General features: G+C 70.3%; 52 protein-coding genes and 3 tRNA genes (1 of these 55 cut by a window edge). 31 read left to right on the forward strand and 24 right to left on the reverse strand.

Features of this window, described 5'->3' with window-relative positions; genetic code table 11:
- Nucleotides 1-50 precede the first annotated feature (50 nt).
- The 9 genes from ACYVKF_RS18270 (at nucleotide 51) to ACYVKF_RS18310 (ending at nucleotide 11752) form a co-directional block, all read left to right on the forward strand.
- Complete coding sequence (locus tag ACYVKF_RS18270; RefSeq protein ID WP_460968334.1) at nucleotides 51-413, forward strand: hypothetical protein; 363 nt, start codon at nucleotides 51-53, stop codon at nucleotides 411-413.
- Nucleotides 410-1072, forward strand: a complete 663-nt coding sequence (locus ACYVKF_RS18275) for a gluconate 2-dehydrogenase subunit 3 family protein (protein ID WP_460968335.1) — start codon at nucleotides 410-412, stop codon at nucleotides 1070-1072. Before ACYVKF_RS18270 ends, ACYVKF_RS18275 begins: the two co-directional genes overlap by 4 nt.
- Nucleotides 1069-2784, forward strand: a complete 1716-nt coding sequence (locus ACYVKF_RS18280) for a GMC family oxidoreductase (protein ID WP_460968336.1) — start codon at nucleotides 1069-1071, stop codon at nucleotides 2782-2784. The genes ACYVKF_RS18275 and ACYVKF_RS18280 overlap by 4 nt, the downstream gene beginning before the upstream one ends.
- A 34-nt stretch (nucleotides 2785-2818) precedes the next feature.
- Complete coding sequence (locus tag ACYVKF_RS18285; RefSeq protein WP_460968338.1) at nucleotides 2819-4612, forward strand: thiamine pyrophosphate-requiring protein; 1794 nt, start codon at nucleotides 2819-2821, stop codon at nucleotides 4610-4612.
- Nucleotides 4613-4631: 19 nt separating this feature from the next.
- Nucleotides 4632-5756, forward strand: coding sequence for an enolase C-terminal domain-like protein (locus tag ACYVKF_RS18290; protein WP_460968340.1), 1125 nt, complete (start codon nucleotides 4632-4634; stop codon nucleotides 5754-5756).
- Nucleotides 5756-7480, forward strand: coding sequence for a cytochrome bc1 complex cytochrome b subunit (gene qcrB, locus ACYVKF_RS18295; protein ID WP_460968342.1), 1725 nt, complete (start codon nucleotides 5756-5758; stop codon nucleotides 7478-7480). Before ACYVKF_RS18290 ends, qcrB begins: the two co-directional genes overlap by 1 nt.
- 141 nt (nucleotides 7481-7621) lie before the next feature.
- Nucleotides 7622-10180 carry a molybdopterin oxidoreductase family protein gene (locus ACYVKF_RS18300; RefSeq protein ID WP_460968344.1) on the forward strand — a complete coding sequence of 853 codons (2559 nt, stop codon included), beginning with the start codon at nucleotides 7622-7624 and terminating at the stop codon, nucleotides 10178-10180.
- Complete coding sequence (locus ACYVKF_RS18305; protein ID WP_460968345.1) at nucleotides 10177-10683, forward strand: hypothetical protein; 507 nt, start codon at nucleotides 10177-10179, stop codon at nucleotides 10681-10683. Before ACYVKF_RS18300 ends, ACYVKF_RS18305 begins: the two co-directional genes overlap by 4 nt.
- Nucleotide 10684: 1 nt before the next feature.
- Nucleotides 10685-11752, forward strand: coding sequence for a sodium:calcium antiporter (locus ACYVKF_RS18310; protein WP_460968347.1), 1068 nt, complete (start codon nucleotides 10685-10687; stop codon nucleotides 11750-11752).
- 319 nt (nucleotides 11753-12071) lie between these two features.
- Here ACYVKF_RS18310 and ACYVKF_RS18315 read toward each other — a convergent pair.
- The 4 genes from ACYVKF_RS18315 to ACYVKF_RS18330 form a co-directional block, all read right to left on the reverse strand.
- Nucleotides 12072-12146, reverse strand: a tRNA-Val gene (locus ACYVKF_RS18315).
- Nucleotides 12147-12178: 32 nt separating this feature from the next.
- Nucleotides 12179-12249, reverse strand: a tRNA-Cys gene (locus ACYVKF_RS18320).
- 22 nt (nucleotides 12250-12271) lie between these two features.
- Nucleotides 12272-12344 (reverse strand) — tRNA-Gly (locus tag ACYVKF_RS18325).
- A 36-nt stretch (nucleotides 12345-12380) separates the two neighbouring features.
- Nucleotides 12381-13637, reverse strand: a complete 1257-nt coding sequence (locus tag ACYVKF_RS18330) for a YihY/virulence factor BrkB family protein (RefSeq protein WP_460968349.1) — start codon at nucleotides 13635-13637, stop codon at nucleotides 12381-12383.
- Nucleotides 13638-13668: 31 nt separating this feature from the next.
- Between ACYVKF_RS18330 and ACYVKF_RS18335 the strand changes: the two genes are divergently transcribed.
- A complete protein-coding gene (locus ACYVKF_RS18335; protein WP_460968351.1) occupies nucleotides 13669-15315 on the forward strand; it encodes an acyl-CoA dehydrogenase family protein in 1647 nt (548 codons plus the stop codon).
- A 65-nt stretch (nucleotides 15316-15380) separates the two neighbouring features.
- Nucleotides 15381-15731 (forward strand): hypothetical protein, encoded by a 351-nt coding sequence (locus ACYVKF_RS18340; protein WP_157581296.1) that lies wholly within the window; start codon nucleotides 15381-15383, stop codon nucleotides 15729-15731.
- Nucleotides 15732-15792: 61 nt separating this feature from the next.
- Here ACYVKF_RS18340 and ACYVKF_RS18345 read toward each other — a convergent pair whose 3' ends face one another.
- The 3 genes from ACYVKF_RS18345 to zapE form a co-directional block, all read right to left on the reverse strand.
- Nucleotides 15793-16167, reverse strand: a complete 375-nt coding sequence (locus ACYVKF_RS18345) for a VOC family protein (protein ID WP_460968353.1) — start codon at nucleotides 16165-16167, stop codon at nucleotides 15793-15795.
- 85 nt (nucleotides 16168-16252) lie between these two features.
- Nucleotides 16253-17155 carry a polyphosphate kinase 2 family protein gene (locus ACYVKF_RS18350; RefSeq protein WP_460968355.1) on the reverse strand — a complete coding sequence of 301 codons (903 nt, stop codon included), beginning with the start codon at nucleotides 17153-17155 and terminating at the stop codon, nucleotides 16253-16255.
- Between the two features lie 12 nt (nucleotides 17156-17167).
- Entirely contained in the window at nucleotides 17168-18208 is a 1041-nt protein-coding gene (gene zapE / locus ACYVKF_RS18355; RefSeq protein ID WP_460968357.1) for a cell division protein ZapE, read from the reverse strand.
- Here zapE and ACYVKF_RS18360 point away from each other — a divergent pair.
- From ACYVKF_RS18360 to ACYVKF_RS18370, 3 genes are all read left to right on the forward strand, one after another.
- On the forward strand, nucleotides 18207-18932 hold the full coding sequence (locus ACYVKF_RS18360) for a dihydrofolate reductase family protein (protein WP_460968360.1): 726 nt from the start codon (nucleotides 18207-18209) through the stop codon (nucleotides 18930-18932). The two genes, zapE and ACYVKF_RS18360, sit on opposite strands and share 2 nt — an antisense overlap.
- 129 nt (nucleotides 18933-19061) lie before the next feature.
- Nucleotides 19062-20612 carry an HNH endonuclease signature motif containing protein gene (locus ACYVKF_RS18365; protein ID WP_460968362.1) on the forward strand — a complete coding sequence of 517 codons (1551 nt, stop codon included), beginning with the start codon at nucleotides 19062-19064 and terminating at the stop codon, nucleotides 20610-20612.
- Nucleotides 20613-20690: 78 nt separating this feature from the next.
- Nucleotides 20691-21254: an AAA family ATPase gene (locus ACYVKF_RS18370; RefSeq protein WP_460968364.1), complete on the forward strand. Its 564-nt coding sequence runs from the start codon at nucleotides 20691-20693 to the stop codon at nucleotides 21252-21254.
- A 25-nt stretch (nucleotides 21255-21279) separates the two neighbouring features.
- On the opposite strand, the gene ACYVKF_RS18375 is transcribed toward ACYVKF_RS18370, so the two are convergent.
- Entirely contained in the window at nucleotides 21280-22449 is a 1170-nt protein-coding gene (locus ACYVKF_RS18375) for an alpha/beta hydrolase family protein (protein WP_056918505.1), read from the reverse strand.
- Nucleotides 22446-24605, reverse strand: a complete 2160-nt coding sequence (locus ACYVKF_RS18380) for an ATP-dependent DNA ligase (protein WP_460968366.1) — start codon at nucleotides 24603-24605, stop codon at nucleotides 22446-22448. Before ACYVKF_RS18380 ends, ACYVKF_RS18375 begins: the two co-directional genes overlap by 4 nt.
- 121 nt (nucleotides 24606-24726) lie before the next feature.
- Here ACYVKF_RS18380 and msrB point away from each other — a divergent pair, with 121 nt between their 5' ends.
- Complete coding sequence (gene msrB / locus ACYVKF_RS18385; protein ID WP_235529098.1) at nucleotides 24727-25158, forward strand: peptide-methionine (R)-S-oxide reductase MsrB; 432 nt, start codon at nucleotides 24727-24729, stop codon at nucleotides 25156-25158.
- Between the two features lie 73 nt (nucleotides 25159-25231).
- Here msrB and ACYVKF_RS18390 read toward each other — a convergent pair whose 3' ends face one another.
- The 4 genes from ACYVKF_RS18390 to hemG all read right to left on the reverse strand — a co-directional run bounded on the left by ACYVKF_RS18390 (nucleotide 25232) and on the right by hemG (nucleotide 29166).
- Nucleotides 25232-26128, reverse strand: a complete 897-nt coding sequence (locus ACYVKF_RS18390; RefSeq protein WP_460968369.1) for a cytochrome c oxidase assembly protein — start codon at nucleotides 26126-26128, stop codon at nucleotides 25232-25234.
- Between the two features lie 128 nt (nucleotides 26129-26256).
- Nucleotides 26257-26865 (reverse strand): hypothetical protein, encoded by a 609-nt coding sequence (locus ACYVKF_RS18395; protein WP_056914780.1) that lies wholly within the window; start codon nucleotides 26863-26865, stop codon nucleotides 26257-26259.
- 170 nt (nucleotides 26866-27035) lie between these two features.
- Nucleotides 27036-27737, reverse strand: a complete 702-nt coding sequence (gene hemQ / locus ACYVKF_RS18400) for a hydrogen peroxide-dependent heme synthase (RefSeq protein ID WP_056914781.1) — start codon at nucleotides 27735-27737, stop codon at nucleotides 27036-27038.
- A gap of 4 nt (nucleotides 27738-27741) precedes the next feature.
- Nucleotides 27742-29166: a protoporphyrinogen oxidase gene (hemG, locus tag ACYVKF_RS18405; protein WP_460968371.1), complete on the reverse strand. Its 1425-nt coding sequence runs from the start codon at nucleotides 29164-29166 to the stop codon at nucleotides 27742-27744.
- A gap of 116 nt (nucleotides 29167-29282) precedes the next feature.
- On the opposite strand from hemG, the gene ACYVKF_RS18410 reads away from it, so the two are divergent.
- On the forward strand, nucleotides 29283-30308 hold the full coding sequence (locus tag ACYVKF_RS18410) for a DUF4349 domain-containing protein (protein ID WP_056918502.1): 1026 nt from the start codon (nucleotides 29283-29285) through the stop codon (nucleotides 30306-30308).
- A gap of 28 nt (nucleotides 30309-30336) precedes the next feature.
- On the opposite strand, the gene hemE is transcribed toward ACYVKF_RS18410, so the two are convergent.
- Nucleotides 30337-31383 (reverse strand): uroporphyrinogen decarboxylase, encoded by a 1047-nt coding sequence (hemE, locus tag ACYVKF_RS18415; RefSeq protein ID WP_460968374.1) that lies wholly within the window; start codon nucleotides 31381-31383, stop codon nucleotides 30337-30339.
- Between the two features lie 33 nt (nucleotides 31384-31416).
- The gene (locus ACYVKF_RS18420; RefSeq protein ID WP_056918501.1) at nucleotides 31417-32241 is read right to left on the reverse strand and encodes a DMT family transporter; all 825 of its coding nucleotides are present in this window, start codon (nucleotides 32239-32241) and stop codon (nucleotides 31417-31419) included.
- Between the two features lie 82 nt (nucleotides 32242-32323).
- Between ACYVKF_RS18420 and ACYVKF_RS18425 the strand changes: the two genes are divergently transcribed.
- The 7 genes from ACYVKF_RS18425 to ACYVKF_RS18455 all read left to right on the forward strand — a co-directional run bounded on the left by ACYVKF_RS18425 (nucleotide 32324) and on the right by ACYVKF_RS18455 (nucleotide 40898).
- Nucleotides 32324-32908 (forward strand): DUF3000 domain-containing protein, encoded by a 585-nt coding sequence (locus ACYVKF_RS18425; protein WP_056914786.1) that lies wholly within the window; start codon nucleotides 32324-32326, stop codon nucleotides 32906-32908.
- A 25-nt stretch (nucleotides 32909-32933) separates the two neighbouring features.
- A complete protein-coding gene (locus tag ACYVKF_RS18430) occupies nucleotides 32934-34223 on the forward strand; it encodes an HRDC domain-containing protein (RefSeq protein WP_082552949.1) in 1290 nt (429 codons plus the stop codon).
- 146 nt (nucleotides 34224-34369) lie between these two features.
- Nucleotides 34370-35587 carry a thiolase family protein gene (locus ACYVKF_RS18435; protein WP_056914787.1) on the forward strand — a complete coding sequence of 406 codons (1218 nt, stop codon included), beginning with the start codon at nucleotides 34370-34372 and terminating at the stop codon, nucleotides 35585-35587.
- A complete protein-coding gene (locus ACYVKF_RS18440) occupies nucleotides 35584-37704 on the forward strand; it encodes a 3-hydroxyacyl-CoA dehydrogenase NAD-binding domain-containing protein (protein WP_460968377.1) in 2121 nt (706 codons plus the stop codon). The genes ACYVKF_RS18435 and ACYVKF_RS18440 overlap by 4 nt, the downstream gene beginning before the upstream one ends.
- 73 nt (nucleotides 37705-37777) lie before the next feature.
- Complete coding sequence (locus ACYVKF_RS18445; RefSeq protein ID WP_056914789.1) at nucleotides 37778-38155, forward strand: hypothetical protein; 378 nt, start codon at nucleotides 37778-37780, stop codon at nucleotides 38153-38155.
- Between the two features lie 98 nt (nucleotides 38156-38253).
- Nucleotides 38254-39018 carry a 3-hydroxybutyrate dehydrogenase gene (locus ACYVKF_RS18450; RefSeq protein WP_056914790.1) on the forward strand — a complete coding sequence of 255 codons (765 nt, stop codon included), beginning with the start codon at nucleotides 38254-38256 and terminating at the stop codon, nucleotides 39016-39018.
- 29 nt (nucleotides 39019-39047) lie between these two features.
- Nucleotides 39048-40898 (forward strand): helix-turn-helix domain-containing protein, encoded by a 1851-nt coding sequence (locus ACYVKF_RS18455; protein WP_056918499.1) that lies wholly within the window; start codon nucleotides 39048-39050, stop codon nucleotides 40896-40898.
- On the opposite strand, the gene dxs is transcribed toward ACYVKF_RS18455, so the two are convergent.
- Together dxs and ACYVKF_RS18465 are read right to left on the reverse strand one after the other, a co-directional pair.
- Nucleotides 40852-42720: a 1-deoxy-D-xylulose-5-phosphate synthase gene (dxs, locus tag ACYVKF_RS18460; RefSeq protein ID WP_056914792.1), complete on the reverse strand. Its 1869-nt coding sequence runs from the start codon at nucleotides 42718-42720 to the stop codon at nucleotides 40852-40854. The two genes, ACYVKF_RS18455 and dxs, sit on opposite strands and share 47 nt — an antisense overlap.
- A 101-nt stretch (nucleotides 42721-42821) precedes the next feature.
- A complete protein-coding gene (locus tag ACYVKF_RS18465; RefSeq protein WP_460968380.1) occupies nucleotides 42822-44933 on the reverse strand; it encodes an amylo-alpha-1,6-glucosidase in 2112 nt (703 codons plus the stop codon).
- 214 nt (nucleotides 44934-45147) lie between these two features.
- Here ACYVKF_RS18465 and ACYVKF_RS18470 point away from each other — a divergent pair, with 214 nt between their 5' ends.
- From ACYVKF_RS18470 to ACYVKF_RS18485, 4 genes are read left to right on the forward strand one after another with little or no spacing between them, the layout of a single operon-like run.
- Nucleotides 45148-46230, forward strand: coding sequence for a LacI family DNA-binding transcriptional regulator (locus ACYVKF_RS18470; RefSeq protein ID WP_460968382.1), 1083 nt, complete (start codon nucleotides 45148-45150; stop codon nucleotides 46228-46230).
- Nucleotides 46227-47468 (forward strand): sugar ABC transporter substrate-binding protein, encoded by a 1242-nt coding sequence (locus ACYVKF_RS18475; protein ID WP_460968384.1) that lies wholly within the window; start codon nucleotides 46227-46229, stop codon nucleotides 47466-47468. Before ACYVKF_RS18470 ends, ACYVKF_RS18475 begins: the two co-directional genes overlap by 4 nt.
- Before the next feature lie 2 nt (nucleotides 47469-47470).
- A complete protein-coding gene (locus ACYVKF_RS18480; RefSeq protein WP_460968386.1) occupies nucleotides 47471-48652 on the forward strand; it encodes a carbohydrate ABC transporter permease in 1182 nt (393 codons plus the stop codon).
- Nucleotides 48649-49503, forward strand: coding sequence for a carbohydrate ABC transporter permease (locus tag ACYVKF_RS18485; RefSeq protein WP_056918496.1), 855 nt, complete (start codon nucleotides 48649-48651; stop codon nucleotides 49501-49503). Before ACYVKF_RS18480 ends, ACYVKF_RS18485 begins: the two co-directional genes overlap by 4 nt.
- Before the next feature lie 238 nt (nucleotides 49504-49741).
- On the opposite strand, the gene ACYVKF_RS18490 is transcribed toward ACYVKF_RS18485, so the two are convergent.
- Nucleotides 49742-50440: a spermidine synthase gene (locus ACYVKF_RS18490; RefSeq protein ID WP_056914797.1), complete on the reverse strand. Its 699-nt coding sequence runs from the start codon at nucleotides 50438-50440 to the stop codon at nucleotides 49742-49744.
- 74 nt (nucleotides 50441-50514) lie between these two features.
- Here ACYVKF_RS18490 and ACYVKF_RS18495 point away from each other — a divergent pair, with 74 nt between their 5' ends.
- Nucleotides 50515-51438, forward strand: coding sequence for an NAD-dependent epimerase/dehydratase family protein (locus ACYVKF_RS18495; protein WP_460968389.1), 924 nt, complete (start codon nucleotides 50515-50517; stop codon nucleotides 51436-51438).
- Here the strand turns inward: ACYVKF_RS18495 and ACYVKF_RS18500 are convergent.
- The 4 genes from ACYVKF_RS18500 to ACYVKF_RS18515 all read right to left on the reverse strand — a co-directional run bounded on the left by ACYVKF_RS18500 (nucleotide 51403) and on the right by ACYVKF_RS18515 (nucleotide 53554).
- A complete protein-coding gene (locus ACYVKF_RS18500; protein ID WP_460968391.1) occupies nucleotides 51403-52014 on the reverse strand; it encodes a phage baseplate assembly protein V in 612 nt (203 codons plus the stop codon). The two genes, ACYVKF_RS18495 and ACYVKF_RS18500, sit on opposite strands and share 36 nt — an antisense overlap.
- 92 nt (nucleotides 52015-52106) lie before the next feature.
- Entirely contained in the window at nucleotides 52107-52445 is a 339-nt protein-coding gene (locus ACYVKF_RS18505) for a hypothetical protein (protein ID WP_460968393.1), read from the reverse strand.
- A 302-nt stretch (nucleotides 52446-52747) separates the two neighbouring features.
- Nucleotides 52748-53086, reverse strand: coding sequence for a DUF6054 family protein (locus tag ACYVKF_RS18510; protein WP_056914801.1), 339 nt, complete (start codon nucleotides 53084-53086; stop codon nucleotides 52748-52750).
- Nucleotides 53087-53095: 9 nt separating this feature from the next.
- The gene (locus ACYVKF_RS18515; RefSeq protein ID WP_460968394.1) at nucleotides 53096-53554 is read right to left on the reverse strand and encodes a hypothetical protein; all 459 of its coding nucleotides are present in this window, start codon (nucleotides 53552-53554) and stop codon (nucleotides 53096-53098) included.
- A gap of 159 nt (nucleotides 53555-53713) precedes the next feature.
- Here ACYVKF_RS18515 and ACYVKF_RS18520 point away from each other — a divergent pair, with 159 nt between their 5' ends.
- Both ACYVKF_RS18520 and ACYVKF_RS18525 read left to right on the forward strand, forming a co-directional pair.
- Entirely contained in the window at nucleotides 53714-54307 is a 594-nt protein-coding gene (locus tag ACYVKF_RS18520; RefSeq protein ID WP_056914803.1) for a hypothetical protein, read from the forward strand.
- A gap of 144 nt (nucleotides 54308-54451) precedes the next feature.
- Nucleotides 54452-54826, forward strand: a complete 375-nt coding sequence (locus ACYVKF_RS18525) for a DivIVA domain-containing protein (protein ID WP_460968396.1) — start codon at nucleotides 54452-54454, stop codon at nucleotides 54824-54826.
- Between the two features lie 87 nt (nucleotides 54827-54913).
- Here the strand turns inward: ACYVKF_RS18525 and ACYVKF_RS18530 are convergent, their stop codons facing one another.
- On the reverse strand, nucleotides 54914-55318 hold the full coding sequence (locus ACYVKF_RS18530) for a DUF1003 domain-containing protein (RefSeq protein WP_056917138.1): 405 nt from the start codon (nucleotides 55316-55318) through the stop codon (nucleotides 54914-54916).
- Nucleotides 55319-55466: 148 nt separating this feature from the next.
- On the opposite strand from ACYVKF_RS18530, the gene ACYVKF_RS18535 reads away from it, so the two are divergent.
- Nucleotides 55467-56561, forward strand: a complete 1095-nt coding sequence (locus ACYVKF_RS18535) for a threonine aldolase family protein (RefSeq protein ID WP_460968398.1) — start codon at nucleotides 55467-55469, stop codon at nucleotides 56559-56561.
- Here the strand turns inward: ACYVKF_RS18535 and ACYVKF_RS18540 are convergent.
- Nucleotides 56539-57260, reverse strand: partial view of a cytochrome P450 gene (locus ACYVKF_RS18540; RefSeq protein ID WP_460968400.1) — the 3' portion only. The gene runs 484 nt beyond the window's last position; the window shows 722 of its 1206 coding nt (coding positions 485-1206); the start codon falls outside the window, past its right edge — the gene reads right to left on this strand; the stop codon is at nucleotides 56539-56541. The two genes, ACYVKF_RS18535 and ACYVKF_RS18540, sit on opposite strands and share 23 nt — an antisense overlap.

The following is a 57260-nucleotide window of genomic DNA, read 5'->3' on the forward strand; positions in this document are numbered from 1 at the left end:
GCCTGGTGCGAAACGTCTCCCACGGTCGATTCGAACGGAGCCTGTCCGCGTTGACCGCAGCCGGCGCCCTGATCACGGCAGCGGAGATCTACTTCGAGCACGACAAGGCGAGCTTCGGGAACCCGTGGATGTGGGCGCCTGTCGCGCTGGGTCCCGTAGGCGCCGTCGCAGGCGTCGCGGGAGTGGTGAGCCAGCGCGCCGCGAAGACCGCGCTGCCCATCGCCTCCGCGGCGATCGTCGCCAACGGACTCCAGGGCACCTACCTTCACGCGCGAGGCGTCGCCGAAAAACCCGGCGGATGGAGCAACTGGCGCTACAACGTGGAGATGGGCCCTCCCCTGCTGGCCCCGTTGCTGGTCACCCTGGTCGGCGGGATGGGCGTGGTCGCGGCCGTCCTCAGGAGGGAGAAGTGAATGACGGACACGCCCAAGGCCCCCGGCTGCCGTTGAACCCCGAAGACGGCGGTGGACGCTACCCGGGATTTGACACTGCTGCCCAGTCCCAGCACTGGGACGCTGCCACGACCGGCGTGGTGGCGCCACGGATCGGGATCCCGGCCGACCTGCGATTCTTCACCCCCGTGGAGGAGGCCGCGGCGTGCGCCCTCACCGACCAGTTGCTGGGGCAGCGTGAGGACCCTCGCGTACCGGTGGTGCGGATGATCGACGCTCGGCTCGCCGAAGGTCAGGGGGACGGCTGGCACCACATCCGCATGCCGACGGACGCCCAGGCCTGGCGAGAGAGCTTGGCCGGGATCGACGCCGATGCACGCGACGCCTTCGGCGCTGATTTCGCGGACTGCCACTGGGGGGACCAGGCAGCGGCACTGCGTGCCGTCCAGCACACCACTGGTTCATGGCACGGCATGCCAGCTGATTCGGTATGGAGCCTCTGGACCCGTTACGCCGACACGGCGTTCTACTCCCATCCCCTGGCGTGGAACGAGATCGGTTTCGGCGGCCCCGCGTACCCGCGCGGCTACAAGAACCTTGGCGTCGAGGCCCTGGAACCGTGGGAGGTCAAGGACACCCGTCCCGAGCTCGACCCCCTGCGTCCGGGGGGCCACCGGTGAAAGGACTCGACAGTCGTGCGGTCCGCAGCCGGAACCAGTCCGCGTGGCTGCTGCCGGCTGACGGTCGCGACGTCAACCACCAGCTGCGCTCGGACATGCGCATCTTCGACGACGATGACGAGGTCGACCTGGTCATCGTCGGCTGTGGTGCTGGTGGCTCGACGCTGATGCAACGACTGGCGCGCCGGGGCTGGCGGGTCGTCGCCCTGGACGCCGGCCCCTTCTGGGATCCCGAGCGCGACTGGGTCAGCGACGAAGCCGGCTCCCACCACCTGTACTGGAACGAACCCCGTGTCATCTCGGGTGAGAACCCGGTCCCCCTGGGCTCGAACAACTCCGGGCGTGGCGTCGGCGGGTCCATGGTGCATTTCGCCGGGTACACACCCCGGTTCCACCCCAGCGACTTCCACACCAGGACCCAGGACGGGGTAGGAGCCGACTGGCCTTTGCAGTACACCGACCTGCGCCCCTACTACGAGGACATCGAGGGCGAGCTGCCCGTGGCCGGCGAGGACTGGCCCTGGGGAGATCCGCACCGATACCCACACTCGGCGCACCCCGTCGGCGGCAACGGCGAAGTGTTCCTGCGGGGCGCCGAGGTGCTCGGCATCCCGGTGAAGGTGGGTCCGGTGGCGATCGCCAACGGCCGGTTCGGGCATCGCGCGCACTGCATCTACAGGGGGTTCTGCCTGCAGGGGTGCAAGGTCAACGCCAAGGCTTCACCCCTGATCACCCACGTCCCCGACGCCCTCGCTCACGGCGCGGAGGTCAGGGCGGACTCGATGGTCACCCGGGTGGAGGTGGACCAACGGACCGGCCGGGCAACGGGGGTGCACTTCGTCCGTCGAGGCAGGGCCCGGTTCCAACGAGCGCGCATGGTGGCTGTCGCCGGCTACTCCATCGAGACCCCACGGCTGCTGCTCAACTCCGACTCAGCCAGGTTCCCCCACGGCCTGTGCAACGACTTCGACCAGGTCGGCCGTTACCTCATGGTGCAGGGGGCTCCCCAGACTGCTGGCCGGTTCGACCGCGAGGTACGCATGTGGAAGGCACCCCCGCCCGAGGCCAGCACCGAAGCGTTCTACGAGACCGACCCGGCCAAGCCGTACAAGCGCGGCTTCTCGATCCAGACAGTGTCCCCGCTGCCCATCACCTGGGCCGAGCACGTCTCGGCCCAGGGCCATTTCGGTACAGACCTGCGCCGGTACATGAGCGACTACCCCCACTGGGCCTGTCTCGGTGCGCTCTGCGAATTCCTCCCCCGGCCGGACAACCGGGTCACCCTGTCCGACGAGCGGGACCGCCAAGGACTGCCGGTGGCGCATTTCTCGTACTCCCAGGGCGACAACGACCGCATGCTCCTGAAAGCGGCCGGTGAGGTGATGGAGTCAATCCTTCGCGCGGCAGGTGCCGGTGAGGTCATCACGATCAACCGCTACGCACACCTGGTGGGCGGCGCCCGCATGGCCGCCAACGAACGCGAAGGCGTCGTCGATGCGTCATGCCGCAGCTTCGCCGTCCCGAACCTGTACATCACCGACGGCAGCGTCCTGCCCACCCAAGGCGCCGCCAACCCCGCACTGACGATCATGGCCGTCGCCGCACGAGCCGCCGACCTGCTCGCCGCTGGAAGTCGCGGCGGGGCCCCGCGCAGGGACCCGGACCGGCAGGCGGACCAGACCGCTCGCTCGAGGACCTCACGCGCCCACTGAGGCGGGGCGCACCCGTTCGATCACAGGAGTAGACATGGCAGCACAGACGGTCGCCGACCACCTGCTGGAACGACTGCGTGACTGGGGGGTCGAGCACGTGTTCGCCTTCCCGGGCGACGGCATCAACGGCCTCCTCGCCGCGTTCGGGAGAGCAGACAACACACCCCAGTTCATCCAGTCCCGACATGAGGAGATGTCCGCCTTCGAGGCCGTCGGCTACGCCAAGTTCAGCGGCCACGTCGGTGTCTGCATGGCCACCTCGGGCCCCGGAGCCATCCACCTGCTCAACGGGCTGTACGACGCCAAGCTCGACCACGTGCCGGTCGTGGCCATCGTCGGACAGACGGCGCGCAGCGGCATCGGCGGCGCCTACCAACAAGAGGTCGACCTGCTCACCCTGTTCAAGGACGTCGCCGGCGGCTACGTGCACATGGTCATGGTGCCGGAGCAGCTGCCCAACGTGCTGGACCGCGCCATCCGCACCGCCCTGGCCCAGCGCGCGCCGACGGCGATCATCATTCCCTCCGACGTGCAGGAGCTGGAGTACTCCGCCCCTACTCACGCCATGAAGATGGTCCCCTCCAGCATCGGGGTCCGGTGGCCCGCGGTGGTCCCTGACGACGAGACCATCCTCGAGACCGCTGATCTGCTCAACAGCGGTGGGAAGCCGGCGATCCTCATCGGACAGGGCGCCCGCGGCGCGGCTGACGAGATCGGACAGGTCGCCGAGATCCTCGGTGCGGGTGTGGCGAAGGCCCTGTTGGGCAAGGACGTGCTGTCGGACGACATGCCTTGGGTGACCGGTTCGATCGGCCTGCTGGGCACCCGGCCCAGCTACGAGATGATGGCGGACTGCGACACCCTGCTGACCATCGGGTCCAACTTCCCCTACACCCAGTTCATGCCGCCGTTCGGGCAGGCGCGCGCTGTGCAGATCGACATCGACGGCAAGTTCATCGGGATGCGCTACCCCTACGAGCTCAACCTCGTCGGCGACGCTGCGACGACGCTGCAGGCACTGATCCCGCACCTGCACCGCAACGAGAACCGCGCCTGGCGCGAGACGATCGAGGGGAACGTCGCCGACTGGTGGGGAGCGATGGACCGCGAGGCCATGGTGGACGCGGACCCGGTCAACCCGCAACGGCTCTTCCACGAGGCGTCCAGGCAACTGCCCTCCAATGCCATGGTGGCCGCGGACTCAGGTTCGTCAGCGAACTGGTACGCCCGACAGCTGAAGTTCCGAGGAGACATCCGCGGCTCGCTCTCAGGGACCCTCGCGACGATGGGGCCCGGCGTGCCCTACGGCATCGGAGCGAAGTTCGCCCACCCCGATCGGCCTGCCGTCGTCTTCGCGGGCGACGGAGCCATGCAGATGAACGGTCTGGCGGAGCTGATCACCATCAAGCACTACTGGGAGCAGTGGCGCGACCCGCGACTGGTGGTCGCCGTCCTGCACAACAACGACCTCAACCAGGTCACGTGGGAAATGCGGGCCATGGAAGGCGCGCCCAAGTTCGTGGAGTCCCAGCGACTGCCGGACGTGGACTACGCCGCCTTCGCCGAAAACCTTGGCCTGCAAGCGATCCGCGTCACTCACCCAGGACAGCTCGAAGACGCCTGGAGGCGAGCGTTCGCTGCCGACCGCCCGACGGTGCTGGACGTGCACGTCGACCCGGACGTGCCCCCCGTGCCCCCGCACGCGACCTGGACGGAGATGAAGGCCACGGCACGGTCGATCCTCAAGGGCGACAAGGACCGGTGGGGTGTCATCAAGGAGGGCGTGAAGACCAAGGTCGCCGAGGTCATGCCCGGCGGTGACAGCTGATGTGCCGAGACCAGAGCGCATGACCACCAAGCGGCCCCGGAGCCAGTCCCACCCGGTCATCGACGACGTGGACGTGAGCGTCTACACGGTGCCGACCGACGCACCCGAGGCGGATGGCACCACCACCTGGGACTCCACGACGGTGGTCCTGGCGCAGGTCAGGGCGGGCGACGTCGTGGGAACGGGCTGGACCTACGCCCCCGCCGCGGCGGCTGCGCTCGTCACCGAGCTCCTCGCCCCCGTCGTGTCCGGTGCCGACCCCCTGGACGTGACGGGCCTGTCCCAGTCGATGATCCGCGCGGTGCGCAACGCCGGGCGCCCCGGCTTGGCGTCCTACGCCATCAGCGCCGTCGACGTCGCCCTCTGGGACCTCAAGGCCCGCTTGCTCGACCTACCCTTGCATCGCCTCCTCGGCGCGGTCCGCCATGACGTGCCGGTGTACGGGAGCGGCGGCTTCACCACGTACGACGCCGCACAGCTGGACCACCAGCTCACTGGCTGGTGCGCGCAGGGCATTGCGCGGGTGAAGATCAAGATCGGCGAGTCCTGGGGCACCCACACCGGGCGCGACCTCGAGCGGATGCGCCATACGCGCACGGTCATCGGGCCGGAGGTCGAGCTGTTCGTGGACGCGAACGGCGGGTACTCGGCGAAGCAGGCCATCCGGGTGATGCGGGCCGCAGACGATCTGGAGGTGCGGTGGTTCGAGGAGCCGGTTTCCTCCGACGACCACCAGGGGCTGCGCCAGGTACGCGACGCCATCGATGCCGATGTCACTGCCGGCGAGTACGGGACTGACCTCTACTACTTCCGTCGCCTGTGCCAATCCGGGGCGGTGGACTGCCTCCAGGTTGACGCCTCACGGTGCGGCGGCATCACCGAGTGGTTGCGTGCAGCCTCTGTCGCGGCGTCCTTCGGACTGCAGGTCTCCGGGCACTGCGCTCCCCACCTGCACGCCCACGTCGCTGCAGCCACCCCGAACCTTCGGCACCTCGAGTGGTTCCATGACCACGTCCGGATCGAGACGATGTTCTTCGAAGGCACCCTCGATCCCGCGGATGGTCACCTGACACCCCGCCCGGACTCACCCGGCCATGGTCTGACCCTGCGGGAGTCCGACGTCATCCCGTACAGGGTGGCGTGATGGACTCACGAAGGACCTTGGGCGGGATCGCAGGCTGGCTGGACGACCGAACCGGCGCCAGCAAACCCATCGGCCACCTCATGCGTAAGATCTTCCCCGACCACTGGTCGTTCATGTTGGGGGAACTGGCGCTGTACTCGCTGCTGGTGCTGCTCGTCACTGGGACGTTCCTCACCATGTGGTTCGTGCCGAGCAGCGGCACCGTCGTCTACGACGGGTCGTACGTGCCTCTTCGCGGCATTGCGGTCAGCGAGGCCTACCGGTCCACCGTCGACATCTCCTTCGACGTGCGCGGCGGGCTCCTGATCCGACAGATCCACCACTGGGCTGCACTGCTGTTCACCGTCGCCATCGCCGTGCACATGATGAGGGTCTTCTTCACAGGTGCGTTCCGAAAGCCCCGCGAGCTCAACTGGCTGATCGGCGTGAGCCTGTCCCTGCTGGCCATCGTGGAAGGCTTCGCCGGGTACTCCCTGCCCGACGACCTGCTGTCGGGCACGGGTCTGCGCATCGCCGACGGGCTCATGCTGTCCATCCCGGTGATCGGCTCGTGGCTCGCGTTCGCGGTCTTCGGCGGACAGTTCCCCGGAGACGACATCGTCCCGCGGCTGTACGTGGCCCACATCCTCCTGATCCCCGCCCTGCTCGTGGGGCTGGCGCTGGTGCACGTCCTCATCGTCGTCGTCCAGAAGCACACCCAGTTCGCCGGGCCGGGGCGCACCAACCGCAACGTGGTGGGCTTCCGGCTCATGCCGACCTACGCCGCCAAGGCCGGTGGGTTCTTCTTCATCGTCTTCGGGGTCACCGCCCTCATCGCAGCCCTGGTCACCATCAACCCGATCTGGATGTTCGGTCCCTACGACCCCACGGCGGCCTCCGCCGGGTCGCAACCGGACTGGTACATGGGCTTCGCCGAGGGCGCCCTGCGGCTCATGCTGCCCTGGGAGGTCCACGCGTTCGGCCACACGCTCAGCCTCAACGTCCTCCTCCCCGGGGTCCTGCTGATCCCGGTGATGTACGGCGTCACCGCCGCGTACCCCTTCGTGGAGCGATGGGCGACCCGCGCCGGCCCGCAAGAGCACCACCTCCTCGACAAGCCGAGAAACGCCGCTACCCGTACGGCGATCGGTGCCGGCGCACTGACCTTCTACGTCGTCCTCTTCCTGGCCGGTGGCAACGACATCATCGCGCTCAAGCTGCACTTGTCCATCGAGTCGATCACCATGTCGCTGCGGATCCTGGTCGTCCTGGCGCCCCTCGTCGTGGGCTGGACGACACGCCGGATCTGCCTGTCGCTGCAGTCACGTGATCGCGCGACCGTGCTGAACGGTCGCGAGACGGGCACGCTGGTGCGCACGGCCGGTGGCGGGTTCTTCGAAGCACATGAGCGCCTGTCGGCATACGGGACCTGGCGCCTGGTGGCGCACGGGCAAGCCGACGTCGCTGGTGCATCTGCACGTGGTGGACAAGAGGAGCGCCTGCCGACGTCAGACTCGGCCAAGGACGTTCATGACCGCAACGTCCTTGGCACGGAGGCAGCTCGCCGGCACGTTGCGGGGCTGCGTGGGCGGCTGGGTCGCGCCGTGGCAGGCCTCTACTTCTCGGACCAGGTCCCCACTCCGTCTCCACCGGACCGGCGCCGAGCCGAGGACCTCCTTCGGGAGGACCATGACGCCCTGCGGGATGAACGAGTGGGCGGCCCCAACCGCCTCGGGCGCAGCTGACGCGCCCGGCAGAAATAGTGTGCGCTACCGCATCTGTTGCGGGACCGCACATAGTTGGGCAGGCTGCAGTCAGGCCCTTCGGTGGGAGCACGCCCTCGCTGGACACCGGGGCGGCGTGAGGACGACAACAAGGAGCGGACGATGACCGACTCGATCGATCGCATTGCGGACATCTGGGGCCCACTGACCCCGCACGCGCGCGGCACGGCGTGGCCCGCCCGCGTCGACACCCACCTCGAGGAAGGAATCACCCCGGACTCGGTCGACCGTTGGGTCCAGTCGGCGTGCCTGCTGTGCAGCAACGGATGTGGATGTGACATCGCGGTCAAGGACGGCCGGATGGTAGGCGTGCGGGGACGTGGCGGTGACGTCGTCAACCACGGACGGCTGGGACCCAAGGGCTTGTACGGCAGCACGCCGTGGGCATCGTCCCCGGATCGCCTTACCCGACCACTGGTGCGGCGGGACGGGGTCCTGGTGGAGACCGACTGGCAGACAGCCATGGGCAAGGTCGTCGAGGTGAGCAAGCGCCTTCTCGAGGAGAAGGGGCCGCTGTCACTCGGTTTCTACACCTCCGGGCAGCTGTTCATCGAGGAGTACTACGCCCTGGCCGTCATCGGCAAGGCCTGCTTGGGAACACCTCACATGGACGGCAACACGCGGTTGTGCACGGCCACGGCTGCGGCATCGTTCAAGGAGAGCTTCGGCGCCGACGGGCAACCGGGCTCGTACACCGACATCGAACACTGTGACGCGATCTTCCTGTTCGGCCACAACATGGCCGAGACGCAGACCGTCCTGTGGACCCGGATCCTGGACCGGACGCGTGGTCCGAACCCGCCGACCATCGTCTGCGTCGACCCGCGCCGCACACGTGTCGCCGATGAGGCGATCCGGACGGGGGGCGTCCACCTTGCGGCCAAGGTGGGCACCAACCTGGCGCTGATGAACGCGTTGACCCGTGAGTTGTTCGTCAAGGACTGGGTCGACCACGAGTGGGTGCAGGCGCACACCGTCGGCCTGGAGGAACTGCGGGAGACGGTCGAGCACTGCACGCCGGAGTGGGCCGGCGAGATCTGCGGTCTCGACCCTGAGGACATCCGGCGTGCGGCGCGAATCTTCGGTGAGAGCGACCACGTGCTGTCCACGGTGCTGCAGGGCTTCTACCAGTCCCATCAGGCGACAGCCGCGTCGGTCGCGGTCAACAACCTGCACCTCCTGCGAGGGCAGATCGGCAAGGTCGGCTCCGGTGTGCTGCAGATGAATGGCCAGCCGACGGCCCAGAACAACCGTGAGTGCGGAGCTGACGGCGACCTGCCCGGCTTCCGCAACTGGGACAATGCCGCTCACGTCCAAGAACTCGCCGACCTGTGGGACGTCGATGCGTCGCTCATACCCCATTGGGCTCCCCCGACCAACGCCATGGAGATCTTCCGCCACGCCGAGGAGGGCACCATCGGCATGCTGTGGGTGTCGGCGACCAACCCCGCGGTGTCCATGCCCCAGTCAGCCCGGATGCGCAAGATCCTCGGCGGCGACCAGTGCTTCGTCGTGGTGCAGGATCTCTTCCTGACGGAGACCGCGCAGCTGGCCGACGTGGTGCTTCCGGCTGCGGGCTGGGGCGAGAAGACCGGGACCTTCACCAACGTCAACCGCACCGTGCACCTGTCCGAAAAGGCCGTCGAGCCCCCGGGTGAGGCCAAGAGCGACCTCGAGATCTTCACGCTGTACGCGGAGCTCATGGGCTTCACCGACCGCTCGGGCCGGCCGTTGCCGTCGTGGCGTACCCCTGAAGAGGCATTCGAGGCGTGGAAGGAGGCGACGGCGGGACGCCCGGTCGACTACACGGGACTGAGCTATGACCAGCTCCGCGGCCCCAGCGGAATCCCCTGGCCGGTCAACGCCCAGACCGCACCCAACGGCACCGACCGTCTCTACACCGACGCCGTCTTCCCCACCCACACGGACGAGTGCGAGACCTACGGACATGACCTTCTCACCGGAGGAGCGGTCACCGAGACCGAGCACCGCGCCCTCGCTCCTGCCGGCCGGGCCTTCCTCAAGGGGTGCGAGTGGACCCCCGCCCACGAGGTCCCGAGCGACGAATTCCCGTTGCTGTTCACCACAGGTCGGACCGTCTACCAGTTCCACACACGCACCAAGACCGGTCGGGCGCGCAGGCTCAACGCGGCCGCTCCCGACGCCTGGGTCGAGCTCAGCGCCGAGGATGCGGCAGGGCTCGGTGTCACCGAGGGCGACGTCGTCCGCGTCGAGTCACCCCGAGGCGCCATCGAGGTTCAGGCACGCGTGGGCCGCGTCATGAAGGGCGCGGTGTTCGCTCCTTTCCACTACGGCACGTGGGACCTCACCGATGCCGAGCTCGACAGCCCTTCACGGCAGGCCAATGAGTTGACCATGACCGTGTGGGACCCCGTGTCCAAGCAGCCGTACTTCAAGACGGCAGCCTGCCGAGTGGTCAAGGTGCGCGACGGCGACGGCCCCTCCCCCGCTCCCACCACGGCTGCCTCCGCCCCTGCGCAAGCCGACCTGCCACCGACCCGCGGAGGAACACCCACCTCCAGCGTCGTGCTCGACCCCATACCCATGTATCCGAACGACCCTGCGCAGGCACCCAGGTCCGGACGCGTCCCCGTCCTGCCGGAGGGCGACGCAGGAACGTATGACGAGGGCCGGTCATGAGCACCCACCTCGCGACCTATGTGGCGCTCATCCACGCCAGCGAAACCACCTTGGCCGACTCTTTCGACACCATCGGCCAGGGCCACGCGAACCATCCGGACGTGCTCTTCACCTGCCAGGCCCTGGCCAAGATGAGCCGGAGCCACGTGGCAAAGCTGCAACCCGTGGTGGCCAGGTACGGCGAAGCCTCCGACGTCGAGGAACCACAACGCCTGCACGCTTCGGGCGTCGGCGAGGTCCGCAGCGGCGCCGTCGGCCTGCTGCGCGACCTGCAGGACCTCCACATGCTCGCGACCCTGGTCGACAGCACCTGGACGGTCATCGGACAGGGAGCGCAAGGATTGCGTGACGAGGAGCTGCTGTCCATCGAGCAGACCGCACGCAAGGACGTTGCGCGCCAGCTGGCCTGGCTGGTGACCCGGATGAAGTCCGCCGCGCCCCAGGCCCTGATCGTGGCTCCGCCTGCCGCGCCTCTGGCTCGCACCACCATCAGGAGAACCTGAAGTGCTACCGCACCTGCCCCTGTGGGCGGAGCTGCTGCTCTTCGTCGCAAGCGCAGCCGTGATCTGGATCGCGGGCATCCCGCTGTCAAACTACACGGACATCTTGGCCGACCGGCTCCACCTCGGTCAGGCGCTCGGTGGTCTCATCCTCCTTGCCGTTGCCACCAACCTCCCCGAGATCGCCATCACCTACAGCGCTGCGGCCAACGGGCAACTGGACGTGGCCGTGAGCAACATCCTCGGGGGCATCGCGATCCAGACGGTGGTCCTCGTCGCGTTGGACGCGTTCGGTGTCCGTGAACGACGGCCGCTGACATACCAGGCCGCAAGCCTCACCCTCGTCATCGAGGGTGCGATCGTCCTGGCAGTGCTCGTCGTCGTGGTGATGGGCACCCAGCTGCCCAAGGACCTCGTGGTCGCGCGACTCACGCCTGACGTCGTCCTCATCGCGCTGGTCTGGGTGGTAGGCCTCGTGCTGACCCAGCGGGCAGGGGGGAAGCTGCCCTGGTCAAACAGCGGAGAAGCCCCCGACAGCCAGCCGAAGCCGCGTGGCCACTCGCAGAAGACCCGCTCAGCGGAAGCGACCCGAAAGGGCGTCAGCACCAGCCGCGTCGTCCTCATCTTCGGCGCCGCAGCGGTGGCGACCCTGGTCGCCGGTGCGCTCGCCGAGGAGAGCGGCACGGCGGCTGCCGACCAGGTGGGCCTGTCAGGGGTGCTGTTCGGTGCGACCGTGCTGGCAGCTGCGACGTCGCTGCCGGAGCTCAGTACCGGCCTGAATGCGACCCGGCAGGGTGACTACAAGCTCGCCTTCGGTGACATCTTCGGTGGCAACGCCTTCCTGCCGGTGCTGTTCCTGCTGGCGGTCCTGGTCTCGGGCAAGGCCGTCCTGCCCAACGCCCACGCCGCCGACATCTACCTCACGGGTCTGGCCGCGCTCCTGACGGTCGTCTACATGGCGGGTCTCATCTTTCGTCCCGGGAAGCAGCACGCACGTCTCGGGATCGACAGCATCGCGGTCCTGGGCCTCTACGTCCTCGGCATCATGGGGCTCGTCGTCCTCCCGCAGTAGCACCGACCCACTTCGTCTCAGCGCCCCCCGGGTTGCTCGGGGTGCCACTTGACCGCCGATCGCGAGGGTTCGAATCTCTGAAGACCATGCGACGTTCAAGCACCGACGCGCCCTTCACGAAGGCAACTGACCTCTTCCCTACGTGGGAAGTGACCGGCTGCCCGTCGGACGTCCACGCACGTCGGCGGACGTCCAGGGACCGACACCAGGGCCGAAATGCCAGGTCTTAGTCACGCAGTTAGTCACGCAGGCCCCACAGACGCCGGTGAATGAAACCGCCCCTAACCGGCGTTTCCGCAGGTCAGGGGCTGTTTCATACTGGTGGGCGATACTGGGTTTGAACCAGTGACCTCTTCCGTGTCAAGGAAGCGCGCTACCACTGCGCCAATCGCCCGAGGGTGGAGATTTCGGGTTCGTACGTAGTCGAGGTGGAGACGGGATTTGAACCCGTGTACGCGGCTTTGCAGGCCGCTGCCTCGCCTCTCGGCCACTCCACCGTGAAGGCGGTCAAACCCTCCGAGCGGATGACCGGGCTCGAACCGGCGACCTCAACCTTGGCAAGGTTGCGCTCTACCAACTGAGCTACATCCGCATTACACGCGCGTTGGTGACGAACGGGGAGTTTTTGCTACCCGCTGCGCGTGCGAAGAAAACTTATCGGATCAGGCGCTTCCTCTCCAAATTGGGTGTCGTCCGAGTCGTCCGGGACGGGGGTCAGCGGCTTGCGGGCCTCCTCCCGGAGACCCGCCAGGGACCCCACGAGATCCTCCTCCGCGGTGGCATCCGCCTGGGCCGCGAGCAGCCCGGCCACGCCGCCGGACGCGACTGCTCCGTTGCCCGCAGGGGCGCCGTGGGCGGTGTCGGCGGGGGTTCGGGTCGCCGAGGCGACGGAGGCCGTGCCGGCACGAGCGCCACCCGGCGCAGGGGCCGCGGACCCGGCGCGGCGGGAGGCGAGCTTCCCCTGGACCCACTCAACGACGCGTGCACGCAGCGACAGCCGCTCCTCGACGGGCCACAGGGTGCGGATGGCGGCGTTGAGCGCGGCGCCGATGAGGACCGCGATGGCGAGGGCGTACAGGAAGATCAGCAGCACGATCGGGGCGGACAGCGGTCCGTAGATCGAGGTGCCGCCCTTCAGCGAGGCCGCGACGGTGCCGCGCAGGACGTACGACGACAGGGACCACAGCACCAGCGTCAGCACCGCTCCCGGCACGTCGCGGAGCCACGGGCTGCGCCGTGGGGTGGAGATGTGGAACAGCGTCGCGATGCTGGCGACAGCGAGGACGGTCACGACCGGCCAGTAGAGCCACGCCAGGAAGCCCGTCTCCTTGGGCAGCAGGTCCTTGAGCCACGTCGGGCCGATCACGACCAAGGGGATGACGACGATGCCGACCACGAGCGACAGCACGTAGAGCGTCAGCGACAGGGCCCGCGTCCGGACGATGCCGCGCACCCCCGACTGGCCGTACATGATCGAGATGGTGTCGACGAAGACGTTGAGCGCACGCGAACCCGACCACACCGACAGCAGGAAGCCGACCGAGATGAGGTCGAACCGGCCGTCCTTGAACACGTCCTGGACGGTGGGCAGCAGCGTGTTCTGGATGAGACCGGGCGTGAGGAACTGCCCGGCCCAGGTCTGGATCTGGGCGATGATCCGCGTGACGGTGTCGTCCCCCAGCCACTTGCCGAGGTACCCCACGCCACCGAACAGCCCCAGCACCAACGGCGGCAGCGAGAGCAGCATGAAGAAGCCCGCCTCGGAGGCCAACCCGGTCACGCGGTACTTCAGGCAGACCCTGATCGTCTCCACCGTCATCCGCGCGACCGGCATGGCTCCGGGCACGCGCACCAGCTCGCGACGGACCCGCGCCTTCACACTCACCTGCCCACGGTATCCCGCATACTCTGCGGTCGTGCCCACCCACGCCGTCACCAACCAGGTCCCCGCCCTCCCCGACTACAACGCGTTGACCAGCAACGCCGCGCTGGCAGAGGCCGTTCGGCGCTGGGCCGACGACGCGGCATACGCGGAGGTCGAGCATCTCGGCGCGCGCTCGGGGTCGGCGCAGGCGCGCGAGTGGGCCGAGCAGGCGAACACCCACCACCCCGTTCTGCGGACCCACTCCCCCACCGGCGAACGCCTCGACGAGGTCGACTTCCACCCTGCGTGGCACTCCCTCATGGAGGTTGCCGTCGGTGGCGGGCTCACCGCCGAACCATGGACCCGGCCCCCGGGCACCGGGGCGCACGTGCGACGTGCGGCCGGGTTCACGACCTGGTCGGAGGTCGAGCAGGGCCACCTCTGCCCCGTCTCGATGACGTATGCCGCCGCGCCGGCGCTCGCGGCCAACGCCGCGCTCGCGCAGCGCTGGGTCCCCCCGCTCGCCTCACGCAGCTACGACTTCGGCCTGCGCCCGCTCGACGCCAAGGCCGGGGCCATCGCCGGCATGGGCATGACCGAGAAGCAGGGCGGCTCCGACGTCCGCGCCAACACGACCCGCGCCGTGGCCACGGACGGCGGCCCGGTGGCCGGCGGTGACACCTACCGCCTGACGGGGCACAAGTGGTTCTGCTCGGCGCCGATGAGCGACGCCTTCCTCGTGCTGGCGCAGACGGAGGCGGGTGTCGGGTGCTTCCTGGTTCCCCGGGTGCTCGACGACGGTGAGCGCAATCCCTTTGCGCTCCAGCGGTTGAAGGACAAGCTGGGCAACCGGTCCAACGCGTCCTCCGAGGTCGAGCTCGACGGCACGTGGGGGGTGCGCGTCGGCGACGAGGGCCGCGGCATCCGGACCATCCTCGACATGGTCGCGGCGACCCGCCTCGACTGCATCCTCGGATCGTCCGCGACGATGCGAGCGGCTCTGCTCCGCGCGATCCACCACGCCCGGCACCGCAGTGCGTTCGGCGCCCTGCTGGTCGACCAGCCGTTGATGCAGAACGTGCTGGCGGACCTCGCCCTCGAGTCCGAGGCGGCCACCACACTCGCACTGCGGCTCGCGCACGCCGTCGACGAGGGCGACACGGCCCTGTCCCGACTGGGTGTCGCGCTGGGCAAGTACTGGGTCTGCAAGCGCACCCCGGTGATGGTCGCCGAGGCCCTGGAGTGCCTGGGCGGCAACGGCTACGTCGAGGAGAACGGCCTGGCGCGCCTCTACCGCGAGGCGCCGCTCAACTCGATCTGGGAGGGCTCGGGCAACGTCAACGCCCTCGACGTCCTTCGAGCCGTGGGCCGTGAGCAGACCTCCGTCGACGCCTACCTCGCCGAGGTCGGGCTCGCGCGGGGCCACCACCGCGTGCTCGACGACGCCATCGACGGGCTTCCGGAGCTGCTCGCTCGGGCGACCCGACCAGATGCGCAGGCCGGGGCACGTTCGGTGGTCGAGGGGCTCGCCGTCACCCTGCAGGCGTCCCTGCTGGCCAGGCTCGCCCCCACCGTGGTGGCTGACGCGTTCATCGCGAGCCGGCTGGGCGGACGGCACGGGGCGACCTTCGGGACGCTCGACGTCGGCCTCAGCACGCAGGCGTCCAGGACCCTCGTGGACCGCGCATTCACCCTCTGACCGGCCGGAAACACGCGACGAACGGCTGATCGACGCGGAGTCCACGCCGCCGCATACTCGGCAGCATGAGAGGTCAACCCGGACGGGGAGCCTTGATCGGGCTCTTCCTCGGCGCCGTGACCGCGGCGCTGGTCATCCTGCTGCCCGCAGCGATGAAGGGGCTCAACTACATGGACGTCCTGGACCCGCTGCTCTACATCGGGGGCCCGATCGTCGTCCTCTCGGCCTGCGGTGGCGCCATGCTCGGCGCGCCGGCACCCCGACCGCAGCACGAGGTCTGGATGCGCCCGATCCGCAAGCCGGGACCTGCCGCCACCGTTGCAGGGGGAATCGTGCTGCTGACGATCTGCGGGATCGCCACCTGGGTGATGCTGTGGGGGTTCGGCAAGGTCCCGCCGCCGCCCGGGCTGAGCTGAGCGCAGACCGGGCAAGGGCGCGGGCCCGCGCCCCGCGCCTCAGTCCTGCCTCAGTCCTGCCTCAGTCCTGGATGACCGACAGGACGTTCCCGGCCGGGTCCCGGAACCACGCGATGAGCGGACCGCCCCCGCGGAAGATGCCCTTGGCGTCCGTCGCCATCGGCGTCCCCTCGTACTTCTCGAAGCTCACCCCTGCTGCCGTGAGGCCGTCCACCGTCGCCTCGATGTCGGCCACGGGGAAGTTCAGCACGGTGAAACCGGCCGGCTCGTGGTCGCGCTTGGGGTAGATGATCGCGCGGTGGTCACCCCCGAGGTGCAGGCTGAGGATGCCCATCTGCTCGGTCACCTCGAGCCCGAGCACGTCCGAGTAGAACGTCCGCGCTGCGTCGATGTCTTTGGCGGAGAAGCCACTGAATGCCTTCGATTCGCTGAGCACGCCCAGCTCCCTTCGTCGTGGCGGCGCCCGACGCGGCACCACCTACCCGTGAAGACTCCGCCGGGGAGCGGAACTCATCGCACCCTCACGTCACGCGGAGGCGCTGCTGCTCCTTGCTGACGTCGTAGTCGACTGCCGGCCACTGGGGGTCCATCGCCTCGAGGTGCTCGAGCACCAGGCTCTGGACTGCCAGGCGCGCGTACCACTTGCGGTCGGCGGGAACGACGTACCACGGGGCTGCGTCCGTCGAGGTGCGGTCGAGGACCGCTTGGTACGCCTCCTGGTAGTGCGGCCACTGCAACCGCTCGTCGACGTCGCCGGGGTTGTACTTCCACTGCTTGTCGGGCCGAGCGAGCCGCTCGGTCAGCCGGGCCTTCTGCTCGTCCGAGGAGATGTGCATCATCACCTTGATGATCGTGGTGCCGTCGGCGATCGCCTTCTCCTCGAACGCGTTGATCTGGGCATAGCGCCGCGACCACGTCGCCTTGGGCACGAGGTCGTGCACCCGAACGATGAGGACGTCCTCGTAGTGCGAACGGTCGAAGACGCCGATCTGCCCCGGCGACGGGAGCGCGTTGCGGATGCGCCACAGGAATGGGTGCCGGCGTTCCTCTGCCGAAGGGGCCTTGAACGCGGTGTACCGCACGCCCTGGGGGTCCATCTCACCAACGACGTGGCGCATGATGCCACCCTTGCCGGAGGTGTCCATGCCCTGGACGACGAGCAGGAGCGACCGCTGACCGTCCATCTTGGCCTCGGCGTACAGGCGTTCCTGGAACTCGCCGATCTCCCCCGCGCGCAGCTCCAGGGCCGCCTGCCCGGCTTCCTTGTCGCCGTCGAAGGCTGGCGTCGAGCGTGGGTCGCACTCGGCGAGGACGAAGCCCTCCCGCACCCGCAGCGCCTCGCTGAACGTCACGGGAGCCAGCGGGGTGACCTCAGCCGGCTTCGACTCGGGATGCTTGGTGGCCTTCTTGTCCTTCTTGCCCATTGGCGCATCCTGTCACCGCTGGTCACCCCGCGCGAGGGCTGTGAGACGGGAGATGGCGCGGTAGTACTTCTTGCGGTAGCCGCCCGACAACATCTCGGCGGAGAAGACCTCTCCCAGTGGCTGACCGCTGGCGAACACCGGGATGTCTGCGTCGTACAGGCGGTCCGCGAGGACCACGAGGCGCAGCGCGACCGCCTGGTCGGTCACCGGGCGCACGTGGGTCCATCCCACGGCCGTGACCCCGTTGAGGAGGGTGCGGTACCGGCTCGGGTGCACGGTCGACAGGTGACGGGTCACGTCGATGAAGTGGTCGAGCACGGCACCCTCCCGCTGGGTCGCCTCGGCGACCTCCGCCTCGGTCAGCGGCGGCGGGCTGTCGACCGTGTCGCGGTGCCGGTAGTCCGGGCCGTCGACGGTCAGCACGTCGAAGCGCGATGCCAGCGCCTGGATCTCGCGCAGGAAGTCCTCAGCGGCAAACCGCCCTTCCCCCAACGCATCCGGCAGGGTGTTGCTCGTGGCCGCCAACGACACCCCGGCCTCGGTGAGGCGCGCGAGCAGGGTCGCCATGAGGACGGTGTCGCCCGGGTCGTCGAGCTCGAACTCGTCGATGCACACCAGGGTGTGCGCGCTGAGCGCCTCGACGGTCTGGGCGAAGCCGAGCGCCCCGACGAGATTCGTGTACTCCACGAACGTCCCGAAGGACTTCGGCCCCTCCGCCTCGTGCCAGAGGCTCGCCAGCAGGTGCGTCTTGCCGACGCCGAACCCGCCGTCGAGGTAGATCCCGCGCCCGGCCTTCGCCCGCTTGCGACGTCGCCCGAACAGACCGGTGCTCCCAGTGGCTCCGCCCAACGATGCGGCATACGCCTCGAGCCGCTCCACCGCCGCGGACTGGCTGGGCTCCGCGGGATCGGGGCGGTACGTCGAGAACCGCTCCGCGTCGAACCGCGGCGGGGGCACGAGGTCCCGCACCAACCGTTCGCGGTCGAGCTTCGGGGAGCGTTCGGTGAGTGAGGAGGGCACGGGGGAAGCGTAGGTGAGGCAGACTTCCCGCATGCGCCTGCTGCTCAGCGAGACCGGCTCCCCCGCCCCCGGCACCGACCTGGACGACGCTGCCCTGCGAGAGGCGTATGCCGCGCCGGCCGACCGCGCGTGGCTGCGCGTCAACTTCGTGGCCTCCCTCGACGGCGCGGTGACCGGTGCGGACGGACGCTCGGGGAGCATCAACACCCCGGCCGACTTCCGGGTCTTCTCCGTGTTGAGGCAGCTCGCGGACGTCGTCGTCGTGGGCGCGGGAACCGTTCGTGCAGAGGGCTATCCGGCGTTGCGGGACGAGGACCCGGAGTCGCCTGTGCTCGCGGTCGTCAGCAACCGCGGGGAGCTACCGCCAACCGTCGCTGCGATGACGTCACCTCGCGGCGCGGCCATGCTCATCACGTGTCAGTCGGCATCCTCGTCCAACATCTCCGCCGCCAGGGAGGTCCTCGGAGGCGACCACGTCGTGGTGGTCGGCAAGGACGCTGTGGACCTGCGGGCGGCTCGAGCGGCGTTGGAGGACAGAGGGTTCCGCAGCATCCTGTCCGAGGGCGGACCGTCGCTCTTCGGCACGATGCTCAGCGCGGGAGTCGTGGACGAGGTCGACCTCACCTGGGCGCCGACCCTGGTGGGTGGCGAGCACGGCCGGATCACCGGCGGGCCGGACCTCGACGTCACGCTCACCCCGATGCTGCTGCTCGAGGAGGACGGAAGCGTCCTCGGTCGCTGGCGCGTCGACCACTGACGCACGCCTCTCACCACTTCCACTGGCGGCGAGTGGACGGCGCCAATTCGGTTCTGCTCAGAGCGAATTCGTGGGATCGGGGTGTGGACAACCCTTCTCAGAGCATTCGAACACCTGTACGATTACGGTATGTCGACGGCCCCGCTCGCAGCACTCCCGGACACCGGTCCGGACGGTGGCTGGGGCGTGCGGAACCAAGCGTTGTGGGAGCGGACCGCTGCTGTTGCGGGTCGGTTGAACCGGGCGCAGGCCGAGCTGGTCGACATCATCGACGAGGTCATGACCGACCGGCACTGGGGCGAAGGCGGGTTCAAGTCACCCGAGCACTACCTCGTCGTCCGCGCCGGCCTCTCGCATGCCCATGCCGCTGACATCGTCGCCGTGGCCCGGCGACGCACCGAGCTCACCGACGCAGCTGTGGCGTTGGAGGCTGGGGAGCTGTCCCTGGACCAGGTTGCCGTCCTGGCCCGCCACGTCCCGGTCACCCACCAGGCCTCGGTCACCCAGTTCGCCCGCAACGCCACCGTCACCCAGCTGCGCCGAGCCGTCGCCCGCCACGCGTTCGCCGCCCCCGCACCAGCCGCACACGCCGCCCAAGGCACCGACGCAGCGGGCAGCGATCTGCCCGTCGAGCCGCACACGCTGGGGTTCGGCGACCTGGACACCGCCGCCCTGCCGTCCACCGCCTTCCAATCGGCCGCCGAGCAGCGTGCCTGCGCCAAGCCCGACCTGGCCATGTCCTACGACGCCGACGGCCGGTTCCAGCTGCGCTACTCCGCCCCCGCGACCATCGGCGCGCTGGTCGAACAAGCCGTCAAGGAGGCCAAGGACGCACTGTTCCTGCGCCGCCGCGACACCGACAGCGGTGACGCCAGCGACCCCACCCGGACTGGCCGGGCTGCCCCCGTCGACGACCGGTACGCCGGATTGCCGACCTACGCCGACGCCCTCGAGGAGATGGCCACCCGCTCCCTCGCGGCGGTCACCTCCACCAGCAGGTCGGCGCACTACCGGGTCTACCTGCACCTCGACACCGACGGCGCGTGGGTCAACGGGGGGCACGCCATCCCCCTGCGCCTGCTCGGACGGTTCATCAGCGACGGGCGGGTGCAACCCGTCTGGGAAACCGAAGGGCGACCGGTGTCCGTCGGGCGGGCGATGCGGATCCTGCCCCACCGCACCCGCCGCCTCATCACCGACCGCGACCGCGGCTGCAGGTTCCCCGGCTGCCCCACCACCGGGTTCGTCGAGATCCACCACCTCCAGGCATGGGCCGACGGCGGCCCCACCGACACCGACAACCAGGTCAGCCTCTGCACCGCCCACCACGACGGCATCGACCGCGGCGACTACACCATCACCGGCGACCCCACCGTCCCCGATGGCCTGACCGTCACCAACCGGTACGGGCTACCCATCCGACCACCCCGACCCCACGAGACCGCCCCACCACCAGGCGGTGACCCACCCGTCCCCGCAGGCACCTACCAACCGCCCTCAGGCGGGGCCATCACCTGGAACGACCTCGCCATCCCCTCCGACCACGAACTCACCCTGGGCGCCCCACCCCCACCCGGGCTCAGACTCGCCCCACCACCACCAGCGCAGACCATCTCCTGGCTCGACGACCCCGACAACCCCGACCGCGGACTCATCCGCACCAACTGGGGCCACCACTGAGCCGAGCCGCGCGTTGCCGCCGCCGCGCGGCGCCCCCTACTCGTTGCCCCCGCACGCCGCTGACTCGAGACTGGGGCGGTGGGCGTACGCAACTTCCTGGTCGAAGGCGTCTCGGGCACGGGGAAGACGTCCGTGTGCGATGAGCTGGGGCGACGCGGCTACCAGGCCATCCACGGCGACCGTGAACTGGCGTACCAAGGGGATCCCCTGACCGGCGTGAAGGTCAGTGGTTCGGGCCACGAGCACCACATCTGGGACGTCGAGCAGGTGCGCGCCCTCGCGGCGGACGACAACAAGCCGCTCACCTTCTTCTGCGGGGGCTCGCGCAACTTCGCGATGTTCATCGACCTGTTCGACGAGGTGTTCGTGCTCGACATCGACGCCGAGACCCTGCACCGTCGGCTGGACCGTCGTCCCACCGACGAATGGGGCTCGAAGCCGGCCGAGCGAGAGCTCATCGTCCGACTGCACCGGACCGGGGAGGACGTGCCCGCCGGGGTGGTCGTCGACGCGACGCAACCCCTCACCCAGGTGGTCGACCAGATCCTCGACCACGTCCAGCAGGCCTGGACGACCGGCCGCGGAGGCCACCCAGCGGCACGGCCGGGACAGGGACGGCCGGGACAGGGACGGCTGGGATAGCCCACCGTGGCCAAGGTGCGTGCTGCTAGCTGCTCACGAAGTCGGCGACCGACCGCTCCCAGCGTTCGGGGTCGACGTTCCACTCCTTGGTGTGGCGCGAGGTGTCCCAGTGCTCCATCGTCACGAGGTCGGGGCGAGCGGCAGCCAGCTCCTGCGACGGCCCAACCGGGACGAACTCGTCGTCCACCGAGTGGATGATGAGCATCCGGTGGCGCAGCTCGGACGCCTTGGCCACCCAGTCGGTCTGCGCCACGTCGACGGGGTCGTGCACCCCGACGAGACGACGGGTCAGCCTGCGCCCCATGAGGTACCGGCTCAGGCCACCGATGGTGTCGGGCACCCCGTGCAGCCGCCCGTGGTGGATGAGGACGTCGGTCCAGTCGATCACCGGTGCATCGAGGACCACGTGGCTGACGTGGTCGGCGAGCCAGGACCGGCTCAGGGTCTGGAGCACGATCGCGCCGCCCATGGACCACCCCACGAGGATGAGCTCACGCGCTCCCTGCTGCACGGCGAACAGCGCAGCGTCCTCGATGTCGCGCCATTCCGAGAGGCCGAGGTTGTACCGGCCATCGGCCCCGCGTCGGGCGCCCAGGTCGTTGCGGTAGGACGGGATGATCACGTTGATCCCGCTGTCGTGCAACGGCTTCACGGCACGCAGTCCCTCGTCGCGCCGCGCCCCGCGGCCGTGCACCAGCACCGCCCACCGGGTCGACGGCTGTTCGGCACGGACCACCCAGGCAGGCATGGTGCCGAGCTCGGTCAGCACGTCGACGTACTCGGTGCGCAGCCCCAGCGCGCGGTCCGGGGGGCCGGCGTAGAAGTACTGGTCCCACCGCCCGTACCCCGGCGCCAGGTGACCCGAGTCGACCCCGAGGAGCTCCCGGCGCACGCGGCCGCGGTCCTCGTCGACATCCAGGAGGTCACCCAGCCGCACGTGGCCCGACGACCCGTCGAGCCACAGCCCGTACCGGCCCGGCACGATGCTCTCGGGCGTGAGGTCCAGCGTCACGCTCCCCTCGTCGACGGCGAGGATCTGGGTGTCGTCAGGCCGCTGACGGTCGGGGGTCAGGGCCCGCCGGGCGACATAGGCGGCCACGCCCACCGACGACACCGCCGCCGTGGCTGCGAGGGAGCCCGCGGTGACCCCTGCGACCGTCGCTGCGGTGCGCAGCTGACGGCGGTCAGAGCTCATCGGCCGGCCTCACCCAGGACGTCGGCGAGGTCGAAGCTCACGGGTTCCTCCAGCTGCTCGTAGGTGCACGTGAGGGGGTCGCGGTCCTCGCGCCAGCGCACGAACTGCGCGGTGTGGCGGAAGCGGATCCCCTCCATGTGGTCGTACTTGACCTCCACGACGCGTTGGGGGCGCAACGGGGTGAACGAGAGGTCCTTGCCCGCGTTCCACCGGCTCGTGGCGCCGCTGGTGGGCGTCCTCGTTCCTGCCTCCTGCTCCGCCCACGCCCAGGGGTGGTCCTCGAAGGAGGTGACCAGGGGCTGAAGCTCCTCGAACAGCTCGCGCCGCCGCGCCATGGGGAACGCACCGATCACGCCGACGCTCATGAGCGACCCGTCGTCGGTGTAGAGCCCCAGCATGAGCGACCCGATGAGGTCGTCCCCGGTCTTGTGGGTGCGGTAGCCCGCCACCACGCAGTCAGCGGTACGGACGTGCTTGATCTTGAGCATCGTCCGCTTGTCCTGCTCGTACGTGCCCGACAGCGGCTTGGCGATGACCCCGTCGAGCCCCGCGCCCTCGAACTGCTCGAACCACTCCTGCGCCACCTCGGGGTCGCGCGTCGCCCGGGTGAGGTGGATCGGGGCCGCCACCGAGTCGAAGGCCTGCTCCAGCAGCGCCCGCCGCTCGGCGAACGGCCGCCCCGTCAGGTCCTCCCCGTCCAGCGACAACAGATCGAACGCCACGAACTGCGCGGGCGTCTCGGCAGCCAGCTTCTTGACCCGGCTCGCGGCAGGGTGGATGCGCTGCTGCAGTGCCTCGAAGTCGAGCCGGTCCCCCGACGCGCCCACGACCACGATCTCGCCGTCGACGACCGCCTGCTCCGGGAAGTTCTCCAGCACCGCCGACACCACCTCGGGGAAGTAGCGCGTCATGGGCTTCTCGTTGCGGCTGCCGATCTCCACCGCGTCACCGGACCGGAAGATGATCGAACGGAACCCGTCCCACTTGGGCTCGAACAGGTAGTCCCCGGTCGGGATCCCCTTGACCGGCTTGGCGAGCATGGGCGCGACCGGGGGCGGCACCGGCCCCCACTGCTGCCGAAGCTCGGCGTCGCGGTCGGCCTTGGGGGTCATGTAGTCGTCGTCGGCCTTGTCCTGGCGTCGCTTGCTCGGCTGCACCCGTGGCGGCTCCCCCGGCATCTTGGGGTAGTCCGGCGGGAAGTTCAGCTCACCGAGCCCGCGCTCCTTGATGTCTTTGTCCCACAAGGCGATTGCCCCGGCCACGTCGCCGACGGCCTCGTCCATCCCGGCCCAGGCGTCACCGGACGAAGCGAGGATGCCGGGCACCGTGCGGACCGTGAACTCCCCCGGATCCACACCGACGAGCTGGTCCCAGCCCAGCGGCATACTGACCGGTGCGCCGGCGAGCGGGCGCGGGCTGTAGGCGGAGGCGATCGTGCGGTCGCGGCAGGCCTGGTTGAAGTCGACGAACACGCGCTCCCCGCGCTCCTCCTTCCACCACGAGGCCGTCACCAGGTCGGGCAGGCGTCGCTCGAGCTCACGGGCGATCCCGATGACTCCGTGGCGGACGTCGAGGAACTCGTGGGTCGGGGCGACGCGGACGAACACGTGGACCCCGCGGTTGCCCGACGTCTTGACCCACCCGGTGAGGCCGATCTCGGTGAGCAGCTCCCGGAGGGCGACCGCGGCCTCCACCGCGTCGGCAAACGTCCGACCTGGCTGCGGGTCGAGGTCGATGCGCAGCTCGTCCGGCTTGTCCACGTCGGTCGTGCGGACCGGCCAGGGGTGGAAGGTCACGGTGTTCATCTGCATCGCCCACACCACGGCCGCCGGCTCGTCGACGACGACCTGCAGGTGCTTGCGGCCCGACGGGTAGGTGCACATGACCGGGGTGATGAAGTCGGGCATCCCCTTCGGCGGGTTCTTGGTCCAGAACTCCTCACCCGCGATCCCCTCGGGGAAGCGCTGCAGGGTCACGGGGCGGTGGCCGAGCGCGTTCATGAAGCCCGAGCGGACGTCCACGGCGTACTGCGCCAGGTCGAGCTTCGTGATGCCCTCGTCGGGCCAGATCAACCGGTCCGGGCTGGAGATCCGCACCTCCCGCGCATCCCCCCAGGGTCCTTCGGGCACGTCCACCGTCGTCGCCGCTGCCGCCATGGGCCGACCCTATCCGGCGGGTACGTCACGGACCCGTAAGAATCAAGGTGGCCGGGGCGGGACCATTTCCGGCCCTGCCGGCGTTGAGCACGACGTGAGACTGTTCCGAAGGAGTCACGACATGACCATGGACAAGACCGACCGCACGTATGCCGTGTCCAAGACCGAGGACGAGTGGCGTTCCGAGCTCAGCCCGGCCGAGTACCAGGTGCTGCGCCAGGCGGGGACCGAGCGGCCGTACGTCGGCGAGTACACCGACACCAAGACCGAGGGCGTGTATGCCTGTCGCGCCTGCGGTGCCGAGCTGTTCACCTCGGGCACGAAGTTCGACAGCCACTGCGGCTGGCCGTCCTTCTACTCCCCGCTCGCCGGTGACAGCGTGGAGTACATCGAGGACGTGAGCATGGGGATGAAGCGGGTCGAGGTCCGCTGCGCCAACTGCGGCAGCCACCTCGGGCACGTCTTCGAGGGCGAGGGCTACGGCACCCCGACCGACCAGCGCTTCTGCATCAACTCGATCTCGATGACGCTGCGACCGGCCGACCAGTCCTGACCACCCCAGGCTGACCACACGAGGTCGTTGAAGGGATCCGGCGGGCCAGGACCCGTCGGATCCCCGACGACCGTCAACGACCGGGTCCGCCGTACCGCGGGTCGGACTCCCACCACGGACGGTCGGAGACCGGCTCAAGGTCCAGGCGGGCGTCCACCAGCGCCGCCTCGACCCGGTCGGCACGCACCCACGCGGCCACCGTCGCCGCGAGCAGCGGGAGGCCCACGGCCTCGGCCAGCCCGAACATCGCACCGCCGCCGACGTGCTGCTGGAACAACGGGTCACGGGCCGCCAGGTAGGCCGCCACCGGAGCACCCAGCAGCGCAGGCGACGCCATCACCACCACGCCGGGCACGGCATCGAGCAACCCGTCCCCGAACCCGATGAGCACCCGTACCCCCGGCGTGCACCAGGCCGGGGCGAGCTCGTCGGCGAGCAGCGGCAGGACGAACAGCAGCCCGGTGCCGACGAGCAGCAGGTAGGTGAGCTCTCGCAGCCACCCGAGCTCCAGCGACCGGGCCAGCCACGGCGTCACGAACATCGCCAGGTGGACCCCTGTCGCCACGACCGAGCCGACGAGCGGGAACATCAGCACCCGGGCCACCCGACCGCCGAGGAACTCGCGGACCGCGGCAGCCCGGACGGGGCCCACGGCCCGCAGCCCGAGCCCCACCGGGTCACCGAGGGCGAGGCCGACCGGGGTGATGGCCGCCAGCACGCCGGACTGCGCGGCCGCGGCGACGAAGGACGTGTCGCGGAACGCAGCCAGGCCGCCGTCGGTGGCCAGCACGAGGGTGCCGATCCCCAGCACCGCGTACGTGATCACGCGCAGGACCGGCACGGGCTCGTGGCGACGTCGCAGCGTCCACACGGCCGCGGCATACGCCCCACCCAGGAGGACGGCCAGCGCCGTCCCCACCGGCGACAGGACCCACGCGGTGAAGACGTCGCCGAAACCGAAGGGTGCCACCCCGCGAGCCTGCTCCCCCCACCTGAGACGCCCCTGAGGACCGCCGCCGACCGCAGCGAACCACCGGGACAGGGAAGGGCCCCCGACCGTGGTGGTCGGGGGCCGTTCCCCCCTCCGCGCCGGACGCCTCAGACGGCGTGTGCCGGCGTGGCCGCCCTGCCGACACCGATCCGGACCTCTTCCTCGACCGGGACGGTGCGGCGGTGCCACATCCCGAGTCCGCTGAGGATGAACATCAGGCCGGAGCCGACGAATGCCGCGATCGCACCCCACAGGGCGATGGTGCCCATGGTGCCGAAGGCGTACGCGTTGAGGAGCAGGCCGCGCAACGTGTTGCCCATGAACAGGGTCTGGCGCAGCTGCCCGAGCTCGGCGACGGTGGCCGGGTCGGAGGTCTTGTCCGCCGAGGCGGCGATGAACTCGCCACTGACCTCCTCGTAGGTCTTGCCACCACTGGCCTTGTTCATGTGGACGAGGATGTAGTGGTCGGCGTAGGCCTTGGCCTGCGCGCCGGTGGTGAGCTCCTGGCCCGCGTACTGGGACAGGTACGGCTTGATCAGCGGGTCCTCGATCGCCTTGCCCGAAGGCATCGTGATCTTCTGGTCGGCGAGCTGGCTGTGCACGTTGGCGCTGACGAAGCTGCTCGCCCAGGTCAGCAGTCCGCCGGCCGTGAGGAGCACCGCGGCCAGGATCAGGCCGCCGATCGTCAGGAGCGTGTCGAGAGTTCTGCGTCGCATGGTTGTCGTCTCCAGCTGGTCGGGGTTTGCGGCCCCGGGTGGTCATGCCCTTCTGGGCACCCTCAGCATCCGGGCACGCAGTCACCACCGACAGGGACCATCGTCCCCGACCCTGTGTGGTCCACGGCACACCCCTGTGCCGGCAAGGAGATCCGCAGTCGTGCGAACCGTCAGCGCAGCGACGCGAGCAGGTCCGCGACCTCGACGCGGCGACCCGTGTGGAACGGCAGCTCGTCGCGCACGTGCATGCGAGCCCGCGACGCCCGCAGCTCGCGCATGAGGTCGACGATGCGGTGCAGCTCGTCGGCCTCGAAGGCCAGCACCCACTCGTAGTCGTTGAGCGCGAACGAGGCGATGGTGTTGGCCCGCACGTCGGGGTAGTCACGCGCCATCTGCCCGTGCTCGCGCAGCATGTCGCGGCGTTCCTTGTCGTCGAGCAGGTACCACTCGTAGGAGCGCACGAACGGGTAGACGCAGATGAAGTCCTTGGGCGTCTCGTCCGCGAGGAAGGCCGGGATGTGGCTCTTGTTGAACTCGGCCGGACGGTGCAGCGCTGCCGCCGACCAGGTCGGCTCGAGGAGGTGCCCGAGGTCGGTGCGCAGGAAGGCGCGGTAGGCCGCCTGGACGTCCTCGATCTTCTCCGCGTGCCACCAGACCATGAAGTCGCAGTCGGCCCGCATGCCGCCGAGGTCGTAGACGCCGCGCGTCAGGACCCCCTTCTCCTCGAGCTCGCCGAAGAGGGTCTCGACCTCCTTGGCCATCTGCTCGCGGTCCTCCCCCAGCGGCGCGGTGACGCTGAACACCGACCACATGGCATACCTGATGGAGTCGTTGATCTCGCGGATCCGGGACGGGGAGGGCTTGCTGCTCATGGGTTCATTCTCCCGCGTCCCCGTGGCGGGCGCGCAGGTGGGTGGTCACGGCCAGGGCCGCGGCCCGTCCGCTCGCGATGCAGGCCGGGATCCCCACCCCCTCGTATGCCGCGCCGGCCAGCTCCAGCCCGGGCACCGCGGCCGCTGCGGCCCGGATCCGGGCGACGCGGTCGACGTGGCCGACGGTGTACTGCGGCAGGGCGCCGCCCCAGCGCTGGACATGGGTGTCCACGACCCGTGGCAGCTGGTGCCCCAGCGCCTCGCTGACCTCGGCGACCGCGATCGCCACGAGCTCGTCGTCGGGTCGCTGGAGGTCCGAGGTCTCACCCCAGCGCCCCACGGAGGCGCGCAGGAACAACAGGTCCCGGGCCGCCTCGGCGGTCCATCCCCACTTCGTCGACGAGAACGTGCTCGCCTTGATGGTGCGGCCGTCCACGGCCGGGACGAGGAAGCCGGAGCCGGGCAGCGGTCCACCACCGGAGTCGACGGCGAGCGAGACGATGGCCATGGAGGCGTACTCGACCTCGCGCAGGGACGAGGCGGCGGCGGCCGAGTGCGGCGCGATCAGCCGGGCGGCGGGGGCCGCGGGCACGGCCACGACGACGGCGTCGGCGGCCAGCCGCCGCGGGTTCGGCCGGGAGCCCGTGACGACGGCCCACCCGGCCCCGTCCCGGTGCAGCTCACGGGCGATGGTGCTGCTGAGGATCGTGACGCCCCGTGATCGCAACGTCTCCGACAGCGTCTCGGCGAGCCGGCCCACTCCCCCGTCGAGACCGGCGAACACCGGGGCCGACGACCCCGCGGACGACAGGGCCGACGTCTGGGCTGCGGTCGCGGCGGCTTCGGTGAGGGAGGCGCCGGCGGTCACGGCGGCATGCACCTGGGGGAGGCAGGCCCGCAGGGAGAGGCTCCGCGCCTGTCCTGCGTAGACCCCGGCGAGCAACGGCTCCACCAGGCGGTCGACGACCGCGTCCCCGAGTCGCGCGGCGACGTAGTCGCCCACGGACACGTCGTCGAAATCCCCTCCACCCCAAGGCATCTCGGCCTCGGCTCGGGCGATCTCCTCGGGTGACAGCACACCCGCGGCCGAGGCCGCCGGCGAAGGGATGCCCATGAGAGTGCCCCTCGGCATCGGGTGGAGCTGACCTCGCGACCAGATGCTCGCCGTCGTCGCCTCGGGGTGGACGACGTGCTCGTCGAGGCCGAGCTCCGACATCAGGGTCAGCGCCTCGGGCCGCCGCGCCAGGACCGACTCCGCGCCCACGTCGAGCGCGACGCCGGCCACGGGCTCACGACGCAGCTTGCCGCCAGGGCGGTCGGACGCATCGACGACCGTGACGGAGACACCGGGCAGGGCGTCCAGCAGCTGCCAGGCGGCGGTGAGCCCGGAGATGCCTCCCCCGATGACGACGACGTGCGACCCGACCATCCCCCCACCCTTTCAGGCATCGTGACGGTTTCGACACCACGGGGTGGGAACGGGCCCGTGACGGGTGGAGTCCGAGTGGCATCACTCACCCGATCGACGCTGACCTGGGGGTCGCCATGTTCCGTGATCGTCCGCACCGCACTCTCGTCGGCCTCACGGCCGCGCTCCTCGCCACCGTCAGCCTCGCCGCCTGCAGCGGCGGCGGCAGCTCGAGCACCTCGGACAGCGCCGGCAGCAACGCCGTCGGCGCCGAACCGGGCCCGGCCGCCAGCGGCTCCGGCGCCGCCGGCGACTCGGCCAAGGAAGGGACGGCAGCCCAGCCCGGCACCGCCTTCCGGGGAGCGTCCGGAGGCCCGGCCGACACGGGGACCGGCGCCGTGGACCCCGCCGTCCTCACGGCCCCGGGGTCGACCCTCGCACGGCGGGCAACCGTCGCGCTCAAGGTCAGGAACCTCTCCCAGAGCGTCGCCGCGATCCGGTCCCTCTCGGTGGCCTCCGACGGCGTGATCCTCGCCGAGAACATCGGCACGGGTGGCACCTACGTCCCGCTGGAGGACCGTTCGAAGGTCACGGCGACGACCTACGGGGAGATCACCCTGTCGGTCCCGGCGACCCGGCTCGACACCGTCATGGCCGAGCTGGGCAAGCTCGGGACCGTCATCCGGTCCGAGAGCTCGAGCGAGGAGGTCGGCAAGCAGATCGTCGACACCCAGTCCCGGCTGGAGACGATGCGCGAGAGCGTGGACCGGGTCAGGGCCCTGATGACCAAGGCGACCGACCTCACCCAGATCGTCAACCTCGAGGCCGAGGTCAGCCGCCGCCAGGCCGACCTCGAGGCGCTCGAGGCGCAGCTCGCGGCCCTGAAGAACAGCGTGGCCCGGTCCCCCATCCAGATCAGCCTCACCACCGAGACCGATGTCATCGCAGCCCCCAAGCCGGCGCAGGACACCGGGTTCATGGCCGGGCTCCTGGGCGGCTGGACGGCCTTCACCTCGTCCGTGCGGGTGGTCCTGACCATCGTCGGCGCGCTGGTGCCGTTCGCCGCCGCCTTCGCCCTCGTCGGGGTCCCGCTCTGGCTGGCGTGGCGTCGTCGGCGTCCGGCGCCGGCCACGGTGACCGTGCCGACGGTGCTCCCGGAGTAGCCCGGGTCAGGCTCGGGTCAGGCTCGGGTCAGCGAGCGCCGACCTCGTGGACCAGCTCGACGACCCGGGTGATGACCTCCGGGTCGGTGGACGGCAGGACACCGTGTCCGAGGTTGAAGATGTGGCCAGGAGCAGCCCGACCCTCCTCGACGATCGACCGCACCTTCGCCTCGAGGGCCGGCCACGGCGCGAACAGGAGGGCAGGGTCGAGGTTGCCCTGCACGGCATACCCGTCCCCGATGCGGGCGAGGGCGTCGGTGAGGGAGACGCGGTAGTCGACGCCCACGACGTCGGCGCCGGCGGCGCCCATCGCGGGGAGCAGCTCGCCGGTGCCGACACCGAAGTGGATGGTCGGCGTGCCGTGCTTCGCCACCGCGGCGAGCGCGACGCGCGAGTGCGGCTGCACGTAGGTCTCGTAGTCGGCCCGGGGCAGGTTGCCGACCCACGAGTCGAACAGCTGGACGACCGAGGCGCCGGCCGCCGCCTGCACGTCGAGGAACGCACCGGAGATCTGCGCGAGCCGGGCGCACAGGTCGTGCCACAGCTCCGGGTCGCCGTACATCAGGGCCTTGGTGTTCTCGTGGTTCTTGCTCGGGCCGCCCTCGACGAGGTAGCTCGCCAGCGTGAACGGAGCCCCGGCGAACCCGATCAGCGGCGTGGCCCCGAGCTCGGCGACGAGCAGGCGCACGGACTCGGTGATGTCGGGGACGTGCTCCGGCGTCAGCTCCGGCAGCCGGTCGAGGTCGGCCCGGGTACGGAACGGCTCGGCCACCACGGGCCCGACGCCGGGGACGATGTCGAGGTCCACCCCGACGGCGGCCAGCGGCACGACGATGTCGGAGAAGAAGATCGCGGCGTCGACCTTGTGGCGACGGACGGGTTGGAGGGTGATCTCGGTGACCAGGTCCGGCCGGCGGCAGGACTCGAGCATGCCGACGCCCTCGCGGACGGCCCGGTACTCCGGCAGCGAGCGGCCCGCCTGGCGCATGAACCACACGGGGGTGTGGGTCACCGGCTCGCGGCGGGCGGCCCTGACCAGGGCCGAGTCGAGGGGGCTGTCGAGGGGGGAGGTCACGCGGGCAATCCTAGGTCGCGCTCGCGCGGCTCCTCACACCGCGATGATCGCAGCGCCCGCGAGGGACAGGATGGCCCCGACCTGCTGGATCGGGCGGAGCCGTTCCTTGAGGACGACGCGCGCCAGCAGGATGGTCATGACGGGGTAGAGCGAGCCGAGGACGCTCGCGATGCTCACCTCGCCCCGGGACGACGCGAGCGCGAACAGGCCGTTCGCCGCCATGTCCCCGCACCCGATAACCAGGAGGACGGGGACCTCGCGGGCGACGACTCCCCCCACGGAACGGGTGACCAGGGCGACGACGAGGAAGACCACGAGGGACGTGGAGCGCATGCCCCACAACGTCATCAGCGTCGAGCTCCGGGCACCGCGGTCGAGGCAGAACAGCGCGAGGCCGAACCCCACCGCTGCCACTCCGGCCAGCACGACCGGCCTCGTCGAGACGTCTCCACTGAGCTCGGGTCCGGAGGCGAGCGTCACGCCGATGACGGCCACGAGGATGCCCACCCACGTCCACGCCGACGGCTCGTCGCCGGTGGCCACCCCGAGCAGCACGGGCACGGCGACCCCGAGGGCGGCGATGGGGGCGACCACGCCCATCGTCCCGGTGGACAGGGCGGTGTAGAAGCACAGGAGGCCGCTGAGACCCGACAGTCCGGCGGCCACCGACCACAGCGGCCAGCCCGTCCACGTGACGTCCCCGAGCTGGGTGAGGACGACCACGCTGAGCACCAGGAAGGCCAGCGACTGGGTCCACCCGACCACGGCGACGGCCGGGCGTCGTCGGGAGAACAGCCCGGCGAAGAAGTCCGAGGTGCCCCACACCGCACTGGAGGCGAGCGCGAGGAGGGAGAGCACCCGCGCACGCTACCCGGCGGTCGCGACACGGCGCGGCCTCAGCCTCCCTGTGATACGCGACCGGTCGACATACTCTCTGACGGTGGGCAGCAGAACGGTCCCCGGCGACCAGTCACCCGAGTTCGCGCAGGCGCTCAGCGACCTGCGAGGTGCGCGGTTGCGCCCCGAGATCCGGCTCACCGAGGTGCCCGCGCCCCAGCGCATCGCCCCGTATGCCGTGGCCCTCACCGCCGAGGTGGTGGGTGCGGCCGCCGACGAGGACGAGCTGGCGTCCGGCCGCTTCGTCCTGCTGCACGACCCCTCGGCCCCGGATCCCTGGGACGGCGCCTGGCGGGCGGTGACGTTCGCGCGGGCCGAGCTCGAGCCCGAGCTGGCGAACGACCCGATGCTCGGTGCGGTGGGCTGGTCCTGGCTGACCGACGCCCTCGAGTCGCACCACCTCGGGTACACCGCCGAGGCCGGGACCGTCACGCGCGTGGTGTCCGAGAGCTTCGCCGGGCTGTCCGACCGGCCCGCCAGCGTCGAGATGGAGGTCCGCGCCTCGTGGACCCCCGTCGCCGGCAACGTCGGTGCGCACCTGGTGGCGTGGTCGGACCTGCTGTGCACGATCGCCGGCCTCCCCCCGCTGCCCGAGGGAGTCATCGCGCTGCCTGGGCCGCGGCGCTGAGCACCGCGCCGGGTAGGTTGGGCCGGTGACCGACACCGACGCCGAGGTCCCTGCAGGGGAAACGGCGCCCTCCACCGCTGACGCGGACACCTCCGTCGACGACTCGGGCACCACCGAGACCGTCGAGCTCATCCCCCTCGACATGCCCGCGGACGGCGTCCCCCCGGTCGTCGAGACCGAGCGCGGACTGATGGAGGCGGCAGCGGCGATCGCCGCGGGTGAGGGCCCGGTCGCCCTCGACGCCGAGCGCGCCAGCGGCTACCGCTACGGCCAGCGGGCCTACCTCGTCCAGCTGCGCCGTGAGGGTTCCGGCACCTGGCTCATCGACCCGATCGCCTGCCCCGACCTGTCCCCCCTCGACGAGGCCATCGGCAACGCCGAGTGGATCCTGCACGCCGCGACCCAGGACCTCGCCTGCCTCGCCGAGGTCGGCCTTCGTCCCCGTCAGCTGTTCGACACCGAGCTCGCCGGGCGACTGCTCGGGCTCCCCCGGGTGGGACTGGCCGCCGTCGTCGAGCACTACCTGGGGCTGTCCCTCGCCAAGGAGCACTCGGCCGTGGACTGGTCCACGCGTCCCCTGCCCGAGCCGTGGCTGCGGTACGCCGCGCTCGACGTCGAGGTGCTCGTCGACGTCCGCAACCTCATGGGTGTCGACCTCGCCAAGCAGGGCAAGGCGGGGTGGGCCCGCGAGGAGTTCGAGGCGCTGCTCGACTTCACCGGCCCGGCCCCGCGCGTGGACCCGTGGCGACGGACGTCCGGCATGCACAAGGTCCGCCAGCGCCGCATCGCCGCGGTCGTCCGCGAGCTCTGGGAGACCCGCGACGCCATCGCGCAGGACCGGGACGTCTCCCCCGGCCGGGTCCTCCCCGACGCCGTGCTCGTCGAGATCGCCATGGCTGCCCCGACGACCCCGGCCGGTCTGCCCTCGGGTCACCGTTCCGTGCGCCGGTACCAGCGCCAGTGGCTCGAGGCGGTCACTCGTGCCAACGCCGTCCCGGAGGCCGACCTGCCCCCGATGACGCTGCGCTCGGACGGCCCGCCCCCTCAGCGCGCCTGGCCCGAGCGCGACCCGGTGGCCGCCGCCCGCCTCGCCGCCACCCGTGAAGCCCTCACGGCCTTCGCCACCGAGCACTCGATCCCGGTGGAGAACGTGCTGTCCCCCGAGCCCCTGCGCCGCGTCATCTGGAGCCCGCCGGCCGACCGCAGCGCGGCCGGGTTCGCCGAGGCCCTGCAGGGGCTCGGTGCGCGGCACTGGCAGACCGACGTCGTCGCGCCCCTCGTCGCCGCAGCCTTCGAGGCCCACCCCGACGAGTAGGTCGGCAGGTGCAGTGACCCGGGGTGACGGCTCTCACGCGCGGGGTCGGGTGACCGCCTTGTTACCGGGAAGTAGCATTGGTGGCAGGTGCACGGGCGGACCGCCCTGCGCCGAACCACCCGTCGCTCCAACACAGGAGGCCACCCGTGCCCCGCACCCTTCGTGAGGTCGTCTTCGTCGACGGCGTCCGGACGCCGTTCGGCAAGGCCGGGGAGAAGGGCATCTACGCCCAGACCCGCGCCGACGACCTCGTCATCCGCTGCATCCGCGAGCTCATGCGCCGCCACCCCGAGCTGCCCCCCGAGCGCGTCGAGGAGGTCGCCATCGCGGCGACCACCCAGATCGGCGACCAGGGCCTGACCCTCGGGCGGATGGCTGCCCTCCTGTCCGGCCTCCCCAAGACCACCCCGGGGTACTCGATCGACCGCATGTGCGCCGGCGCCATGACCGCGGTGACCGCCACCGCGTCGTCGATCGCGTTCGGCTCCATCGACATCGCCATCGCCGGCGGGGTCGAGCACATGGGCCGCCACCCGATGGGTGAGGGCGTCGACCCCAACCCGCGCATCGTCGCCGAGAAGCTCGTCGACCCCAGCGCGCTCGTCATGGGCTCGACCGCCGAGAACCTGCACGACCGCTACCCGACGCTGACCAAGGAGCGCTCGGACGCGTATGCCGTGGCCTCCCAGGAGAAGCTCGCCAAGGCCTACGCCAACCACCAGGTCCAGCCCGACCTCGTGCCCGTCGCCACGCGGCACCAGGACCTCGGCTACGGCCTGGCCATCCAGGACGAGCCGCCGCGCCCGGGCACCACGCGCGCGGACCTCGACGCCCTGAAGACCCCGTTCCGGCCGCACGGCAACGTCACCGCCGGCAACTCCGCGGGCCTCAACGACGGCGCCACCGCGTGCATCCTCGCCTCCGAGGCCGCCGCCCAGGAGCTCGGCCTCCCCATCCGTATGCGGCTCGTGGACTTCGCGTTCGTCGGTGTCGAGCCCGAGGTCATGGGCATCGGTCCGGTGCCGGCCGCCGAGAAGGCGCTCGGCAAGGCGGGGCTGTCCATCGAGGACATCGGCCTGTTCGAGCTCAACGAGGCGTTCGCCGTGCAGGTGCTCGCCTTCCTCGAGCACTTCGACATCGCCGACGACGACCCGCGCGTCAACCAGTACGGCGGGGCGATCGCGACCGGCCACCCGCTCGCGTCGTCCGGCGTGCGCCTGATGACCCAGCTGGCGCGCCAGTTCGAGGAGCACCCCGAGGTGCGTTACGGCATGACCGCCATGTGCATCGGCATCGGCATGGGTGGCGCCGTGATCTGGGAGAACCCCCACCACGCTGACTACGGCAAGGAGGTCGCGGCATGAGCGACCAGGCGACCACTCAGAACCCGGCCTTCGACGAGGTCGTGACCCACACCCCGGTCCGCGACATCACCCTTCCCGGCGACGCCGGCGTCCTGGCGCTCATCACCCTCGACAACGGGTTCGACCACACCAAGCCCAACACGTTCGGGCCGCAGACCATCGCCAACCTGCTCTCCGTCGTCCAGGGCCTGCGCACCCGGGCCGAGGCCGGCGAGATCCAGGCGGTCGGCATCACCGGCAAGCCGTTCATCTTCGCCGTCGGAGCCGACCTCAAGGCCGTCGCGCAGGCGACGAGCCGGGACCAGGCCCTCGAGGTCGCCCGCGCCGGGCACGCCGCGTTCGGCGCGATCATGGACCTCCCCGTGCCGACGTTCGCGTTCGTCAACGGTGCCGCGATGGGTGGCGGCGTGGAGATCGCCCTGTCGGCCGACTACCGCAGCATCTCCGCCGGGGTCCCGGCGATCGCGCTGCCGGAGACGTTCCTCGGCCTGGTGCCCGGATGGGGTGGCTGCTACCTGCTGCCGAACCTCGTGGGACCGGTCAACGCGCTCAAGGTCATCATCGAGAACCCCATGAACACCAACCGGATGCTCAAGGGCCCGCAGGCCTTCGAGCTCGGTATGGCGGACGTGATGTTCGCCCCGGCCGACTTCCTCGAGGAGTCGCTGCTGTGGGCCGCAAGGGTCCTCACCGGCGAGACCGAGGTCGACCGCCCCGAGGTGACCCGCGACGAGTCCGAGTGGGCCGGTGCAGTCAAGGCGGCCAAGGGCCTGGTCGACCTCAAGACCGGCGGGAAGTCCCCCGCGCCGTACCGCGCACTCCAGCTCGTCGCCGCGGCACGCACCGCGACGCGCGACGAGGCGTTCGCTGCCGAGGACGAGGCGCTCGCCGACCTCGTCATGGGTGACGAGCTGCGCGCCGGGCTCTACTCGTTCGACCTCGTCCAGCGTCGAGCCAAGCGTCCGGCCGGGGCACCGGACAAGGCCCTGGCCCGCAAGGTCACCAAGGTCGGCATCGTGGGTGCCGGGCTGATGGCCAGCCAGCTCGCCCTCCTGTTCGCGCAGCGGCTCGAGGTGCCGGTCGTCATGACCGACCTCGACGAGGAGCGCGTGGGCAAGGGCGTGGGGTACGTCCACGCCGAGGTCGACAAGCTGCTCGGCAAGCGCCGGGTGAGCCCCGACAAGGCCAACCGCATCAAGGGCCTGGTCACGGGCTCCACGAGCAAGGACGGGTTCGCCGACGCGGACTTCGTCATCGAGGCCGTCTTCGAGGAGATGTCGGTCAAGAAGCAGGTGTGGGCCGAGGTCGAGGCCGTCGTGTCGCCCGAGTGCGTCCTCGCCACCAACACCAGCTCGCTGTCGATCACCGAGATGGCCGCCGAGCTGCAGCACCCGGAGCGGGTCGTGGGGTTCCACTTCTTCAACCCCGTCGCCGTGATGCCGCTGCTCGAGATCATCAAGGGCGAGCAGACCGACGACGCCACGCTCGCCACGGCCTTTGCCACCGGCAAGACGCTGAGGAAGACGACCATCCTGGTCAAGGACTCGCCGTCGTTCATCGTCAACCGGCTCCTCGGCCGGTTCATGGGAGAGGTCGCCAAGGTCGTCGACGAAGGCACACCCATCGAGGTGGCTGACCGCGCGTTCGCGGGCCTCGCGCCGATGCCTCCGTTCATCCTGCTCGGCCTCGTCGGGCCCGCGATCGCGTTGCACAACAACGAGACCCTGGCCAAGGCGTTCCCCGACCGGTTCTACGTCTCGGAGAACCTGCGCAGGGTCGTCGCGGCGAAGAAGTCGGCCATCTACACCTGGCCCGAGGGCAAGCCGGTCGTGGACCCCGAGGTCGAGGCGCTGTTCGAGAAGCCCGCCGACCCCGTGGTCCTGACCACCGAGCAGGTGCGCGAGCGCGTCCTCGGCGTCCTGGCCGACGAGGCCCGACGGATGCTCGACGAGGGCGTCGCCCAGGCGCCGATGGACCTCGACCTAGCGATGATCACCGGTGCCGGGTTCCAGTTCTGGAACGGTGGGCTCACCCCGCTGCTCGACCGCGAGGGCGTCTCGGAGAAGGTCACCGGCAAGCGGTTCCTGCCCGCCGGAGCGGCGAGCGTCCCCGCCTAGTCCGCACCCGGCATACCCGACGACGCCCCGACAGCTCCTTGTCGGGGCGTCGTCGTCGGAGGACCATGCCTGCATGACCACGACCGCCGACGCCTTCGTCAACGCCCTGGCCGCCAAGGACGAGGGCCGGTTGCGACAGGTGCTGCGCGACGACGTGGACTTCCGCGGTCTCACCCCGAACGACACCTGGCAGGGGACGGGTCACGACGAGGTGCTGGGGGTCCTGCTCGGCCACTGGTTCGAGCCGCAGGACGAGATCGTCGAGGTGCGCGAGGTGGACGTCGACACGGTGGGTGACCGCGACCGCGTGACGTACCGGCTCGGGCTGAGCTGTGAGGGCGAGGCGCGGGTGACCGAGCAGCACGCGGTGTTCGAGACCGATGCCGAGGGGCGGATCGGCTGGTTGCGGATCATGTGCTCGGGTTTCCGTCCCGATGCCGCGAGCCGGTGACCTGGCCCGGCCACACGGAATCCCCACACACAGGTCCACCGAGAACTGTGGCTCGCCGCCACATGATCGACTCTGCACCGCGGACCTAGTCTCGCGGCATGCCGACGACGCCTGCGCTCCTCGACCTGACCGGACGGACCGCCCTGGTGACCGGCGCCGCGAGCGGGATCGGCGCCTCGTGCGTCGAGCGGCTCGCAGCGGCCGGGGCGCGGGTGCACGCGGTGGACCGGGACAAGGAGGGCCTCGAGCGGTTCGCGTCCTTCACCGGGGTCGAGACCCTGCCGACCGACCTGTCCGACCTCGCGGCCGTCGACCAGCTCCCGGGCGACGTCGACATCCTCGTCAACAACGCCGGCATCCAGCACGTCAGCCCGATCCACGAGTTCCCGGTCGAGACGTGGGACCTCATCATCCGGCTCATGCTCACCTCGCCGTTCCGGCTCACCCGCCGGGTGCTCCCCCACATGTACGCGCAGGGGTTCGGCCGGATCGTCAACGTCTCCAGCGTCCACGGCCTGCGCGCGAGCGCCTTCAAGGCCGCCTACGTGTCGGCCAAGCACGGCCTCGAGGGGCTGTCGAAGGTCACGGCCCTCGAGGGCGCCGAGCACGGTGTCACGAGCAACTGCGTCAACCCGGCGTACGTCCGGACGCCCCTCGTGGAGAAGCAGATCGCCGACCAGGCGTCGTCGCACGGCATCAGCGAGGACGACGTGGTCAGCCAGATCATGCTCGAACCCGTCGCGGTGAAGCGGCTCGTGGAGGCCGATGAGGTCGCCGAGCTCGTGGCGTTCCTGTGCGGCCCCTCTGCTGCCTCGGTGTCGGGGGCGTCCTTCGCGATGGACGGCGGTTGGACGGCCCACTGACCGCACCCGGCCGCCTAGGATCCGACTCGATGGACGCCCACGACGACTCAGCGATGACCCTCCTGCGCCTGCTGGCGGAGGGGGCACCCGCGTCGGAGCTGGGGACCGTGGCCGATCCCGGTGGTGAGGCCCGCGAGCTGGCCCTGCGGGTGCGGGCGGCGTTCGACTCACGGCGCCGCCGCGAGGCGGAGCTGACCGCGCTCGTGGAGACCGCGCGGGACCTCGCCGCCCTGCGCGACCCCAGCGGCATCCTCGAGGCGATCGTCCGGCGGGCCCGCACCCTCATCGGCACCGACGTCGCCTACCTCACGCTGTACGACCCCCGGGCCGGTGACACCTTCATGCGTGCCACCGACGGCTCGGTCAGTGTGGAGTTCCAGAGCGTGCGACTCTCCCTCGGCGACGGCCTCGGCGGCCTGGTCGCCTCGACGCGCAAGCCCTACTGGAGCGCCGACTACCTGCACGACCACCGGTTCCAGCACACCGGGACCATCGACAGCGCCGTCGGTGACGAAGGCCTGGTGTCGATCTGCGGGACCCCGCTCACCGTCGAGGACGAGTTCGTCGGGGTGCTCTTCGCCGCGAACCGCTCACCGCGACCGTTCTCCCCCGACCAGGTCGCCCTGCTCGGCTCGCTCGCCGCGCTGGCCGCCGTCTCCATCGTGCAGACCCGCAGCGCCGAAGAGGTCCGCCGCCACACGGCCGGGGTCGAGCGGGCCGCTGCCGCGCACGACCGGTTCGCCGAGCTGGTGCTCGCCGGTGGTGGGGTCGACGACATCACCAAGGCGCTCGGCGACCTGCTCGGTGGCTGGGTCGTGCTGCTGGGTTCCGAGGGTGAGTGCCTCAGCACGCACGGTGACGCGCCGCCGACCGACGACTCCCGCGCGGGCCTGCTGGCCGACTCCCCCGTCGTCCGGATGACGCAGGCCTCGGGCCGCCTCGCCCACGACGCCCCGGGCGACCGGTGGGCCATCGGCGTCAAGGCTCCGCAGACCCCGCTCGGAGTGCTGGTGCTGGGCGGTGTCGGGGTCCTCGACGACGCCGACCGGCGCACCGTCGAGCGCGCCTCCGTCGTCACCGCCCTCGTGCTCCTGTTCGAGCGCACCGCCGCAGAGGCCGAGCAGCGGGTGCGCACCGACCTCGTCGCCGACCTCGTCAGCGGACGCGGCGACCCCCAGACCCTCGCCTCGCGCGCGCGCGGCGAGGGCGTCGACCCCACCGTCCCCCACGCCGTACTGGTAGCGGACGCCGACGGCCAGGTGCCGCGCCGCACCCTGCTGCTCGCCGCCCACGCGGCGGCCGGACCGGACTCCGTGGTGGGCGAGCACGACGGTCGCGTCGTGGCGCTGGTCCCCTCCGACGACGCCCACCAGGCGGCCGGCGAGCTGGCCCGTCGGCTGGGCCGCCTCGGCCGGGTCAGCGTCGGCGCCGCAGGGCCCGTGAGCCTCGGCGACGACGTCCCGGCCACCTGGGCGGAGGCGGTGCGGACCGTTCAGGCGCTGGAGTCGCTCGGCCTCGGCGGCACCGGCGCCAGCTCGGCCCACCTCGGCTTCGCGGGCCTCGTCGTCGGTTCGGCCCCCGACGTGGACGGCTACGTCACCGACCACCTCGGCCCCCTGCTCGACTACGACGCCAGGCGCGGCTCCGAGCTGGTGAAGACCCTGCAGGCCTACTTCGACGCCGGTGGCAGCCCGCGGCACGCCGCGACCCAGCTGCACGTCCACGTCAACACGGTGAGCCAGCGGCTCGAACGCATCTCGGCACTGCTGGGCGCGCACTGGCAGCAGCCGGACCCGGCCTTGGAGCTGCAGCTGGCACTGCGGCTGCGCCGGCTCAGTGCAGGCGCGTCGCCAGCGACGTCGCCACCGCGTCGGCGGTGAGCCCCAGCTCGTCCAGGAGCTGACCGCGCGAGGCGTGGTCGAGGAACGTCTTCGGTATGCCGTGCAGGTGCACCGGCACGTCGAGGCCGGCGTCGCGCAGGGCGACCGTGACGGCCACCCCCACACCGCTCGTGACGAGGTTGTCCTCGACGACCGCGACGGCACCGGCGGTGCGGGCCAGTTCGACCAGGTCGTCGCTCACGGGCAGCACCCAGCGCGGGTCGACCGCGGTGACCCGCAGTCCCTGCGCCTCGAGCTTCCCGGCCACGTCGACGGACAGCGCGGCGAACGCACCCACCCCCACGACGAGCAGGTCGCAGGCCTCCGTCGACGTCTCGTGCAGGACGTCCAGCGAACCCACCTGGCGCACGGCCGGCACCGGGTCGCCCACGTCGCCCTTGGGGAAACGGATCACGGTCGGGGCGTCGGCGACGTCCACGGCCTCGCGCAGCTGCATACGGACCTGCTGGCCGTCACGCGGCGCGGCGAGGCGCAGGCCGGGGACGATCGAGGCGATCGCCATGTCCCACATGCCGTTGTGCGACGCGCCGTCGCTGCCGGTGACGCCGGCACGGTCGAGGACGAAGGTGATGCCGGCCTTGTGCAGCGCGGCGTCCATGAGCAGCTGGTCGAACGCGCGGTTGAGGAACGTCGCGTAGACCGCCACCACCGGGTGCAGCCCGGCGAACGCCAGCCCGCTGGCCATGGTCGTCGCGTGCTGCTCGGCGATGCCGACGTCGAACACGCGGTCGGGGTAGGCCGCGGCGAACCCGTCGAGCCCGACGGGGATGAGCATCGCCGCGGTGAGGGCGACGAGGTCGGGGCGCTCGGCGCCGAGGGCGACCATCTCGTCGTTGAACTCGTCGGTCCAGATCCGACCGCTGACCTCGAACGGCAGCCCTGTCTCGGGGTTGATCTTGCCGACGCTGTGGAACTGGTCGGCGTCGTCGTTGACGGCCGGCTGGTAGCCCCGGCCCTTCTGGGTGATGACGTGCACCAGCACCGGCCCACCGAAGGCGCGGGCCTTGCGCAGCGCGGACTCCAGCGCCGGTTCGTCGTGCCCGTCGACCGGGCCGAGGTACTTCAGGCCCAGGTCCTCGAACATCCCCTGCGGGGCGACGATGTCCTTGATGCCCTTCTTCATGCCGTGCAACGTCTCGTACATCGCGCCGCCCACGACTGGGGTGCGGTGCAGGGTGTTCTTGCCCCAGTCGAGGAACCGCTCGTAGCCCCGGGTCGTGCGCAGCGTGGCGAGGTGGTCCGCGAGTCCGCCGATGGTGGGAGCGTAGGAACGCTCGTTGTCGTTGACGATGATCGTCAGCGGCAGGTCCTTGTCGGCGGCGATGTTGTTGATGGCCTCCCACGCCATGCCGCCGGTGAGTGCCCCGTCACCGATGACGGCGACCGTGTGGCGCCCGCGCTCGCCCTTGAGGCGGCGCGCCTTGGCGATGCCGTCCGCCCACGACAGGGCGGTGGAGGCGTGCGAGTTCTCGACGACGTCGTGCTCGGACTCGGCGCGGCTGGGGTAGCCGGACAGGCCGCCCTGCTTCTTGAGCTTGCTGAAGTCGTGGCGGCCGGTCAGCAGCTTGTGGACGTAGGACTGGTGGCCGGTGTCGAAGACGATCGTGTCGCGGGGGCTGTCGAAGACCCGGTGCAGGGCGATGGTGAGCTCGACGACACCGAGGTTGGGTCCGAGGTGGCCACCGGTCTTGGACACCGACTCCACGAGGAACGCACGGATCTCACGGGCGAGCTCGGCGACCTGGGGCGCGGGCAGCGCCTTGAGGTCGGCGGGGCTCTGGATCGTCTCGAGCAGTCCCACGCAGGGCCGTCCTTTCACACAGTCGGTTCGCCCGGTCGACCGCAGCGGGTCCACGCCACGGTCCACCGCATCGGGCAAGCGACTGAGTCTAAGCGTTGCGGCTAGGCGTTGCCGCCGCGCACCCTGACCTCGACACCGTGCGGTGTCCCGGTCACCTCGACCTGCCCGTCCCTGTCAACGCTCACGGTGACGGTGGCGTCCCCGATGCGCAGTCCCTCGACCCGCACCGCGCCGAACGGGGCCGGCACCACCGGGTCGATGTCGACGTACCCGGCGGGCACGTCGGCCCGCAGCCCGAGGGCGACCGTGACGAGGGCACCCGCGGACGCCGCCGACCAGGCCTGCGGACGGCACGACGCCGGGTAGGGCGACGGGCGGCCCATCATGGGCAACCCGGAGTACAGCTCGGGCCAGCGGTGGTCGAACGCCTCCCCCGAGGCGACGAGCGAGCGGGCCACGAGGGCGCTCTCGGCCCGATGTCCTTCTCGCGCAAGGCCCAGAGCAGCGATGGCCGTGTCGTGGGTCCAGATCGAACCGGTGTGGTACCCGATGGGGTTGAAGCCACCGTTGCCGCTGCCGAGGGTGCGGATGCCGAACTCGTCGAGCAGCTCCTCGCCGGTCAGCTGGGCGGCGACCGAGGCGGACTCGGCCTCCGTCAGGACACCGGTGCCGAGGACGTGCCCCATGTTGGAACCGAGGCCGTCGACGGCCTCGCCGTGCCCGTCGAGCGCGATCGCGAGGTGGCGACCGGCGTCGGTCTGCACCCAGAACCGGTCCGCGATCCGCTCGCGCAGCTCCTTGGCCTGCCGCTCGGCGTCGTCCGCCCCGTCCTCACCCAGGGCGCGCAGGAGGCGCGCGGCGCCGGAGAGGGCCTCGACGGCATACGCCTGGGCCTCGACGAGAGCGATGGGGGCGTCGGCGACGCGCCCGTCGCGCCAGCGGATGGAGTCTCCGGAGTCCTTCCAGCCCTGGTTGGCCAGGCCGCTGCCGGAGGTGTCGAGGTACTTGAGCAGCCCGTCGTCGTCGGGGCGGCCGTCCGTGGTGAGCCAGCCCAGGGCGGCGCGCACGTTGGGCAGCAGGGCACGCACCTCGTCCTCGGCCAGACCCCACTGCCACGCCTCCACGAGCAACGTCACCCACAGAGCCGTGGCGTCGACCGTGCCGTAGTAGACGGGCGGCAGCGCCAGTCCGCTCTCGGGATCGAGGTATGCCGTGCGGCGCAGCTCGTGGGGGATCTTGCCAGGCGCCTCGGCGCTCCGCGGGTCGACCTTCGTCCCCTGCCTGCGCGCGAGGACGCGCAGGGTGCCACCGGCGAGGTCGGTACCGAAGGGCAGCATCATGCGCGCAGCCCAGATGGAGTCACGTCCGAAGAGCGTGAGGTACCAAGGGGTTCCGGCCGCGGCGAACACGTCGTCGGCGTCCTCGGGGTCGCGCAGCAGCAGGTTCTGGAGGTCGTCCACCGAACGGGCGACGAGCTGGCTCAGCCGCGGGTCGTCGGCGACGACCCGCACCCCGGCCCAGGTGACGGCGGCGTGCCCGGGGTCTGCGTCCAGGGCCGATGCGGACTCGCGGGACGTCGCGACACGCAGGGTGGCCTCGGTGCTCCCACCGGGTTCGGCCGACAGCTGCAGGTCGACGACGGCCCGACCGTCGGACAGGACCACGGCAGCGGGCGCCGGGTCGAGCTCGACACGGGTCGTGTGCCGGTCGAAGGAGAACACGAGGGCGTCACCCTCGCGGGACGGGAGCACCTGGGGTTGCACGACGTGCCCGGCCTTGACGGAGCCGATCGGTGCACCGTCGCCGGCCAGCTCGACGCTCAGCGTGGTCGTGACCGTCTGGCTGGCCCGCGAGGTGAGGACCAGCCGCTCGACCATGGCACCGTCCTCGAGCACCCGGGTGCGGTGCACCTCGACGGTGGGGTCAGGGCCGGGGTTGCCGAGGTTGCGGGCCGAGAGCACGAACTCGGCGCGCGCGCCGCTCGCACCCTGGGCCACGAAGGCGGGTGCTTCGCCGTCGAGCCGAACGGTCGCCGTGCTGAGCACCCGCACGTCGTCGACGTACAGACCGTGCGGGGTCCCCGGGTCGATGTCCCCACAGGTACCGGACAGGGCCGTGGCGTTGCCGTTCACGCAGATGGTGAGCTCGTGGAGCCAGGGTTGCCGCGCCGGGACAGCTGCTCCGGCAGCCTCCGTCGCCTCGTGGTCGGACACCTGTTTGCCTTCTCTCCGTCGACGTCTGGGCAGGTCAGCGAGCTGTCGGCACCGTCGCGACGACGCAGCGCGCCAGCTCGGTCGGTCGGTTCGCCATCCCATCATGCCCTTGACGATGCCGGGTGCGTGCAGCATGCTCGCATTTGTTGGAACGTTCAAACCCGTTCCGATTTGAACGATCACATCGCACGACCAGATCGCAAGGGAGCGAGCCATGGCGGAAGGGTCGAGGGTCACCGTGCCGTCGACGCGGGCGACCATCGTCGACGTCGCCCGTGCCGCTCGCGTCTCCCGCCAGACCGTGAGCAACGTGCTCAACCGCCCGGACAAGGTCGCTCCCCCGACGCTGGAACGCGTCCGCGCGGAGATCGCCCGCCTCGGGTTCACCCCTCACGTCACGGCCCAGCAGCTGCGCCGTCGCAAGGCTGCCGCGTTCGGGTTCGAGGTCAACCCCTCCGGCCACGCCAGGATGGGCCACATCCTCGACGAGTTCCTCGTCCAGCTCACCGTCGCCGCACCCGGCCACGGCTCGCACGTCATGACCTTCGCCCCGGATCCCGAGGACGTCGTCGAGGGCTACCGGCAGACCCTCGCCACCGGACTCGTCGACGGGTTCGTCCTCGCGGACACCCGTCCCGGCGACCCCCGCCCGCAGTGGCTGCTCGAGCACGACGTGCCCTTCGTCGCCTTCGGTCGCGTCTGGGACCTGCCCGACCTGCACCAGTGGGTCGACGTCGACGGCGGGATCGGCGTCCGCCACGCCGTGGCACACCTCGTCGAGGCCGGGTACGACCGGATCGGCTTCCTCGGCTGGCCGGCCGGCTCCCCCGTCGGCGACGACCGCCGGAACGGCTGGCTCGCGGGGCTCGCCGACGCCGGCCGCACCGACCCCGACGAGGCCGAGGCCGAGGAGTCGGTGCAGGACCTCGACCAGGCCACCGCAGCGGCCGAGCGCCTGCTCGCCCGCCTCGGTCCCGGGAGCGCCGTCGTCTGCGCCTCCGACATGCTCGCCCTCGGCGCCGTCCGCGCCGCCCGCAACGCGGGCCTGGCCCTCGGCCCGGACGTCGGCGTGGTCGGTTTCGACGACACCGACGTGGCCGAGGCCCTATCGGTCACAAGCATCCGGCAGCCCATCGCCGAGGCGGCCCAGACCGCCTGGCGGATGCTCCTGTCCCCCCGAAGCACCGAACCCGTCCTGCTCGTCCCCGAGCTCACGGTTCGTTCCAGCAGCACCCGCACCCCCTCGTCGGCGGCCACCCGGCCGCACGACACTCTCATCACCGAGGAGCAGCAATGAGGCGCACCACCACCATGGGACTGGTCCTCGTGACCACGTCCGCACTTGCCCTGTCCGCTTGTGGCGGAGGCGGGTTCGACAGCAAGAGCTCCAGCCCCCAGCAGACGTCCGGCCCGGCCAAGCTGCAGATCCTCATCGGCACGTCCGGCGACGCGGAGACGGCCGCGGTCAAGGCCGCCGCCGACGCGTGGAGCAAGAAGTCCGGCAACACCGCGGAGGTCGTCGTGGCCTCCGACCTCAACCAGCAGCTCGGCCAGGGCTTCGCCGGCGGCACGCCCCCGGACGTCTTCTACGCCGATGCCGCCCGGATCGGCGATTTCGCCAAGGCCGGCAACCTGTACGCGTACGGAGACCAGGTCAAGGACGCCGGCTACCTCGACAGCCTCGTCCAGACCTACACCTACGACGGCAAGCTCCAGTGCGCGCCGAAGGACTTCTCGACCTTGGGCCTGATCATCAACACCGACCTCTGGACCAAGGCGGGCCTGACCGACGCTGACATCCCGAAGGACTGGACCGGCCTGGAGACCGTCGCCAAGAAGCTCACCAGCGGCAAGGTCACCGGCCTCGTCATCGGTGGCGAGTGGGCCCGCCTCGGCGCGTTCATGCTGCAGTCCGGCGGCTGGGTCGTCAGCAAGGACGGCAAGACGGTCACCGCCGACTCCCCCGAGAACGTCGCGGGCCTGACCGAGGCGCAGAAGCTGCTCAAGTCCGGCTCGATGAAGTACGCCAAGCAGGTCGACGCGGGCTGGGGTGGTGAGGCGCTCGGCAAGGGCAAGGCCGCTATGACCATCGAGGGCAACTGGATCCGCGGTGCGCTCAAGAACGACTTCCCCGACATCAAGACCAAGGTGGTCGAGCTCCCCGCCGGTCCGGCCGGCAAGGGCACGCTGCTGTTCAGCAACTGCTGGGGCATCGCCGCCAAGTCCAAGAACCAGGCGGCCGCAGTCGACCTCGTGAAGTCGCTGACCTCCGTGGACCAGCAGATGACCTTCGCCAAGGCCTTCGGCGTCATGCCGTCCACCACCGAGGGCGCCAAGCAGTACGCCGCGCAGTTCCCGGACGACGCGGCGTTCGCCGCCGGTGGCGACTACGGCACCGGCCCGGTCAACCTCGCCGGCTTCGACCCGGTGATGTCGGCGTTCAACACCGACCTCGAGCAGCTGGCCACCAAGGACCCCAAGTCCATCCTGGCCACCCTGCAGAAGAACGGTGACTCGGCCCTCAAGGGCCAGTGACCGTGACCACCACCACCATCGGGTCCCGTCGCCGCCAGCGCGGCGGCGGGATCCGCGGTCGCGAGGGAGCAGCCGGCTGGTTGTTCATCTCGCCCATGATCATCGTGCTGGGCCTGTTCCTGTTCATCCCGGTCCTGATGGCGCTTTACGTCAGCTTCACCGGTTGGAAGGGCAACGGCTCGCCGTTCCAGGGCGGGGAGAACGCCCCGATGGTCGGAGTGCGCAACTACACGGCGCTCTTCACCCAGGACGGCCTGAAGCGCGACAACTTCATGCAGTCACTGGGCAACAACTTCTGGTACGTCTTCTTCGTCGTGCCGCTGCAAACCGCCATCTCGTTCTTTCTGGCCCTGATCGTCAGCAACCGCTTCCTCAAGGGCAAGAGCTTCTTTCGGACCGCGTTCTACTTCCCTTCGGTGACCAGCTCGATCGCGATCAGCGTGGTGTTCCTCTTCCTGTTCGCCAACTCCGGCGCGGTCAACGCCGTCCTGGAGATCTTCGGGATCCAGGGACCCGCGTGGTTCAGCGACTCCCGCGGGCTGTTCCACATCTTCTTCAACGCCGTGGGCGTCGAGGACAATCCGTCGTGGGCCCAGGGCGAGGTGCTCGGCAGGTCGGTCTGGGAGTGGATCTCCGGACCGTCGGTGGCGATGTGCGTCGTCATCATCCTCGCGATCTGGACCACCACCGGCACGTTCATGCTGATGTTCCTGGCCGCGCTGCAGGACCTGCCCGTCGAGGTCGACGAAGCAGCGGCCCTCGATGGGGTCTCCCCCTGGCAGAAGCTGCGATTCGTCACGCTGCCGATGCTCAAGCCGACGATCTTCCTCGTCACCACCCTCGGACTGATCGGCACGTGGCAGGTCTTCGACCAGATCTACGTCATGGGCAAGGGTGCGCCGGCCAACACGACGCTGACCCCTGCCTTCCTGTCCTACAAGCAGTCCTTCACGAGCCTCGACTACGGCAGCGGTGCGGCCATGTCGTTCATCGTGTTCCTGCTGATCATCGCGCTCACCGGGTTCCAGCGGTGGCTCATGCGCGACAAGGACACCCCGCGACGTGGCCGGCGCGAACCTATGGCCACATCGGGCACCCGAAGCGGACCCGCGGCCCCGGCCACCGCGGTCCTGGCCAACGACGAGGTCGCCGACTCCGGCGCAGCGAGAGGCACGACGCTATGACCAGGCGCACCACCGGATGGAAGCTCATCCTCTTCTATGTCGTGCTCGTGCTGTTCTCGGTGATCTACCTCTACCCGTTCCTCATCCAGATCGCGACGTCGTTCAAGACCGACAGCGCCTCGACCGACAGCCCCCTGAGCCTGGTGCCCAACCCGTTCGACACCACGGCATGGAAGCGCATCTTCGGCATCGGTGGCGACAGCTCCGTGCCGATCACGCGCTGGTTGGGCAACTCGGTCGTGATCACCCTGGTCGTGACCGCCGCCAGGGTGTTCTTCGACAGCCTGGCGGGATATGCGTTGTCCCGGTTGAAGTTCCGGGGCCGCAAGTTCATGTTCGCGACCGTCTTGGCCGTGATGAGCGTCCCCGGCGTGGCCCTGCTCATCCCGAAGTTCCTCATGGTCAGCTACCTCGGGATCTACAACACCTACTCCGCGATGGTGCTGCCCCTGCTCGTGGACGCGGCCGGGGTGTTCATCATGAAGCAGTTCTTCGACTCCATCTCGGTGTCGGTCGAGGAGGCCGCCCGGATCGACGGGGCCGGGGTGTTCCGCACCTTCTGGTCGGTGGTGCTGCCGATGGCACGACCGGCCCTGATCACCTTGACGATCCTGTCGTTCCAGGGGTCGTGGAACGAGTTCACGCACTTCCTGGTGACCACGCAGAGCCCGGAGCTCAAGACCCTGGTGACGGGACTGGCGAGCCTGGCCAGCGGTGATCTAGGCGCCGGATCGCAGTACCCGCTCAAGCTCGGTGCGGCGTTGCTCACCACCATCCCGGTGGCCCTGCTGTTCTTCGCCTTCCAGCGGCAGTTCGTCCGTGGCGGCAACGAGGGTGCCGACAAGGGCTAGCGCGATCGGGGCCTCACAGCTGCAGGCGGGCCGGAGGGACGCACCCGGCCCGTCTGCACCGCTTCGCCGCGTGCGCCCAGGCTCTGGTGTCCCCGGACCGGGTGCAGCCTTCCCCGGCCCACCCCAGGCGCCATACGGCAGGGTGGGCCCGTTTGGCCACGACCGGAGGACACCGCGCCGGGTTCGCGCGACGACCGGTGGTGGACGGGCCACCGCGCGAAGATCGAGGAGGCCGCGCTCAGCGCCTCGGGCTGACGGCGAGGTAGACGGTGTTGGCGGACTCGCCGCCGGTGAGCGGGTTGGGGAACGGGACCACGTGGGCGTCGGCGCGCTCGAAGGCCTCCCCCATGCGTCGCACCACCTCGGGCTCCGGCGGCTCGTCGGACCACAGCGCGAACACCCCACCGTCGACGAGCATCGCGCCCACCCGGGCGAAGCCCTCGACGGTGTAGAGGTCACCGTGGTCGTCGCGCAGCAGCCAGTCCGGCGCGTGGTCGATGTCCACCAGCACCGCGTCGTACGTGCGGTCGGCGCGGCCGGTCCGCACCACGTCGAAGAAGTCGTCGCGGACCAGGCGCACGCGGGGGTCAGCCGCCAGCCCACGGGTGTCCGGGAACAGGTCTCGCTCGTGCCAGGAGATGACGGCCTCGAGCGCCTCGATGACGGTCAGCTCGGCGACGCGGTCGTCCTCGAGGGCGGCGGCCGCCGTGTACCCGAGGCCCAGGCCGCCGACGAGGACCGTGAGCGAGGTGCCGGGCGTGGCGGCCAGCCCGATGCGCGACAGCTCCTGCTCACCCACGGTGAACTGGCTGGACATGAGGAAGTCGTCGCCGAGCTTGACCTCGTGCACGTCGCGCTCGGTGACGCGGTCCCAGCGCCGCCGAAGGCTGATCTCGCCCCAAGGGGTGTCGCCGAAGTCCAGCTCCTCGATCTTCACCTGCCGAGACTAGTCCCGTCACGCCCGGCCCCGGCCCGCGCGCCGGCCCGCCCCCACGATGGTTGGATCAGGACATGCGCATCTTCTTCACCGGTGGCAGCGGCAAGGCCGGCAAGCACGTCGCGGCCCACCTGGCCGAGCAGGGTCACGACGTGACGAACGCCGACCTCGTCCCCCTGGGCCATCCCGACGTCGCCGACCTGCGGGTCGACCTCACCGACATCGGTGAGACCTACTCCGCCATGGCGGGCCTGGCTCGGATGGAGGAGCTGGAGCTCGCGGAGAAGCCCGCGTACGACGCCGTGGTGCACTTCGCCGCGGTCCCCCGGATCCTCCTCACGACCGACGCGGCCACGTACGCGACGAACGTGCTAAGCACCTACAACGTGCTCGAGGCCGCGACCCGCCTCAGCATCCGCAAGGTCGTCTTCGCCTCATCCGAGACGACGTACGGGATCTGCTTCGCGCAGGGCGAGCGGCGTCCGCTGTACGTCCCGGTCGACGAGGACCACCCCACCGTCCCGGAGGACTCCTACGCGATGTCCAAGGTGGCGGGCGAGGTGACCGCGCGGTCGTTCCAGGCCCGGACCGGCACCGACGTCTACGGCCTGCGCATCAACAACGTCATCGAGCCGCACGAGTACGCCGAGCTGTTCCCGGCGTTCCTGGCGGACCCCTCCCTGCGGCGGCGGAACATCTTCGCCTACATCGACACCCGGGACCTGGGCCAGATGGTCCAGCGCTGCCTCGAGGTCGACGGACTGGGGTACGAGGTCTTCAACGTCGCCAACGCCGACATGTCTGTCGCCGTGACGACCGACGAGGTCCGCGAGCGCTTCTACGCCGGGGTCGAGCAGCGACGGGAGATGGGCCGCGACGAGACGTTCTACTCCATCGACAAGGCGCGCGACCTCCTCGGGTACGCGCCCCGGCACTCGTGGCGCGACGTCCTCGAGGACCCCTCAGCCGCCGTTGCGCCCCAGCCAGACGGGAAATGACGGGTCGCCACCCTCGAACGCCACCCACACCCCGTCGCCGACCGCAGGAACGGGTGGTTCCCCGCCCTCGGCGGAGGGGACGGTTGCTGGAAGGCAGGCCACGGCCCATACCGGTCCGTCCTCCACGGTCACGTCGGGGACCGACACCAGCAGGCGACTGCGCAGGAGCGGGTCGATGTTGTTCACGACGACCGCCCGGTGCACGCCGATGGCGGGGCGCGGCGGCTCCTCCACCACGTCGCCGTCGAGCGGCACCCGGCCCTGTTGCTGGCGCACCGCGACGTACCCACCACCCTGCCGGTAGCGCGCGCTGATCGAGCGACCCCCTGGCGGCCGACGACCGTGCACACCGTCACCGAGGTCGAGCCCGGCCCGTCCCTCCTCGCCGAGGTAGGCCTCGTCAGCGATGCGGTCCGCGTGGCTCGCGAGCAGCTCCCCCACGAACGCGAACAGTTCCAGGAGCGCCACGCCAGGGTCGTGGTCGGTCCGGTCCGTCCAGTCGCGCAGCCCGGCGCGGGCCCGCTCGACGAGGTCGTCGAGCTGCGGCCGGCCCTCGGGACCGCCTGCGCTGCTCATGACCGCACGCGTGTGTTCATGGCCGTCATTGTCCGCGCCCGTCGTCTCCCAGCCAAGGCATGCAGCAACCCGGTATGCCGTGCTGCGCCGGCTCACCGCGCCACGTCGGCACTGCCCCGGCTCCCCCCGTTGGCCACCCCGGTGGCGAGTCCTGTGGCGAGTCCGGGTGACCCCGCGGGTGTGGCACCCGGCGTGGCAGTGGTCACCGCTCCGGACGTCGCTCCGGACGACGTTCCCGTCGCTCCGGTCGTCGCTCCTGATGGAGACAGGGGCGACGGCAGGAGCGCGCCGATGGTCAGACCGGCCAGGCCTGCCAGGTACTCATTGACCTGTTGGCCCCGCACCGACAGGTAGATCACGGCTCCCAGGGTCGAGAGAGCAGCCACGATGACTGCCAGGCTCGAGATCCGGGCGGTGAATGTGTCGCGCATGACGACCTCCAACCGTGGGCCGGGCAGGACGTCCAACCCCTCTGTCAGCAAGGAGGGCCCGGAGCTGCTGTTGATACGCCTGTGGTGCAACAGGATCCGAGCCTGTCCGGCAGCGACGGGTGGTCGCGGTGAGAGCACCAGCACCCGCGCGTACCCGGTGGCGACGGCCCGCCAGCGCTGCGCCGTCGAGCCGCCGAGCCGGCACCGCCGAGGACCAGGGCCCGCTCACCGGTGGCAGGGAGCCGAGGGGTGGCGTCGATCAGCGGGTCCGGCGACGATGTCATGTCCATGGAAGTCGCGACTCAGCCCGGGTAGGCCTCGAGGGCCTGGATGGCGCGTTCGAGGAAGGCCTCCTCGCCGAAGGTGTTGACCTTGAAGAACACGGCTTCGCTGCCACCCGCGCTCACCATCGAGAGCGACATCTCCTCACCCACCGCGAGGACGCTGATGCACAGGCTCACCCGGTTGCCACCCAGGGCGCTGTAGCGCTCGTACGCCCGCACCAGCATCCGCGCGTCACCGACCCGGTGGTCCGATCCCGCCTCGTACTTCGCGCTGATGCTCCCCTGCGGGATGGCGCGGTCCAGGTGGGCGACGAGGTCGTCCACGTTCCCGGTCAGGTCCCGCTCGTAGTGCGCCATGCGCTCACGCTAGAACCGCGGGGGCGCCCATGTGGGAGAAATCGAGGGGTCGGTGGAGCGTGCCTGCGGTTCGAGGGTCACTGCCGATCGGCCGAGGAAGAGCAGCAGCGACAGCATGCTCAGTCCCCCGGAGAACAGCAGGGTGCTTCGCAGCTGCGGGAGGTAGTCGAGCAACGGCTCCTCGTTCAGCACCCATGCCGCGAACGCTCCGGCCACCAGGGCCGCGCCGATCCCGACCGCGGTAGCAGCCCGGTCCCTCAGCACGGCCAGGACCGCCAGGAGCAGGACGAGGGTCAGCACGATCGCGGGCAGGTAGACCTCGAGGTTGATGGCGAACGACGGCCCCGCCTCGAGTTCGACCATCGGGTCGTCGGACGCGGGAAGGCCGAACAGACCGAACAGCAACACACCCCACGCCGCGCAGAGCAGGACCAACCCCAGCGACCCGAGCAGCTTGCGCACCCCCACGTCGCTGACCCTACTGCCGGCTCGCGACGGAATGACCGCTTTCTGCTGCTAAGTCGTCGCAGGAGCGGGTCGTCCCATGGGAGCCTGACGAGGTGGTCGAAGCCGACCGCGCCCACTGGGACAGTCCCTTTGCACGGTGACTCGAGACAGGAGAAGCGCGTGCCTGACTTCACGTGGCTCCCAGCGAACCAGGCGGCGATCCAGGACGTCGATGCGGTGTTCGCCTCGGGTGGCGCGCACAAGTGCCGGTGCCAGGCGATGAAGGTGCCCGGCTGGATCTGGCGCGACACCACCCAGGAGCAGAGGGACGCCGCCCTGGTGGAGCAGACCGCGTGCGGCACTCCGGGACCGACCTCCGGGCTGATCGGGTACGTCGACGGCGAGGCGGCCGGCTGGGTCGCGATCGAGCCGCGCGAGAACTACCCCAGGCTGTGGAGCCGGAAGCAGCCGTGGATGCGGATGGACCCCGAGCTCGAAGGCGTCTGGTCGGTCACCTGCTTCGTCGTGCGCAAGGGCTTTCGCCAAGCCGGGCTGACCTACGAGCTCGCCGCCGCCACCATCGAGTACGGCGAGCAGGTCGGTGCCCGCGTCCTCGAGGGCTACCCGATCGAGCCGCCACCGGGGAAGACCGTGATCTGGGACGAGGCGTCGGTCGGGCTGCTGCAGGTCTTCGTCGAAGCCGGGTACGAGGTCGTGGCCTCCCCCACCCTCCGCCGACGCGTCGTCCGTCGAGAGCTGGGCAAGCACTCGTAGCCCTCGCCGGCACAGGCCGATCGGCAACTCACCCGTGTCGGGTGGGTCACGACGACCTTGACGAGCGGGTGTCCAGACGTGTCCGACCGGTGGGTCTTCGGCAAGTTCTAAGGTCACCGCCTCGGTGGGGCGCATGATGGCCCCGTGCTCACCTCGAAGGACGTCATGGACAAGACGCTCACGCCGACGCAGTTTCACGCCGGGTATGACGAGCGCGAGGTCGACGACCTGCTGGACGAGGTTGCGAACGCCCTGCGCTACTACGAGGTGGGAGGTCGACCCGGGCCAGAGGCGCCCGCCTCTCCGACCCCAGGGCACCGTTTCACGTCGACCAAGCTTCGGCGCGGGTATGACGAGCAGGAAGTCGATGACTTCCTCGAGCAGGTGATCGAGACCTTCCACTACTACGAACAGGGAGGTCGACCCGATCCGCAGGCCTTGGCAGGCACGATCGCTTCTCCGTCGGAAGGGCTGGGTCAGAAGGCCCTTCGCTGGTTGCGCGGAGATCCGAGGACGTGAATCGGTGGTGTGGAAGACACCATCCGCTCTCGACGCTGGATGGCGGCACCTCCGCGCCCACGCCGGGTCCTCAGCCTGTCACCTCACTCAGCTTCTGCCTTCTGTGACAACTCTCCGATGCAGTTCGGTCGTCAGCGCGTGGATCTGCCGGGTGAGGTCGGTGTTGGTCTTCAGCTCGATCTCTGACTCGACGAAGTCATGGTCGGCCTTGGCCTGTTGAAACGCGGCCTGCCGGTTCTGGCCGATCATCACGAACGTCGACAGGAAGATCGCTTCCAAGGAGACGATGAGCGTGAGCGTCGGCCACGGGCTCTTCTCGACGAGCAGCATCCAGCCCGCGAAGGCTCCGGCGTGGAGGTAGACGAACGGCATCGATCCAGCGAAGGCGGTGATGCGATCCGCAATCATCAGTTGGAGGTTCTCGGCGCGCTGGGCGGTGAGCGCCCGCGTGACGGGATGCAGGGGGTGGGCTGGGGACTCGGTGGGCGTCATGGCTCAATGGTCGCCCCCAGCACCGATGCGCGCGTACTCCCTTCGACGCGGCGGTGTACCGCACACGAATTCGTCGGGATGGCCTACCGAGCGGATGGCCGCAGACGGCTGCGACGAACTCCCCCGGTGTGTGGGTCAGGATGGACCCATGGAGTCCCACGCCACCCCCAGCGCCCCTGAACAGCTGACGAGATCGCTCTCCGTGCACGGGCAGCAGCGCCGAGCCCCGACCCGCCGACTGCAGCAGTTCCTCTCGCGCGTCGAGGACGGCGACCAGGACACCTACGGTCGGGGTGGAGCGGTGGCCCGGCTGGAGGGACGCGTCGCCGAGATGCTTGGCAAGGAGGCGGCGGTCTTCATGCCCACGGGTGCGATGGCCTCGCAGGTCGCCCTCAGGCTGCACGCCGACGCCCGCACGTGTCGCACGATCGGGTTCCACCCCAGGGCGCACATCGAGGTGCACGAGCACAAGGGGTACGAGATCGTCCACCAGCTGCACGGAATGCTGCTCGGCGATCACGACCGCCTCGTCACCGTGCAGGATCTGGAGGCTGTCCGCGAGCCGTTGGCCGCCGTGCTCCTCGAGCTGCCCCAGCGCGACCTCGGCGGGCGCCTCCCCTCGTGGGAGGAGCTGACCGCCCAGACGTCCTGGCTGCGCGCCCGAGGCATCGCGGCCCATCTCGACGGCGCGCGGCTGTGGGAGGCACAGCCGTACTACGGGCGTCCGCACGCCGAGATCGCCGACCTCTTCGACACGGTCTACGTCTCCCTGTACAAGGGTCTTGAAGGTCTTTCCGGGGCGGTGCTCGCGGGGCGGTCAGACCTCATCGACCAGGCTCGGCAGTGGCGGGCGCGGCTGGGTGGGCAGCTCCACCACGCGTGGCCGCTGGCGGTGTCCGCGGAAATCGGACTCGACACGCTCGTGCCCAGGATGCCTGCCTTCTGGGAGCGAGCCCGCGAGCTCGCTGCGGCACTCCAGGACATCCCCGGCGTCGAGGTCGTCCCTGACCCGCCGCAGACCCCTCTTTTCCACGTCATCGTTCCAGTGCCGCCCGAGGCACTGGCGGCAGCACACCAGCGATTCGTCGAGCGCCGGGGACTCGAGCTCTTCCTCTACCCGCGGCCCACCACGTCGCCGAGGTGCAGCCGGTTCGAGGTCACCGTCGGTGAGAACGCCATGACCGTCGATCCCCAGGAAGTGCGCCAGGCCCTGCAGGAGGTCATCCGGGACGCAGCGGGCTAGCAGCCGGTGCCTGTCGGTGCGCGTCCCAGTCGATCTCGAGGCTGGCAACCTGTCGGATGGGCACGCTGCCCAACCATGTCGGGTCGCCGATCGTGCGCAGGCCTGGGAGGCAGCCGAACAGCATGGGGAGGGCGACTTCTGCGTGGAGGCGAGCCAGCGGTGCGCCCAAGCAGTAGTGGACGCCGGCGGAGAACGACACGTGCGGGTTCGGGGTTCGTGTCGGGTCGAAGGTGTCGGGGTCTGTGAACGTGCTCGGATCTCGGTTGGCGGCGGCGAAGACCACGGCACGGTTGGCGCCGGCGGGGACCTCACAGCTGGCGATCTGCACGTCGGCAGTTGCGGTCACACCTGTCAAGGTCGTTGGTGAGACGAGGCGCAGGAGCTCTTCGACCGCCGGCATCCGGCCCGCAGGGTCTTGTTGGAGGTCAGTGACGTGGTGGGGGTGCGACGACAGGATGTGAACCCCGGCAGTCAGCAGGCTTGTGGTGGTTGCGTGTCCGGCGAGGACGAAGAAGATGCAGTTGGCGAGCAGGTCCTCGTGGGCCCCGTCCGATGCTGCGCTGGCCCCGAGCAGGGTGAGCAAGTCGCCTTGGGGCCGGAGTTGGCGTTGGCGCAGGAGGTCGTCGAAGAAGGCGAGCATCTGTGACGCCGCCGCATTTCCGGCGTCGATGTTGGCCCGGTCGCGTTGGCCCGCCACTC

Source organism: Pedococcus soli (assembly GCF_054782575.1).

Excerpts from the sequence above, each read along its gene's own strand:
- ACYVKF_RS18285 (WP_460968338.1), top strand. The coding sequence starts at position 2,819 with ATGGCAGCACAGACGGTCGCCGACCACCTGCTGGAACGACTGCGTGAC.
- ACYVKF_RS18290 (WP_460968340.1), top strand. The coding sequence starts at position 4,632 with ATGACCACCAAGCGGCCCCGGAGCCAGTCCCACCCGGTCATCGACGAC.
- qcrB (WP_460968342.1), top strand. The coding sequence starts at position 5,756 with ATGGACTCACGAAGGACCTTGGGCGGGATCGCAGGCTGGCTGGACGAC.
- ACYVKF_RS18300 (WP_460968344.1), top strand. The coding sequence starts at position 7,622 with ATGACCGACTCGATCGATCGCATTGCGGACATCTGGGGCCCACTGACC.
- ACYVKF_RS18305 (WP_460968345.1), top strand. The coding sequence starts at position 10,177 with ATGAGCACCCACCTCGCGACCTATGTGGCGCTCATCCACGCCAGCGAA.
- ACYVKF_RS18340 (WP_157581296.1), top strand. The coding sequence starts at position 15,381 with ATGAGAGGTCAACCCGGACGGGGAGCCTTGATCGGGCTCTTCCTCGGC.
- ACYVKF_RS18350 (WP_460968355.1), bottom strand. The coding sequence starts at position 17,155 with ATGGGCAAGAAGGACAAGAAGGCCACCAAGCATCCCGAGTCGAAGCCG.
- ACYVKF_RS18360 (WP_460968360.1), top strand. The coding sequence starts at position 18,207 with ATGCGCCTGCTGCTCAGCGAGACCGGCTCCCCCGCCCCCGGCACCGAC.
- zapE (WP_460968357.1), bottom strand. The coding sequence starts at position 18,208 with ATGCGGGAAGTCTGCCTCACCTACGCTTCCCCCGTGCCCTCCTCACTC.
- ACYVKF_RS18365 (WP_460968362.1), top strand. The coding sequence starts at position 19,062 with ATGTCGACGGCCCCGCTCGCAGCACTCCCGGACACCGGTCCGGACGGT.
- ACYVKF_RS18375 (WP_056918505.1), bottom strand. The coding sequence starts at position 22,449 with ATGAGCTCTGACCGCCGTCAGCTGCGCACCGCAGCGACGGTCGCAGGG.
- ACYVKF_RS18380 (WP_460968366.1), bottom strand. The coding sequence starts at position 24,605 with ATGGCGGCAGCGGCGACGACGGTGGACGTGCCCGAAGGACCCTGGGGG.
- msrB (WP_235529098.1), top strand. The coding sequence starts at position 24,727 with ATGACCATGGACAAGACCGACCGCACGTATGCCGTGTCCAAGACCGAG.
- ACYVKF_RS18395 (WP_056914780.1), bottom strand. The coding sequence starts at position 26,865 with ATGCGACGCAGAACTCTCGACACGCTCCTGACGATCGGCGGCCTGATC.
- hemQ (WP_056914781.1), bottom strand. The coding sequence starts at position 27,737 with ATGAGCAGCAAGCCCTCCCCGTCCCGGATCCGCGAGATCAACGACTCC.
- hemG (WP_460968371.1), bottom strand. The coding sequence starts at position 29,166 with ATGGTCGGGTCGCACGTCGTCGTCATCGGGGGAGGCATCTCCGGGCTC.
- ACYVKF_RS18410 (WP_056918502.1), top strand. The coding sequence starts at position 29,283 with ATGTTCCGTGATCGTCCGCACCGCACTCTCGTCGGCCTCACGGCCGCG.
- ACYVKF_RS18440 (WP_460968377.1), top strand. The coding sequence starts at position 35,584 with ATGAGCGACCAGGCGACCACTCAGAACCCGGCCTTCGACGAGGTCGTG.
- ACYVKF_RS18445 (WP_056914789.1), top strand. The coding sequence starts at position 37,778 with ATGACCACGACCGCCGACGCCTTCGTCAACGCCCTGGCCGCCAAGGAC.
- ACYVKF_RS18450 (WP_056914790.1), top strand. The coding sequence starts at position 38,254 with ATGCCGACGACGCCTGCGCTCCTCGACCTGACCGGACGGACCGCCCTG.
- ACYVKF_RS18455 (WP_056918499.1), top strand. The coding sequence starts at position 39,048 with ATGGACGCCCACGACGACTCAGCGATGACCCTCCTGCGCCTGCTGGCG.
- ACYVKF_RS18470 (WP_460968382.1), top strand. The coding sequence starts at position 45,148 with ATGGCGGAAGGGTCGAGGGTCACCGTGCCGTCGACGCGGGCGACCATC.
- ACYVKF_RS18475 (WP_460968384.1), top strand. The coding sequence starts at position 46,227 with ATGAGGCGCACCACCACCATGGGACTGGTCCTCGTGACCACGTCCGCA.
- ACYVKF_RS18485 (WP_056918496.1), top strand. The coding sequence starts at position 48,649 with ATGACCAGGCGCACCACCGGATGGAAGCTCATCCTCTTCTATGTCGTG.
- ACYVKF_RS18495 (WP_460968389.1), top strand. The coding sequence starts at position 50,515 with ATGCGCATCTTCTTCACCGGTGGCAGCGGCAAGGCCGGCAAGCACGTC.
- ACYVKF_RS18500 (WP_460968391.1), bottom strand. The coding sequence starts at position 52,014 with ATGAGCAGCGCAGGCGGTCCCGAGGGCCGGCCGCAGCTCGACGACCTC.
- ACYVKF_RS18505 (WP_460968393.1), bottom strand. The coding sequence starts at position 52,445 with ATGCGCGACACATTCACCGCCCGGATCTCGAGCCTGGCAGTCATCGTG.
- ACYVKF_RS18510 (WP_056914801.1), bottom strand. The coding sequence starts at position 53,086 with ATGGCGCACTACGAGCGGGACCTGACCGGGAACGTGGACGACCTCGTC.
- ACYVKF_RS18530 (WP_056917138.1), bottom strand. The coding sequence starts at position 55,318 with ATGACGCCCACCGAGTCCCCAGCCCACCCCCTGCATCCCGTCACGCGG.
- ACYVKF_RS18535 (WP_460968398.1), top strand. The coding sequence starts at position 55,467 with ATGGAGTCCCACGCCACCCCCAGCGCCCCTGAACAGCTGACGAGATCG.